The 47916-nt window shown below is 70.0% G+C and carries 39 protein-coding genes and 4 pseudogenes; 22 read left to right on the forward strand and 21 right to left on the reverse strand.

Annotation, left to right across the window (positions count from 1 at the left end; all coding sequences use genetic code 11):
- Nucleotides 1–569 (reverse strand): TPM domain-containing protein (locus D3105_RS07525; RefSeq protein WP_133305674.1); only part of this gene is annotated, 569 nt, incomplete at its 3' end.
- A gap of 324 nt (nt 570–893) precedes the next feature.
- Here D3105_RS07525 and D3105_RS07530 point away from each other — a divergent pair.
- Both D3105_RS07530 and D3105_RS07535 read left to right on the forward strand, forming a co-directional pair.
- Nucleotides 894–2522, forward strand: coding sequence for a glycosyltransferase (locus D3105_RS07530; protein WP_118901244.1), 1629 nt, complete (start codon nt 894–896; stop codon nt 2520–2522).
- A gap of 8 nt (nt 2523–2530) precedes the next feature.
- Nucleotides 2531–4054, forward strand: a complete 1524-nt coding sequence (locus D3105_RS07535) for a DUF6056 family protein (RefSeq protein WP_118901346.1) — start codon at nt 2531–2533, stop codon at nt 4052–4054.
- Nucleotides 4055–4186: 132 nt separating this feature from the next.
- On the opposite strand, the gene D3105_RS07540 is transcribed toward D3105_RS07535, so the two are convergent.
- Complete coding sequence (locus tag D3105_RS07540) at nt 4187–5212, reverse strand: TY-Chap domain-containing protein (protein WP_118901247.1); 1026 nt, start codon at nt 5210–5212, stop codon at nt 4187–4189.
- A gap of 97 nt (nt 5213–5309) precedes the next feature.
- Here D3105_RS07540 and D3105_RS07545 point away from each other — a divergent pair, with 97 nt between their 5' ends.
- Nucleotides 5310–5747, forward strand: a complete 438-nt coding sequence (locus D3105_RS07545; protein WP_118901249.1) for a PaaI family thioesterase — start codon at nt 5310–5312, stop codon at nt 5745–5747.
- A 4-nt stretch (nt 5748–5751) separates the two neighbouring features.
- Here D3105_RS07545 and D3105_RS07550 read toward each other — a convergent pair whose 3' ends face one another.
- The gene (locus tag D3105_RS07550; protein WP_165890978.1) at nt 5752–6849 is read right to left on the reverse strand and encodes a MerR family transcriptional regulator; all 1098 of its coding nucleotides are present in this window, start codon (nt 6847–6849) and stop codon (nt 5752–5754) included.
- 243 nt (nt 6850–7092) lie between these two features.
- Here D3105_RS07550 and D3105_RS07555 point away from each other — a divergent pair, with 243 nt between their 5' ends.
- Nucleotides 7093–8466 carry an NAD-dependent succinate-semialdehyde dehydrogenase gene (locus tag D3105_RS07555; protein WP_118901255.1) on the forward strand — a complete coding sequence of 458 codons (1374 nt, stop codon included), beginning with the start codon at nt 7093–7095 and terminating at the stop codon, nt 8464–8466.
- Between the two features lie 38 nt (nt 8467–8504).
- Here D3105_RS07555 and D3105_RS07560 read toward each other — a convergent pair whose 3' ends face one another.
- The 3 genes and pseudogenes from D3105_RS07560 to D3105_RS07570 all read right to left on the reverse strand — a co-directional run bounded on the left by D3105_RS07560 (nt 8505) and on the right by D3105_RS07570 (nt 10289).
- Nucleotides 8505–8915 (reverse strand): 2'-5' RNA ligase family protein, encoded by a 411-nt coding sequence (locus D3105_RS07560; protein ID WP_338103972.1) that lies wholly within the window; start codon nt 8913–8915, stop codon nt 8505–8507.
- Nucleotides 8916–8963: 48 nt separating this feature from the next.
- Entirely contained in the window at nt 8964–9608 is a 645-nt protein-coding gene (locus D3105_RS07565; RefSeq protein ID WP_118901259.1) for a class F sortase, read from the reverse strand.
- Between the two features lie 52 nt (nt 9609–9660).
- Nucleotides 9661–10289 (reverse strand): annotated as a pseudogene (locus D3105_RS07570) (hypothetical protein).
- Between the two features lie 505 nt (nt 10290–10794).
- Between D3105_RS07570 and D3105_RS07575 the strand changes: the two are divergent.
- Nucleotides 10795–11223 (forward strand): ATP-binding protein, encoded by a 429-nt coding sequence (locus D3105_RS07575; RefSeq protein WP_118901349.1) that lies wholly within the window; start codon nt 10795–10797, stop codon nt 11221–11223.
- A gap of 391 nt (nt 11224–11614) precedes the next feature.
- On the opposite strand, the gene D3105_RS07585 is transcribed toward D3105_RS07575, so the two are convergent.
- The 4 genes from D3105_RS07585 to D3105_RS07600 form a co-directional block, all read right to left on the reverse strand.
- Nucleotides 11615–12700, reverse strand: a complete 1086-nt coding sequence (locus D3105_RS07585; protein WP_240646833.1) for an FUSC family protein — start codon at nt 12698–12700, stop codon at nt 11615–11617.
- Between the two features lie 592 nt (nt 12701–13292).
- The gene (locus D3105_RS07590; protein WP_118901264.1) at nt 13293–14072 is read right to left on the reverse strand and encodes a D-Ala-D-Ala carboxypeptidase family metallohydrolase; all 780 of its coding nucleotides are present in this window, start codon (nt 14070–14072) and stop codon (nt 13293–13295) included.
- Nucleotides 14073–14199: 127 nt separating this feature from the next.
- The gene (locus D3105_RS07595) at nt 14200–14724 is read right to left on the reverse strand and encodes a MarR family winged helix-turn-helix transcriptional regulator (protein WP_118901267.1); all 525 of its coding nucleotides are present in this window, start codon (nt 14722–14724) and stop codon (nt 14200–14202) included.
- An 87-nt stretch (nt 14725–14811) separates the two neighbouring features.
- Entirely contained in the window at nt 14812–15810 is a 999-nt protein-coding gene (locus D3105_RS07600) for a PP2C family protein-serine/threonine phosphatase (RefSeq protein WP_118901352.1), read from the reverse strand.
- A 206-nt stretch (nt 15811–16016) separates the two neighbouring features.
- Here D3105_RS07600 and D3105_RS07605 point away from each other — a divergent pair, with 206 nt between their 5' ends.
- Both D3105_RS07605 and D3105_RS07610 read left to right on the forward strand, forming a co-directional pair.
- Entirely contained in the window at nt 16017–16520 is a 504-nt protein-coding gene (locus tag D3105_RS07605; RefSeq protein ID WP_118901270.1) for a nitroreductase/quinone reductase family protein, read from the forward strand.
- Nucleotides 16521–16779: 259 nt separating this feature from the next.
- A complete protein-coding gene (locus D3105_RS07610; RefSeq protein ID WP_206272680.1) occupies nt 16780–17001 on the forward strand; it encodes a hypothetical protein in 222 nt (73 codons plus the stop codon).
- Here D3105_RS07610 and D3105_RS07615 read toward each other — a convergent pair.
- From D3105_RS07615 to D3105_RS35230, 4 genes and pseudogenes are all read right to left on the reverse strand, one after another.
- Nucleotides 16980–17306: a DUF6980 family protein gene (locus tag D3105_RS07615; RefSeq protein WP_118901275.1), complete on the reverse strand. Its 327-nt coding sequence runs from the start codon at nt 17304–17306 to the stop codon at nt 16980–16982. The genes D3105_RS07610 and D3105_RS07615 overlap by 22 nt on opposite strands.
- A gap of 140 nt (nt 17307–17446) precedes the next feature.
- On the reverse strand, nt 17447–17980 hold the full coding sequence (locus D3105_RS07620; protein ID WP_118901278.1) for a GNAT family N-acetyltransferase: 534 nt from the start codon (nt 17978–17980) through the stop codon (nt 17447–17449).
- A 95-nt stretch (nt 17981–18075) separates the two neighbouring features.
- Nucleotides 18076–18290: pseudogene (locus D3105_RS35225) on the reverse strand (DUF397 domain-containing protein); the annotation flags it as partial.
- 69 nt (nt 18291–18359) lie between these two features.
- Nucleotides 18360–18455, reverse strand: a pseudogene (locus D3105_RS35230) (Scr1 family TA system antitoxin-like transcriptional regulator); the annotation flags it as partial.
- A gap of 164 nt (nt 18456–18619) precedes the next feature.
- Between D3105_RS35230 and D3105_RS07635 the strand changes: the two are divergent.
- Complete coding sequence (locus D3105_RS07635; RefSeq protein WP_118901286.1) at nt 18620–19900, forward strand: low temperature requirement protein A; 1281 nt, start codon at nt 18620–18622, stop codon at nt 19898–19900.
- 7 nt (nt 19901–19907) lie between these two features.
- Here the strand turns inward: D3105_RS07635 and D3105_RS07640 are convergent, their stop codons facing one another.
- From D3105_RS07640 to D3105_RS07660, 5 genes are all read right to left on the reverse strand, one after another.
- Nucleotides 19908–21374, reverse strand: coding sequence for a glucoamylase family protein (locus D3105_RS07640; protein ID WP_118901290.1), 1467 nt, complete (start codon nt 21372–21374; stop codon nt 19908–19910).
- Between the two features lie 265 nt (nt 21375–21639).
- The gene (locus tag D3105_RS07645) at nt 21640–22866 is read right to left on the reverse strand and encodes a glycoside hydrolase family 1 protein (RefSeq protein ID WP_118901294.1); all 1227 of its coding nucleotides are present in this window, start codon (nt 22864–22866) and stop codon (nt 21640–21642) included.
- A 102-nt stretch (nt 22867–22968) separates the two neighbouring features.
- Nucleotides 22969–23847, reverse strand: a complete 879-nt coding sequence (locus D3105_RS07650) for a carbohydrate ABC transporter permease (RefSeq protein WP_118901297.1) — start codon at nt 23845–23847, stop codon at nt 22969–22971.
- Nucleotides 23844–24818: a carbohydrate ABC transporter permease gene (locus tag D3105_RS07655; protein WP_118901300.1), complete on the reverse strand. Its 975-nt coding sequence runs from the start codon at nt 24816–24818 to the stop codon at nt 23844–23846. The genes D3105_RS07650 and D3105_RS07655 overlap by 4 nt, the downstream gene beginning before the upstream one ends.
- 2 nt (nt 24819–24820) lie before the next feature.
- On the reverse strand, nt 24821–26065 hold the full coding sequence (locus D3105_RS07660) for a sugar ABC transporter substrate-binding protein (RefSeq protein WP_118901303.1): 1245 nt from the start codon (nt 26063–26065) through the stop codon (nt 24821–24823).
- Nucleotides 26066–26338: 273 nt separating this feature from the next.
- Between D3105_RS07660 and D3105_RS07665 the strand changes: the two genes are divergently transcribed.
- The gene (locus D3105_RS07665) at nt 26339–27352 is read left to right on the forward strand and encodes an acetylxylan esterase (protein WP_118901306.1); all 1014 of its coding nucleotides are present in this window, start codon (nt 26339–26341) and stop codon (nt 27350–27352) included.
- Nucleotides 27353–27418: 66 nt separating this feature from the next.
- Here the strand turns inward: D3105_RS07665 and D3105_RS07670 are convergent, their stop codons facing one another.
- Together D3105_RS07670 and D3105_RS07675 are read right to left on the reverse strand one after the other, a co-directional pair.
- The gene (locus D3105_RS07670) at nt 27419–28612 is read right to left on the reverse strand and encodes a PP2C family protein-serine/threonine phosphatase (RefSeq protein WP_118901309.1); all 1194 of its coding nucleotides are present in this window, start codon (nt 28610–28612) and stop codon (nt 27419–27421) included.
- A 105-nt stretch (nt 28613–28717) separates the two neighbouring features.
- Nucleotides 28718–29788: a LacI family DNA-binding transcriptional regulator gene (locus tag D3105_RS07675; RefSeq protein WP_118901312.1), complete on the reverse strand. Its 1071-nt coding sequence runs from the start codon at nt 29786–29788 to the stop codon at nt 28718–28720.
- A gap of 431 nt (nt 29789–30219) precedes the next feature.
- On the opposite strand from D3105_RS07675, the gene D3105_RS07680 reads away from it, so the two are divergent.
- From D3105_RS07680 to D3105_RS07740, 13 genes and pseudogenes are all read left to right on the forward strand, one after another.
- Nucleotides 30220–32640 (forward strand): ABC transporter family substrate-binding protein, encoded by a 2421-nt coding sequence (locus D3105_RS07680; protein ID WP_118901315.1) that lies wholly within the window; start codon nt 30220–30222, stop codon nt 32638–32640.
- 388 nt (nt 32641–33028) lie between these two features.
- Entirely contained in the window at nt 33029–34903 is a 1875-nt protein-coding gene (gene typA / locus D3105_RS07685) for a translational GTPase TypA (protein WP_118901319.1), read from the forward strand.
- Nucleotides 34904–35428: 525 nt separating this feature from the next.
- Entirely contained in the window at nt 35429–37048 is a 1620-nt protein-coding gene (locus D3105_RS07690) for a peptide ABC transporter substrate-binding protein (RefSeq protein ID WP_118901321.1), read from the forward strand.
- Between the two features lie 128 nt (nt 37049–37176).
- Complete coding sequence (locus tag D3105_RS07695; RefSeq protein ID WP_097873792.1) at nt 37177–38106, forward strand: ABC transporter permease; 930 nt, start codon at nt 37177–37179, stop codon at nt 38104–38106.
- On the forward strand, nt 38099–39055 hold the full coding sequence (locus tag D3105_RS07700) for an ABC transporter permease (protein ID WP_118901324.1): 957 nt from the start codon (nt 38099–38101) through the stop codon (nt 39053–39055). Before D3105_RS07695 ends, D3105_RS07700 begins: the two co-directional genes overlap by 8 nt.
- A gap of 11 nt (nt 39056–39066) precedes the next feature.
- On the forward strand, nt 39067–40125 hold the full coding sequence (locus D3105_RS07705; protein ID WP_118901326.1) for an ABC transporter ATP-binding protein: 1059 nt from the start codon (nt 39067–39069) through the stop codon (nt 40123–40125).
- A complete protein-coding gene (locus D3105_RS07710) occupies nt 40118–41266 on the forward strand; it encodes an ABC transporter ATP-binding protein (protein WP_118901329.1) in 1149 nt (382 codons plus the stop codon). Before D3105_RS07705 ends, D3105_RS07710 begins: the two co-directional genes overlap by 8 nt.
- Before the next feature lie 165 nt (nt 41267–41431).
- Nucleotides 41432–43066 (forward strand): peptide ABC transporter substrate-binding protein, encoded by a 1635-nt coding sequence (locus D3105_RS07715; protein WP_118901332.1) that lies wholly within the window; start codon nt 41432–41434, stop codon nt 43064–43066.
- Nucleotides 43067–43166: 100 nt separating this feature from the next.
- Nucleotides 43167–44090, forward strand: a complete 924-nt coding sequence (locus D3105_RS07720; protein ID WP_118901334.1) for an ABC transporter permease — start codon at nt 43167–43169, stop codon at nt 44088–44090.
- Nucleotides 44083–45060 (forward strand): ABC transporter permease, encoded by a 978-nt coding sequence (locus tag D3105_RS07725; RefSeq protein ID WP_118901337.1) that lies wholly within the window; start codon nt 44083–44085, stop codon nt 45058–45060. The genes D3105_RS07720 and D3105_RS07725 overlap by 8 nt, the downstream gene beginning before the upstream one ends.
- Before the next feature lie 13 nt (nt 45061–45073).
- Complete coding sequence (locus D3105_RS07730) at nt 45074–46051, forward strand: ABC transporter ATP-binding protein (RefSeq protein WP_118901340.1); 978 nt, start codon at nt 45074–45076, stop codon at nt 46049–46051.
- Nucleotides 46041–47255, forward strand: a complete 1215-nt coding sequence (locus D3105_RS07735; protein ID WP_118901343.1) for an ABC transporter ATP-binding protein — start codon at nt 46041–46043, stop codon at nt 47253–47255. Before D3105_RS07730 ends, D3105_RS07735 begins: the two co-directional genes overlap by 11 nt.
- Nucleotides 47256–47459: 204 nt before the next feature.
- A pseudogene (locus D3105_RS07740) lies at nt 47460–47916 on the forward strand (hypothetical protein); the annotation flags it as partial.

Below are 47916 nucleotides of genomic sequence, written 5' to 3' on the forward strand. Positions count from 1 at the left end.
ATGAAGTCGCGGGCGCCGGTGGAGTCGGAGCCGCCCGTTCCGGGGTCGGCGGGGCCCGGGGTGATCGCGGGGGTGGTCACGGGGCGTCCGGCCAGGACGGAGGCGTAGCCGTCGGCCGCGCCGATCGCCGCCCCCGCCCAGTCGTTCTCCCGCAGCGCGGGCTCGATCGCGGTCCCCGCCACGTCCCGCAGCTGGTCGTCGGTGAGCCGGGAGTCCACGTCGACGGAGTAGGCGTACTGCCGGTCGTGGGTGGCGACGGAGAGCAGCACGTCGTCCTGGCCCAGGCCGTTGCGGTCGGCGGTCTCGTCGCTCCAGGTCTGTCCGGACCGGCCGGAGAAAGCGCGTACGTACACCACGAAGAGCTGGACGCGCTGCTCGTCGTACAACCGGTCGAGGGCGTCCTCCACCTGCCCCGCCCGGTCGCCCAGGGCCCCGACCCGGTCGGTGATCTGCCCGTCCCGGGACAGCTCGACGGGATCGTCGGCGCGCGCGGGCACAGCGGCGGGGAGTACCAGCCAGCACACGGCGAGCAGTGCCGAGGCCAGGGCGGCGAGCGGCGCGGCGGACAGGGCGGCGAGCGGGCCGGCAATCCGTGGCGGTCGAGGAGACGTCACGTTTGCGAGGCTATGTCCGCCTTTTCGCCCCCGCGACCCGGCGATCCGCCGGACCGCATCCGCCGTCCGCCCGAGCGGTTGTGCGGGTCCGCCTCCGCTGTTCGCATGAAAGGGCGGCGGAAAGCGGTCCGCCCGCGCGTGTATGGAGAGACGGAGGCCGCCGCCCGTCGTCAGATGGGGCGGACGTGGCGCGACCCGGGCCCCGGCGCCGGAGTCCGACGGCGCAGGCGCCGGTCGGGGGCCCGGCCCCACGAGAGGCCCGAAGTCCGGAGGTGGCGAGTGACTGGCCTTCAGCTGTCGGTCGTCGTGCCGTGTTTCGACGAGGCCGAGGTCATCGAGTCCTTCCACGCCGCCCTGCTCGGCGTCCTGGACCCCCTCGGGGACAGCTTCGAGATCTGTTACGTCGACGACGGCAGCGGGGACCGCACCCGCTCCCTGCTGAACGCCATCGCCGCCCGGGACCCGCGCGTCCACTACACCGCCTTCAGCCGCAACTTCGGCAAGGAGGCCGCCATGCTCGCGGGCCTGCGCATGTCGCGCGGGGCGGCCGTGGTCATCATGGACGCCGACCTCCAGCACCCGCCCGAGCTGATCCCCCGCATGCTGGAACTGCACCGGCACGGCTACGACCAGGTCATCCCACGCCGCGACCGCACGGGCGAGGGCTTGATCCGCAGCACCCTCAGCCACACCTACTACGCGCTCGTGCGCCGCTGCATGGACGTCGAACTGATCGACGGCTCGGGAGACTTCCGGCTGCTGTCGCGGCGGGCGGTGGAGAGCGTCCTGTCCCTCCCCGAGAGCAACCGCTTCTCCAAGGGGATCTTCTCCTGGATCGGCTTCGAAACGGTCACCTTCCGCTACCGCAACAGCGAGCGGGTGGCGGGCCGGTCGAAGTGGGGCAGCAGGCGGCTGCTGAACTACGGCATCGACGGACTGCTCTCCTTCAACAACCGGCCGCTGCGCCTCGCGATCTACACCGGCTTCTGGGTCTTCGTCTCGGCGCTGGTGTACGCCCTGTGGACCGTCGTCCGCGTCGTCCTCCACGGGGTGGACACCCCCGGATACGCCACCCTGCTCATCGCGGTCGTCGCCCTCAGCGGCATCCAGTTGGTGACACTCGGGGTGATCGGGGAGTACGTGGGCCGGATCTACCACGAGGCGAAGCACCGCCCGCCGTACGTCGTACGGGAGACGGACGCGACCTGCCGGACGGTGCTGCCGGACAGCGCGCCGCGCCCGCAGCTGACCAGGGACGCGCAGCCGCCCGGGGACGCGCAGCTCGGCGGGGACGCGGAAGTCGGCAGGGGTCCGGCGCTCACGAAGGGCCAGGGGCGGGCGCTCACCGAGGGCCAGGGCCGGGCCGAGAGCTCCGCCGCCGACTCGGCCACCGGCCCCGCCGCCCCGAGCCCCGCCACTTCCCCGAGCCGGTCCCGTACCCTCCGCCAGTTCGGCAGTTTCATCCTCATCGGCTGTGTGAACACCGCCGTCTACCTCGGCGTCTACGCCTCCCTGAACCGCTGGATCCCGTACCTGACCGCCCATGTCATCGGCTATGTGGTCAGCATCGTGTGCTCGTTCCTGCTCAACTCCTACGTCACCTGCCGGACGCGGCCGACCTGGCACGCGTTCGTCCGCTATCCCCTCTCCAGCCTGGTCAACCTGGTGGCGTCGGGGGCGCTGCTCTACGGAGCGGTCAGCGGCCTCGGGATGGACAAGAACCTCGCCGCGCTGGCCGCCGGCGTGATCGTCACGCCGATCTCCTTCCTGCTGGCGCGGTGGGCGATCACCTCGGGCCAGACCAAGGCGGCCCGCGCCGTGGCGGAGGCGGGGACAGCCCCCGCCGAACCGCTGGCCCGCCGCCCCGCGTCCGCGACGCTGCCCACCCGATCGCCTCAGGACCGGTGAAGGACGCGATGTCCGACGACGTGCCCGTGACCGCGGCCCCGACCGGCGGCGCGCAGGAGACGACCATGACGGACGGGGCCGGGCGGGACCGTTCCGGGCGCCCGGCGGACCGCCCCTGGACGGCGCTCTGGGTGAGCGCCCTCACGCTCCCGCCGCTCGCCCTGCTCGCCGCCGCGTCCTGGTTCGGGCGGTGGGTGAGGCCCGGCGCGGACGACTGGTGCTTCCTGCCGCGCGTACGGGACGACGGCATCAGCGGCCTCGTCGGGAGGTTCTACCTCGACGACAACGGGCGGGTCGCCAACGCGCTCCTGGTCGGCGCGTACGCGAAGTTCCAGGTCGCGGGACACCAGTGGTACCCCCTGATCAGCGGGGTCCTGGTACTCGCGGTCCTGTGGGCGGTGGCCGTCCTCGCGCTGCGTCGGGCTGCCCTGCGCACCCCGCGCGGGACGGCGCTCCTGGCGGCGGCCATGACCACCGCGCTGTTCCTGTTCGTCACGCCGAACACGTACAAGACGTTCTACTGGCCCGCCGCGTCCGTCTCGCACACGCTGCCGCCCGTCCTGGCCTGCGCCGCGCTGATCCCGCTCATGCTCGCCCGCACCCGGCGGGGGCGGGCCCTCGCGATCGCCGTCGCGGTGCTGATGGCGGCCTTCCTCGCCACGCTGTCGGAGGAGACGGCGATCGTCGTGGTGATGGTGCTGCTGGCCGCGCTCCTCGTCTCCGGCCGGGTCGTCCCCGCCGCCGACCGGGGGTTCGTCCGCCTGTGGTGCTCCGGGGGCATCGCCGGGACGGCGGCCGGGGCCCTGGTCCTCGTCACCTCACCCGGTTCCATGACCCGCAGAGAGCGCTTCGGGGCGGAGACCACGTCCCTGCTCGCCCCCGACTCCCTCGCCGCGTCGCTGCGCGCGTTCGCGGAGATCACCGTCACCGTGGTGACGACCTGGCAGTACGTGGGCGCGGTCGCGGTGGGCGTGCTGCTGGGGCTGCTGTGCCGACGGGCGGACGGGACGTCGCCCCGCCCGCCCGCGCACTGGCCGCTGCTGACCGCCGCCGGGCTGGTCACGCTGCTGGTCTCCGGCTACCTCTGCACGGTCATCGCCTACCCGGTGTTCCAGGACCGGGTGAGCGACCCGAGCGCCAACCGGCTGTGGAACGACTACCTCCTGCTGTACGTGATCCTGCTCGTCGGCGCGGGCGCCCTGCTGGGCCTGGCCGCCCGCCGGTGCCTGCGCCGCACGGCCCCGGCGAAGGCGGTGTGCGCCGCGCTCTGCGTCCTGGTCTGCGTGGGCCCGGCGATCGCCCTGACCAACCTGGACACCGCGATGCGGGCCCGGGCGGAGAAGTGGGACGCCCAGGACCGCCGCCTGCGCGAGGGGGCGGCGGCCGGGGAGCGGGTCCTGCCGTACGAGCGCCTGGTGATCAGCGCGATGCTGGAGCCGTTCAGCGAGGGCGGCGAGCGGTACTGGCCCGGCGGCTGCGTCGCCGACCTCTATCGCCTCGACCGGGTGACGGACGGGGGCAGGGGGCGGTGACGGCGGTCAGAGTACGTGCGTACGGCGGACCGGTGGGGATCCGTTCCGCGACTGCCGCCGCCAGTCGAGACGGTGACATCGGGGCGCGACGCTGTCAATGAACCCGGCAACGACGGCCCCACGCACGGGAGTTCAGACGGCGGGCCGGTCGACGAGCTGGATCCCCAGATCCGGGAGGTCGAGATGGAAGTCGCGCCCGCGACCGCTCATGGTGCCGTCGTACGAGAGGTCGGTCAGGTCGACGCCCAGTTGCCGCAGCTCCTCGACGAGCATGCGGGCGGCCGTCGCGGCGTGCTCGGGCTTGTCCATGGCGTCGGGGAACCGGCGTTGCCAGATGGGGCGGGAGAACTCCCAGCCGTTCTGCGCCAGGCGGGCGGGGTCGGCCGCGTCCGGCCGGTGGAGATGGCCGGTGGCTTCGACGACGAGGCTCAGGTCCTGGCTCCAGCACTGGACGAAGCGCTGGGGATCGCGGGCGTCTCCCAGGTGCAGGATGAACCGGCCGGGGAAGAACGGGGTGTCGTAGTCGAGGGACCGTAGCGTTTCGGACAGGCGCTTCTCGACCTGTTCCCAGGTGGTGCCGGACAGGTTCGAGGCGCCGGGGGCAGGGGCGGGCGGCAGATCGGCAGGATCGGCGGCACGCCAGCGACCACGGGAGTAGCCGCTTCCGGCGGATTCGCTGTCCGTTGCGGCAGGCAGGAGTTCGAGGCTCACCTCGCCCTCGTCGTGCGAGTGCACGAGGATGCTGGTGCCGGGGCGCCGCCACAGCATCCACGGCCCCGAGTCGCCTCCCCACAGCGTGGGCGGGCCCAGTTCGTCCTCCATGACCCACCAGGCGGCACGGATGAAACCGGCGGCCGAGGCGAGGTCATCGGCGGGCAGGTCGACGACGCGGACGTTCAGCTTGCGCACCTGCTCGGGCTCCGAGGCGTCGGCGATCAGGGTCCCGTAACCGGCCGAAGGCCCCTTCCGGGGAGCGAACCTGCGCCAGACCTGGCCCGCGATCTCCTTCGGCTCCCCAAGTTCCCAGCCCAGCGCAGAGGTTGTCCGCTCGAACTCGGACACGCTCCAGGAGCCGAAACGCAGCGGTGCGACCTCTTTCACGAACGTACGGAATATGTCGTCGCCGAGCCAGTTGCCGCGAGGGATCCTGTTGTCCATGCGTCGGACAGTAGCGGTCCGGTACGACAGGGGCGGCTGTTGACGTCACCACTCCGGGGCGGCGAGGCTCGTCCCTCCCGAGGAGATGAGGTGGACCATGGAGGCGGACGCCCAGCAACTCGCGTTCGGGCGGAAAGTGTTGGAGGCCCAGCCCTTCAGTGTCCTGCTGGGCGCGCGGCTGACCTCCTTCGGCGACGGGGCGGCGGTCCTGGAGCTGGACGTACGCGACGAACTGCGCCAGCAGAACGGCTTCGTGCACGGAGGCGTCCTGAGCTACGCGGCCGACAACGCCCTCACCTTCGCGGCGGGCGCGGCCGTCGGCCCGGCCGTTCTGACCGTCGGCTTCACCATCGACTATCTGCGCCCGGCCCGGGGCGAGGTGCTGCGCGCCCGGGCGCAGGTGGTCCGCCCGGGCCGGAGCCGGGTCGTCTGCCGCTGTGACCTGCTGATGGTGGACGCGGAGGGGGAGGAGACGCTGTGCGCGGTGGCCCAGGGGGCGATCGCGGTCGCCGCGGAGAGGCCGCCGGACCGGTAACCCTTCACCCTATGAGCAGGCGGAGGCCGAGGTCTGCCGTGTCGAGGTGGGCGAGGTCGCTGTTGCGCTCAGCCCACCGGCCGGATTCGAGGTCGTTGCTGAGGCTTCGCACCGCCCGCTGCTCGGCATCCGGCCCGACCCTCGTCCACACCGACATCGCACGGCGGACGTGCTCCTCCAGATACGCCCCCGGTCTGCGCCAGTACGCCTCGAACAGACCGTCGGTGCAGTCCCACGGGATGGGCACGGGCTCAGCGCGGGCGCCGATCGCGTCGGCCATCCGTGAGAGTGAGGGAAATTCCGCGAGGACGGTGGCGAACTCGGGCAGGTAGTCGCGGGTGAGCCAGAACCGGTCCTGCCATCCGGGCTCGTCGGTGTCGAACGTCAGCACCACCACGCGGCGGGCCACACGCCGCATCTCGCGCAGCCCCGCCATCGGGTCCCCCCAGTGGTGAACGGTGGAGACGGCCATCGCGACATCGAAGGAGTGGTCCTCGAACGGCAGGCTCTCCGCCGCGGCGGCCACGCACGGCGCCGAGCCGACAGGCCGCTGACTCCGCATGACTTCCGACGGCTCCACCGCGGTCACCTCGCGATCGGTCGGCTCGTAGGAGCCGGTGCCGGCTCCGACGTTCAGCACCGTCCGCGCGTCCCCGAGCGCGTCCAGGATCTGCGCCGCGATCCGAGGGTCCGTACGCCGCGTTGCCGTGTAAGCGCCGCCGATCGCGTCGTACAGCCGTGCGCCGAGGATCTCCAGTTGCTCCTCCGGTGTCACCTTCACTCCCTTCGCTCGTGCGTCGAGCTCCCTGTCGATGGCCGCCACCATGGCGTCAGCGCGATCGCGCCGCTCCAGCAGCAGGGCACGCAGCCGGCGCAGGTGCGCGACGGCGTCGGTGGACGAGTCGCCGACCAGTTCCGCGACCTCCCGTAACCCGAAGCCAAGCCGCCGGTAGGCCAGCACTTCCCTCAGCCGCTCGACGTCACCCGCCGAGTAGGCCCGGTACCCGCCCGCGGTCCGCGCCGACGGCCGCGCGAGCCCGATCTCGTCATAGTGATGCAGCGTGCGGACGCTCACGCCGGCCAGCTCGGCCACGCGCCCCACGGTCCAGTGATCTTCCACGCCACCGACTATGCAGCCTGACGTCACGTGAGGGTCAAGAGACGGCCCCTACCGCGCGGGCCGCTCCACCGGGCTGCTCCGGCCGGCGGAGCGGAGTCGCGAGCGCGGTGGGAGGGTCGAGGTGTGCGCATCTGCCGGATGGGTACCCGAATGTCCGCCCGGTGGTCCTGCGGCCGTTTCCGTCTCGCACGGACCTCGTCCGGGAGCTGTCCACGGAAGGAAGTCATGAGTACGTACCGAGTCGTCAACCCCGCCACCGGTGAGACGGAACAGGAGTACCCCACAGCCACCGACGGCGAGCTGCGCGACGCGCTCGCCCTGGCCGACGACGCGCAGCGCGCCTGGGCCGCCCGGCCGGCGGCGGAGCGGGCCGAGGTGCTGCGGCGGGTCGCGGACCTGTACGAGGAGCGCAAGGACCAGCTCGCCGCCATCATCACCCGCGAGATGGGCAAGCCGGTCAAGCAGGCCCTCGGGGAGCTGCGCACCGTCGTGTCCATCTACCGCTACTACGCCGACCGGGGCGAGGACTTCCTGGAGGCGGAGGAGCTGGACGTCGCCTCCGGCGGCCGGGCCGTCATCCGGAAGGAGGCGGTCGGCACGCTGCTGGGGATCATGCCGTGGAACTTCCCGTACTACCAGGTGGCCCGGTTCGCCGCTCCGAACCTGATGCTGGGCAACGCGGTCCTGCTCAAGCACGCCCCGCAGTGCCCGGAATCGGCGCTGGCGATGGAGCGGCTGCTCCTGGACGCTGGCCTGCTGAAGGGGGCGTACGTCAACATCTTCGCCACCAACGAGCAGATCGAGACGGTCATCGGTGACGACCGGATCCACGGCGTCTCGCTGACGGGTTCGGAGCGGGCGGGCGCGGCCGTCGCGGAGATCGCGGGCCGCAACCTGAAGAAGGTCGTGCTGGAGCTGGGCGGCTCCGACCCGTATCTGATCCTCGGTGCGTCGAACATGGAGCAGGTGGTGAAGAACGCGCTGATCGGCCGGATGGGCAACGCGGGCCAGGCCTGCAACGCCGCCAAGCGCATCATCGCCCTGGACGAGCACTACGACGGCTTCTCGACCGCCTTCACCGATGCGGTCCGGTCCATCACCGTCGGCGACCCCACCGACCCCGGCACCTTCATGGGGCCCCTCTCGTCGGAGAGGGCGCTGGAGACCCTGGACGAGCAGGTCCAGGACGCGATCTCCAAGGGGGCCACGGTGCTGGCCGGCGGCAAGCGCATCGACCGCCCCGGCGCGTGGTACGAGCCCACCGTGCTCGCGGGCATCACCCCCGACATGCGGGCCTACAAGGAGGAGCTGTTCGGACCGGTGGCCCTGCTGTTCAAGGTCGGCTCCGAGGAGGAGGCCGTCGACTTCGCCAACAACTCGCCGTACGGTCTCAGCGCCTCGATCCAGACCGACGACGACGCCCAGGCCGAGCGGGTGGCCCAGCGTCTGCAGACCGGCATGGTGTTCGTCGGCGCCCCGTCCGGCACGGCGGCGGAGCTGCCGTTCGGCGGGGTCAAGCGGTCCGGATTCGGCCGGGAACTGGGCCGGTTCGGCATGGAGGAGTTCGCCAACCACAAGCTGGTCAGGCTGGTGCGCTGACGCCCCGGTACGGCGTTCGGCCGGGCCGGGGCCGCAGCTCAAAGCGTCCCCGGCCCTATGCCGGCCGTCATCCGGCTCGTCGAGTCGTAGGACCGGGCCTCGGCCCACCGCCCCGCCAGAGCGTCAGGCCCGGTGGCTGCCCAGGGGAGCCACCTGCCGTCGGGGCCGGGCCACACCGCGCCCCGGCCCCGGCCGAGCGTGATGTGCGGGACCCATCGGGCGGGGGAGAGCAGCGGGTTGGAGCGGGTGTCGACTCCGGGCGTTTCCCGCAGGATCCGCCACACCGTCTCGTGCAGCTCCAGGAGGGCGGCGTCGGGCCGGACCGCCCAGGCCAGCACGTTGACCCGGCCGGAGAAGCGCAGCAGCCCGGTCAGGCGGAGGGGGAGCGCGGCGAGGGAGGCCGCACGGACCGCACCGCATCGGCTCAGCCATCCGCAGACGGTGAGCAGGGCCGGTGCCTTGTCCCCGAGGCACCGGCCCTGTGCTGGACGCTCCGTTCAGGCCGTCTTCTTCAGGGAGGTGAGGTGGGCGAAGACCACCACGTTCGCCGAGTAGCCCGCCTTCTCGTCGAAGCGACCCCCGCAGGTCAGCAGTCGCAGTTCGGGCCGCCCGGTCTCCCCGTACACCTTGTCATCGGGGAACTTGTCCTTCGTGTACGTCTTCACCGCATCCACCGTGAACACTGCGGTCTTGCGGTCCGCGCGCACCACGTTGACCTTGTCGCCCCGGCGCAGCGCGTTGAGATTGAGGAAGACGGCAGGGCCCGTCCTGGTGTCGCGGTGGCCCACGAGGAGGGCCGTTCCGTCCTCACCGGGTGAGGGCCCCTTCTCGTACCAGCCCGTCAGCTTGGGCTTGCTCAACGGCGGGGCTCCGAGCCGGCCCTTCGCATCGAGACCGAGCCCGGTGACCGCCGACTCGATGTAGATGGCCGGGATGGCGACCTTCAGCGGCCGTGAGGGCACCAGAGGCGCGTGCGAGGCGGGCACGCGCTGATCCGGTTCGTGCGGGGCCCGCCGGAACGGCTCCCGCCCGCCGCCCGCGGAGTCACCGCCGTCGGCGGCGGCCGGCACCGTGTCCTCGGACGAGTCCGAGGACACCCAGACGATGCCGGCCACCAGGGAGAACGTCACGCTCAGCGTCATCGTGAGACGGCACGCGCGCGTCGGCCCTCGTCGTCGCCCTCGGCAGCGAGAGCTACGCCTCACCACGAGCACGGCGACGTGCGGACCGGCGCATCATGATCAGACCCGCGGCGCCCGCCGCACCAGCAGCCAGTACGGCACACCGGCGGTTGTGGCGTTGGAGTCGCTGTCGGAGCTGACGGGCTCCATGTCCGGGACACCACCGCCGCCCGCGGGGACACCGCCGATGGGCTGCTGCGGCTTGTGGGGCTTGCTGCCGTGGTTACCGCGGTCGCACTCGACCTTGAAGCTCCGCTGCTTCGGGCCCGCGGGGACGACCCACACCAGCTGGTAGGTGCCCTCCGGGAGCAGGTACGCCTCGCTGCGCGCACTGCCGTTGATGAGCGGGAGCCTGTCCATCAGGGTGGTGCCCGGCGGCACTGTCGGAGGCTGCTCGGTGATCGTCCAGGGCACGGAGGGGAACGACTCGAAGTTGCTCGCCGACAGCACGAACTTGCAGACCTCGACCCCGTCGCGGTTCGAGTGCCAGCTGACCGAGCGGATGTCGATGTTGCCGCTGTCGCCGGGAGCGGCGTGGGCGGCGGGCGCTCCGGCCAGGGAGGCGCCGGCGATCGCGACGGCGACGGCGACCTTGGCCCCCGTACGGGCACTGCGGGGGCGGACGGAACTGGAGATGCGCATGAAGGCTCCTTCAAGCCGAGATGATTGTCGTACTGATCACCTGATCGCATAAGAAGTGCCATAAAATCCATGAAAAGTCTGATACGACACGGGCATATGACGAACGTGCCCTGATCGGCCGACAGCGCCTGGGTGGAGTCCAACGCACGGACCGGGTGGAGCGGACGGCCCCAGCTTCGGACCAGGCCGGGCTCGTCATCCGGGCGCCGGCAAGAAGATTCCACTCACCGAGACGTGCGCGACTCACCCGGTTCCACCTCGGCCTGGATGAGGCCCGTGGCGTACGTCGTCACACGCGGGCTCCGTCGGCCCCGCCGAGCTGCTCTGCGTTCGGGGCGGCGGCGGGTTCCTCTGCGTACGGACCGGGTGGCTTGGACGCTGCGCGAGAGGGTATGCGGGTTGGCGGCCACGGAGTGTGGCCGACGGGAACGGGGGGCTCATGTCACTGGTGAAGACTTACGCGGGTGCAGACCGGAAATGGCTGGAGGAGGTCACCACGGCCACCATGCGGAGCAGCGCGGCGTACGAGATGACCTCGGGTGACATAGGCCGGGCTCGCGGCTTCGTACGGGAGTTCCTGGCAACGGGCCAGTCACTGCACGCCTGGACGGTCTCCGGGCGGGCGACGGACATCGCGCAGCTGGTGGTCAGTGAGCTCGCCACGAACGTGTGCAAGTACGCTCCGGGTCCGTGCCTGCTCGACGTCGAATCCGACGGCACCATGCTGAGCATCACGATGTGGGACTCCGGCGCAGTCCTTCCCTCCCCTTCGCCCGCCGACCCGACCCGGGTCGGACAGCACGGCCTGGAGCTCGTTCTCGCGGTCTGCCAGAGCTTCGAGCTCCGCCGCGAAGCCGTCGGCAAACGCGTGTCCGTACAGATAGCCCTGCAGGACAGCGCCGACCGGCCCCCTTCGGACCGGACTGCTCGGTAGGCACTCCTCGGACCTCGACCGGCGGCGAACCCCGACGCAGGTCACCCGCCACATCGGCTTTGAATGATCAGCGCTGCAGGGCGGAGACCGCGGTAGCCCTCGTCGGCACGTAGCCGCCCCCTCCGAGACCATCGAACGCCTCCTCGCCGTCGTCGGCGCAGACGCCGTCCTCCGCGTCTGCCCCACCGTCGACCAGGACCGGAACGCGTGATCCACCACCGACAGCTGCTGCGGCGGGGCGCCATGCAACCCGAGAACAGCGAGCGGAGGGGCGCCCATCCAGGGCCACGGTGACCGATCCAGCCAGGCCTGCGGGCGTCCCGGGCCCACAGCCTCGGGACGCACGCAAGGTGAGTTGCCCGCGCCTCGGGAGGAAGGTGCTGTCCGCGCCTCAGGAGGAGGGTGCGAGTTCCGTCAACAGCTGGCGGGCCTCCAGCAGTAGCTCGCCCCCGACGGCCGACGCCGATGGTGCCTGACGGTGGAAGGCGTCGGTGAGTGACTCGATGGCGCTCCAGGCCTCCCGGAACGCCGCGTCGCGGCGTTCGCGCAGCTCGTCGGTTCCGGAGCCGGAGAGCAACGCCCTCTCGACGGCACAGATGTGACGTGCTTGGTCCAGCACACCGGACAGCAGCCGGAAGAAGTCCGGCGACGGCGGGACGAGTTCTCTGTCGTCTCTCAGCCCCTTGAGGGTGCGAGTGAGAGCCAGGACGCGGGTGCAGACGCGTCCCCAGCGGGTGTCCTCGGCGAGCGCCGGAGGTTTCGGGCCCGTGCGGCGCAGCCGGCCTCCCGGGTTCCACCGCGACCCCTCCATGGCCCAGCGCCGGGCCTCGCTCACGTTCTGCAGCGAAACCCAGAGGTTCCCGGCTGCGTGATGCCAGTCCTCCGACTTCTCCCACCCGTCCTCGGTGCCCAGCCCGTCCGCCATGGCGCCGAGCACATCCGACGTCTCCCGCACGAGACGGACGAGGCGGTCACGCACACTGCGCAGGTGAACGGGCGGAAGAACGAACGCGTTGACCACAAGACCGATGACCGCGCCGATCAGCGTCTCCAGTAGCCGGTGTCCCACCGTGGACGTGCTGGACACCCCACCGGTGATGACGAAGAGCGCTGTCGTGGCTCCGTAGATGCCCTGGCTTCCGAAGCGCCGGTAGTTTCCGAGCAGCATCATGAACGGCAGGGTGAGCAGCATGGCGGTCATGGTTCTGTCATGGGTGAAGGCCATCGCGGCGGACGCCCACAGAGTGCCGAGGGCGATGATGGCGAACTGCTGGACTCCGGTGCGTACCGACTGGTAGACCGTGCTGCCGACCATCGCGATCGCCGTCCACGGAGCCAGCAGGGCCATGGGCGCCTGGAACCACCACCCGCTCACCGCCCAGGCGGCGATCGCCGCCGCCGCTGCCTTCAGCGACTGGACGAGCGTGTCCCGCTCCGGCCCCGCCTCCACCAACGCGTCACGAGCGGACCGGCGCACCTCCGCCCACTCCTGAACCACCCACCGCCAAGCGGCCATCCACCACGCCACGCCGTTCCCCTTAGAACGTTGTCGCTGCAACTGCCGCACCTCCAGTGCCCGGTTCGTAGCCGCGCAAAGTGCCATTCTGCTCACCCGGCCGCCATGCGTCGTACTGGGGACGCGGCAGGGTGGGTGTCATCGGCGTGCCGTAGTCGCTGATGGATGGGGAGAGGCGGATGAGGTCGGTTGCGCGACGGTCCGGACAAGCCGCCCAAAGGCGGCACGGCTTCGGCGCGCTCGGGTGGAGCTCAAAGGCGCGGGAGGTTGCTGCGTGTGCAGAGCGGACACGTCAGCGTGCGTGACGCAGGAGGCCTCCATCGCCCCTTGCGCGGAAAGGGCAACGCGCGTGACGGTGTCGTCGTACCACGTCAGGAGGGGGCAGTCGTCCGCGAACGCACGGATCGTCACGGCGCTCTGTCCGTCCTGCTCGCCGCGCCGGCCGTGGTGGTGGGGTTGGGCCGGTAGCCCCGGGCCCACGGGGTACGGACACGAGTACGGGGCCTCCGGTCCGCCGAGCGGAGGCCCCGTACGTCAGGAGAGCGCCGCGGTGTCAGATGCCGCAGCTGGGCGCGGACCAGAAGCGGCCGCTGCCCCCGGCGACGTGGGTGTGGTCGTTGTGGCCCGGGTAGCCCGGGCCGAGGATCTCGGTGAAGCCGTGGTTGCGGGCCGCCCGGGCAAGGGCGCAGAAGCCCTGGGATCCCGCTCCGAGGTCCGCCGCGTGGCCGTACATGTGGCGGCTGTTGGCGGCGCCGCCGACGGCGCTGTTGCAGGACACGCTGCGGAACCCGCCGTTGACGGTGATCGGCCGGTCGCCCATGGCGTGCCGCATGGCCTGGAGCTTCCACATGGTGACCAGGGCGTTGGCGCGGGCGGTGGCAGCGCTGACCTTGCCCCCGGACCAGTCGGAGTTGCAGCGGTTCAGCTCGGCGTACGTGAAGTTGACCGGGGTGCAGTCGTTGTCCTGCAGCTGGTAGATCTTGTTGAAGGTCGCGGGGCCGGCGATGCCGTCGGCGGCGAGGCCGTACGCGGCCTGGAAGCGCGTCACGGCCGCCTTCGTGGCCGGGCCGAACGCCCCGTCGATGGCGATCTGGTTGCCGGTGCCCGGGTAGCCCGCGACCCGGATCTGGAGCTGCCGTACCGCTTCACCGCTGGAGCCCTCCCGGAGGGTTCCGCTCCAGGTGTAACAGGCGTCGGCCGTACCGACGTCCCCGGCCGACGCGGCACCGGGGGCCGGGGCGGCGGACGGGCTCGCGGAGGCGGTGGTGCCGCCGAACGCCAGGGCCGCGCCGGCGAGGGCGGTCAGGAGGAATCCGATGGGGCGTGATCGCATGGGGGTTGCACCTCATTGTCGTCAGCGTTCCACAGGGGATTCCGAGCCTCGGGCGCGGGCGGTTGAGTGTCAAGGTCATGTCAACATGCTGCCAAGCCCGACGTGCTGGCCGGGGCGTGGCGCCGGATCAGCCCGCCGTTTCGCCCCAGCCCAGCGGATGCGGCCCCGGGCTCTCGTCCGGCAGCCGCGCGGGCCGTTCGCCGCCCGCGCTGTTGAAGTCCGTCAGCGCACTGATCAACGCCGTCCGCTGGTGCGGGGAGAGACGCTGGACGATCGAGGCGATCTCCTCGCGCCGGCGCGAGGTGACGTTCTCCACCGTGCGACGCCCCTCCGCGGTCAGCCGGAGCAGGGTTTCGCGGCGGTTGCCCGGGTTGGTCTGCCGGTCGGCGAGTCCCGCGGTGATCAGCCGGTCGATCATGCGCATCGCCGTGGACGGGGCAACGCCCAGCAGCTCCGCCAGCGTGACGAGTTTGGTGTCCCCCCGGGAGGAGAGCACGACCAGCATCCGGAACTGGGGGAGGGTCACGCGCTCCTCCACCTCCGCCAGGGAGCGCGCGGAGACCGCGACCAGCAGCCGGGAAGCCGTCAGCACCGCCTCGGTCACCGCGTCCACATCGTCCATGCGCCCCGCCGGAGCGGCTTTCCTGCCCATGACACCTTTTTATCCTGCGTACGTCGTGGCCGGTGCACCGCGTCCCGTGTCCGCGGGGCCGTGGCCGGTGCCCGCGCGGCGTCACCGTCACCGGTAGCGCAGCAGCAGCATCGCCGCGTCGTCGTGCGAGGGGCCTTCGGCGTGCCGCGTGACGTCCTCGCGGAGTGCTGCGAGAGCCTGCCCGGCGTTGGCGTCGCCGAGCAGCCCGGCCCGTTCCCGCAAGGGGTAGAAGACCCCCTCGGCGTCACGCGCTTCGGTGACTCCGTCGGTGTAGAGCAGCAGTTGGTCGCCCGGTGCGAACCTGGACCGGTGGGGCCGGGGAGGCTCCCCGCCATGGATGCCCAGGCCCAGCGGAAGGGCGTATGCGGGTGGGTGGGGGAGGTCGGTGGAGCCGTCGGCGCGGACGATCATGGGTGGGGGGTGTCCGCAGTTCAGGAGGACGGCGATCCGCTCGTCGGTGTGGATCTCGGCGAGGACGGCCGTCACGAACTTCTCCCCGTCCGCCTCGCGGGCCACGGTGCGCTCCAGCCTGGCGGCGAGTGCGGTCAGATCCGGCTCGTCGTGCGCCGCCTCCCGGAACACCCCCAGAACGGAGGCCGCCGTCGCCACCGCGGCGAGTCCCTTGCCCTGCACGTCCCCGACGATGACGCGAACCCCGTAGGGCGACGCCACCACCTCGTACAGGTCGCCGCCGATCCGCGACTCCGCGACCGCGGACGTGTAGGAGACCGCGGCCGCCAGCTCGCCGACATGCCGGGGCACGGGACGCAGCAGCACGCTCTGGGCCGCCTCGGCGACCGAGCGCACGCCGGCCAGTTCCACCTCGCGCCGCATCCGGGAGCCCGCGGCCAGTGCGCCGGCCAGGGTGACTCCGGCGACCGAGGCCATGGCCGTCCAGCCCCGCCGGGTGTCGAAGAGTCCGTCGTACACGCCCAGGCCGGCGCAGAGCAGCAGGGCCACGCCGCCGATGAGAGCGGTACGCCTCCACGTGCCGATCAGCCCGGCGAAGGCGGGGCCGAGGGAGACCAGCGGGAGGAATCCCCCCTCGGGGCCCGCCGCCAGGTCCGTTCCGGCGACGACCGTCATCACCACGATCGGCAGCCAGGACAGCACTGCTCCGCCGTCCCCTCGCTTCCCAGTGGCCACGGTGCTCCTAGCAGACGGACGTCCTCCGGCAGGCCGCCTTCCCCGGCGATCCAGCTTTAGACTATGCAAAGATTGTCCATGCTAAAGGTTGGCCCAGGTCTCCGTTACGCAATCGGTTGCCCTGCACGGCGCGAGGAGGCGGCTCGATGACGCAGAAGCGGCACGGCGTTCGGCACCACCGTCCACCGCCGGGCGGTGGGCGGCGACGCCTCGCACGCCTCAGCGTCGTCCTCTTCCGGGTGGGTCTTGGACCGGTCCTGGGCCGCCGTCTGCTGCTTCTGCACCACACGGCCAGAACGGACGGCCGCCCCCGCCACACGGCGCTGGAGGTCATCGCGTACGACGCGGAACGCGGCTGCTGGATCCTGGCTTCCCCCGTTGACGCGCCGTGGTTTCTCGATCTCCTGGCCGCGCCCTTGACGACCGTCCAGGTCGGCAACCACCACTACGCCGTCACCGCCCACTTCCCGGACGCCGACGAAGCCGCCGAGATCGTGGCGCGGCACGTCACGGACGGGCCGCGCCGCGCGCGGCGCGGATGCCCCGCCGGGGGAATGGCCGAGAACGCCGACGCCCGGCCGCACAGCCGGACAGGGGATCCCCCCGCCCTCGTGCGCCTCGACGCCGCCCGGGGGCAGCATCTGCCCTGACCAGGGCGAACACTCCATGGCTCCGCTGTTAGAGTCGGCCGTGCGCCGCACCCGATGCTGACCACATCGGCGTCATGCGGCTTATCAGCAGGGGGAAGTGCACGGGGGAGTCGAAGGCGCGCGCTGCGTGCCGTTTCCGGGGTGACGCCCGGTAATGCGCCGATGAACGCGGCGAGTTCTTCCGTGATCTGATCAGTCACAGGAAGGACGTGCTTTCGGCATGACATCACCATCGGGGTCGACCTCCTCCAACGGCGAGGTGAAGACGCTCCCGTTCGCGGCGGGATTCGTGATATCGATCGGCACGGGTTATGTGTGCGGGGAGTTCTTCGGCTTTCCGTGGTGGCTGCGCCTGATCACTGTCGTTCTCATCGTCATGGCCCTGGAAGGCGCGAACCAGGCCGTGGGTCGCGCCCGCGCCAGAAAAAGGGCGCTGAGGGAACCCGGTTCAGAAGCAGATCAACGGTCGTCCCGTTCCTGACGCGGCGGAGCAAGCCAGCCCTCGTCCTGGAACTCGGCCGGGATCGGGTCTTCCCATGGATCGATCCCGCGACGCTCCAGTTCATCGAACCAGCGATCCCGCTGGGACTCGGGGAGGCGCTGTCCGCACCACGGGCAGAAGTCGATCCCGAGGGTCGATGCGCCGCCGTCATGGATGACCAACCCGTACTCCTGGAACCTGGCGCTGAAGCGAATCTGCGCGTCCGGGCAGGTGGAGGGGGTGTCGTGCCGGTCGCAGTGCCAGTTCACCCGGGTCGTCATCACCTCGCAGCAGTGGTCGGTCATCGCCTCGGTTCCTCGTCGGTCAGCAGGACGACGGAAGTAGATCACGATCCGGGGCGACCGTCGGCTCGCCGGGTGGTCGGCTCCGGTCCGAGCGGTAGCTGACGGACGGGCGGACCGGTCCTGATGCCGTGCTCCGCAGGTCAGTGATGCAGGTCTGTGGCATCCGTCGCCGGGTGGCCGAGCGTCCGCTGCATCAGCAGGGTGTCGATCCAGCGGTCGTGCTTGAAGCCGACGGCGGCCAGCCTGCCCGCGTCGGTGAAGCCGTAACGGCGGTGCAGGGCGACGGATGTGTCAGTGCCGGTGTCGGCGATGACGGCGATCATCTGGCGTACGTGAGTCCCGGTGCAGGCGGTCAGCAGGGCTTCCAGCAGCGCTCCGCCCAGACCTCGTCCCGTGCGGCCGGGGGCGAGGTAGATCGAGTTCTCCACGGTGTGCCGGTAGGCGGGCTTGGGGCGCCAAGGGCCTGCGTAGGCATAGCCGACGACCTCGCCGGACAGTTCGGCGACCAGGAACGGCAGGCTACGAGCGGCGAGGTCGTCGAGGCGCTGGTGCCAGGCGGCCACCGGCGGAGGGTTCTCCTCGAAGGTGATCACGGTGTGGCGGACGTAGTACGTGTAGATCTCGGCGACGGCGTCCAGGTCGGCCGGGACCGCCGGGCGGATCACCGGCTTCATGACTGTCACGCCGGGAGTGTAGGCCGCAGGCTCACCCGGACGGCGGGACGCCCCACCATGCGGGCACGGTGGGGCGCAGCCGGAGCGGTGGCGGCGGTGGTGTCGAAGCCGCCTGCCTTGACGCCCGCCACGAAGGAGGTGAACGCGTCGGCGGCGACGGCCAGGGCCGGGCCGCCCGGGTTCTTCGCGTCGCGTACGGGGGCGATGCCGGTGGCGGACGCGGTACGCGGGGCCCCTCGACGCACGAACCGCCGTTGTCGCTGCAGGAGGACTTGACCCACTGCGGGGTCGTGGTTTCGGTCGGGTTCACCAGCCGGTTGAAGGGCCGCTGCTCACCGACGCTGAACGGGGCGATCTGCAGCATGGTGTGGGACTGCGTGGTGGAGTCGACCAGGTGCTGCAACTGGCCTTTTATCACGGCAGGGCTGCCGATCGGCCGGCGGATGCAGCTCTCGTCCGGCACCGCGATCAGCATCGGCGGCACGGTACGTAACGCCACCGATCCGACGCTCGCGGCGGTGGCCGCCGGACTCGCGGGGGAGTACCCGCACGTTGATCCGCGTGACGGCGTGTGATTCACCGCCGTGACGGCCCCGCCTGGGAATGATGGCACGCATGTCAGAACACCCGGAAAGCAACATGAGCGACAAAAGCAGCAGGCCCCATCTATCCGGCCGGTCGCGGCGCCGGCTCATCCCGATGACCGGCCGTGACCCCGACGAGGACGGGCGGGCCTCCTCACCGCTGGAGCTGCTGTTCGACCTGACCTTCGTCGTCGCGGTCGGTACGGCGTCGTCGCAGTTCGCCGAGATGCTGGCCGAGGGGCACCTGGCGCACGCGGTAACCGCGTTCGTCATGGCGATGTTCGCGATCAGCGTCGCCTGGATCAGTTTCAGCTGGTTCGCCTCGGCCTTCGCCACCGACGACTGGCTCTACCGGGTCCTGACGATGGTCCAGATGATCGGAGTCGTCGTCTTCTCGCTGGGCCTCCCGGCCATGTTCCACTCCGTCGACGAGGGCGGCCATCTCGAACTGCGCGCCACGGTCGCGGGGTACGTCGTGATGCGGGTCGCGATGGTGTTCCAGTGGGCGCGTGCCGCCCGGGAGGCCCCCGAGTTCCGGGGCGTCTGCCTGGCCAACATCCGCTGGACGGTGATCGCCCAGGCCGGGTGGGTCGTCCTGGCCTTCGTCGGACTGCCGCTCTACGTCGTGTTCACGGCGTTCGTCGTCCTCGGCGCGCTGGAACTGGCCCTGCCGGTCTTCGCCCAGGGAGCGGCGGGCGGCACGCCGTGGCACCCGCACCACATGGCCGAGCGGTACGGCCTGTTTGCGATCATCGTGCTCGGGGAGAGCGTGGTCGGTACCGTCGCCTCATCGGGCGAACTGCTGGGCGGGGCCGACGGAACGGCCTGGACCGGGAACGCGATCGCGGTCGTGGTCGCGGGGGTCGGTCTGACGTTCGGCATGTGGTGGGTCTACTTCGCGACCCCGTTCGGCGAGATCCTGGAGCGCCGCCGCAACCGGGGCTACCTCTTCGGCTACGGCCACATCCCCCTGTTCATCGGTGTCGCCGGAGCCGGTGCCGGGCTGCACGTCGCGGGCCTCTACCTGGAACACCATACGAAGGTTTCCGAGACGACGGTCGTCCTCGCCCTGGCCCTCCCGGTGGCCCTCTACCTTCTGGTGGTCTACCTGCTGCACACCCTGCTGCTCTCGGCGGCGGACCGCTTCCACCTGCTCCTGATCGGCCTGACCCTGGCGGTCCTGCTGGCAGCGTGCCTGCTGGCCGTGACGGCAGCGCCGCTGGCCGTGTGCCTGGTTGTCGTGATGCTCGCGCCCTTCGTGACCGTGCTCGGCTACGAGACGATCGGGCGCGAGCACCAGCGGCGCATGCTGGAGGGGGCCGGGGTTCGGGGGTGAAGCCCCCTCAGATCGAGAACCGCTCCCGCTCCAGCAGCGGCCGCACCCGGGACCGGAAACCCCCGGTACGGAAAGGGCGTTGCAGCAGGCCCGGGCGCAGCTCCTGGGCCAGTGCGGCGACGATCATCCCCTGGTCCAGCGCGAGCATGAAGTCGCTGACCCGGCCCGTGGACACGTTCACCGAGTCGCGGAAGCCGAGGCCGTCCTCGTACGCACCGAAGTCCCTTTCCAGGGAGCGCAGGTTGGCCACCGCCTCCCGGCCGGCGTACGGCAGGGCCAGGAACGAGGCGTGCGGGGTGACGACACCTTTGGTGAACGCCGAGGGAGGCGGCAGCGGTTCGCCGTCCGTGGTGTGCGTGCGGTCCGTGTTGGAGGCGTAACCGTCCACCTGCATGCCGAGCGCGTCCACCCCGTACTCCTGGTAGCCGTCCTCGGGGACGTTGGAGGGGGAGAAGCCCCAGTAGCCGTACTGCGCCTCCCGCAGGCCGTGGTCGATCTGGCCGCGTACGTAACGCTGGTGGGTCACGCCCCACGCGCGCGGCGACCACTCCGGCTCCGGCACGAACAGCGGCGCCATCAGCGCCTCGAACATCGAGCCGCCCCAGGTGGGGACCACCTTCCGGCCGCGGTGTGTGTAGTGGCCGTTCCACACGCGTACGCCGTCGACCGTGACGTGACCACCGCCGGGCTTCTGCTCCTGCTCGTGCTCCGGGAGCATCGTGCGCAGCAGGTGCCAGTAGTGGTCGCCGGGGAGCGAACCGTCCGCGATGCCCAGGTAACTCGCCATGCGCGGCTCGGTGTTGAGCGCGCCGTAGTGGTGCGGGGTCGGCTCGTCCGTGTCCGTCCAGACGCCGCCCCGGAGCTGGCCGGGGCCCGCCACCGGGTCGGCCGGGTCGTACGGCGTGTAGAAGTACGACCAGTTGGCCGTGGCCAGGATGCGGTCGATGCGCGGGCGCAGCGCCGGGGCCGCGTCGGCGGCGATCCGCAGGCCCGTCACCAGCCACGCGTTGTCCACCGAGGAGAGGAACGGGCGTACCGGGGCGCCCGTGCCGGGCCACTCCGTCAGCACCGAACCGTCGTGCGCGTCATACCAGTTGAGCCAGAAGCCATGGTGGCGTTCCAGCTTCTCCACCGCCGTGACCGTACGGGTCAGGGACCGGAGCATCGCTCCCTCGCCGATCACGCCCAGGCCCGCGGCGGCCACCGTCGACCACAGGCCGCAGCCGATGTTCGTCGGTGATGTCTGGGGGGATTGGGCGGGGGCCCCGGGACCGCTGAGGTCGATCTTGTCGGTGACCAGGCCGAAGCCGGTCGTCATCGCCTCGATCGAGCGGTACGTGTCGCGGAACCAGGTCCGCAGGAGACGCGCGTGGGCGGGGGCTGCGGCGGATGCGGTTGCGGGGGCTGTCACGGCTCCGAGCGAGAGGGCCGCGGCCCCGGTCCCTGCGGCGGTGAGAAACGTGCGACGGTCCATCGGTCCGGCTCCTGGTGGCAGAAGGGGGAGAGGGGAACAGTGCTCGTGCGGGCGGCTCGGGAGCCGGCGGTCGTCAGGGTCCGCCGGCTCCCGGGCCGGAGGGAGCCGTCAGGTGGCTCCCCGTGTGAGGGGCGTCCCCCGGGTGTCGGGCGACGCCGGGATTAGCCGGCGTCCCCCAGGTGTCGGGCGACGCCGGGATTTGCGCGTCCCCGGTGTCGGGAGACGCTGGTATCACGGCGCCCCCGAGGATCGGGAGATGCCGGAATCACGCTGCCGTGCGTGGCAGTTCGCGCGTGCGGCCCAGCGATCCCAGCCACTTCGCCGAGTCGCGCGGGGTGCGCTCGAAGGTCTCCCAGTCGATCGCGATCAGGCCGAACGTGGCCCTGTACGTGCCCCACTCGTAGTTGTCGAGCGCGCTCCACGCCAGGTAGCCCCGGATGTCGAGGCCGTCCTCCAGCGCCGAGGCGACCTCGCTCAGAGCGCCCGTGTAGTAGTCGACGCGGCGGCTGTCGTCGGCGGTCGCGATGCCGTTCTCCGTGACGATCAGCGGCACGTCCCCGACCACCTCGGCCGTGTGGCGCAGCGCCTCGCCGACCGCGCCCGGGTAGTACTCCCACGTCGTCAGCGTCCGCTCGACGTCGTCGGCCGCCGGGATCGGTCCGTCGGGGCCGATCCGCGTACGGGTGTAGGACTGCACGCCGATCCAGTCGTCCCCGCGCGCCGCCTCGATGAAGACGTCCTCGCGCGGGTGGCGGTAGGCGGCGGTGACGTCCTCCGCGCCGGGGAGGGCCTGGTAGACCTGGTTGGCGATGGTCCAGCCGACCTGGATGCCCGCGTCCAGGGCCCGGACCTCCTTCACCGCCGCGTGGTGGGCGGCGATGACGGCCGCGGTCGTCTCGTCGTCGGGGGTGGGCAGGCCGGCGGGCGGGAAGCTGTTGTCGCCGCGCTTGGCCTGGCCCGCCATCACGGCGATCATGTTCGGCTCGTTGATCGTGCAGACGTGGGAGACCCCCTCGGAGATCACCGGGGCGCACGCCGCCACGTACCGGGCGAACAGCTCCACCGCCCCCTCGGCCGTCCAGCCGCCGCGCGCCTCGAACCACTGCGGGACCGTGAAGTGGTGCAGGGTCACCATCGGGCGCAGGCCGCGTTCGATCGCGCCCTCCACCATCCGCCGGTAGTGGGCGAGCTGGGCGCGCGAGAAGCGGCCCTCGACCGGCTCGATGCGGGCCCACTCGATGGAGAACCGGTAGTCGGTGAAACCGAGGGAGGCCAGCAGGTCCATGTCCTCGGGCCAGCGGTGGTAGCTGTCGCAGGCGTCCAGGCTCGGCTCCGCGATGTGGGTGCCGACGGCGTGCTCCTTGACCCACCAGTCGCAGTCGGTGTTGTTGCCCTCGATCTGGTGGGCGGCCGTGGACGCGCCCCAGAGGAAGCCCTCGGGGAACGGTACAAAAGCCGTCGTCGGCCGGTTCGGGGCAGGGGTGTTCGTCATCGCGACATGTCTTTCTGGTGGTGGTGTGGGGTGTGCCCGCGCCGGGGTGCCTCAGGGGGTGTGGCGCGGTCTCTGTTACGTGAAGTGCCTCGGCGCGGGCCGCTACTTCATGCCCGCCGTGGCGATGCCCTGAGTGAAGTGCCGTTGCAGCGCGATGAAGACGACCAGCACCGGCAGCACGATCAGGAAGGCCCCGGCCATCAGCATCCCGTTGGAGCCGCCGGCCTTGTTGGGGTCGGTGGCGAAGGTCGCCAGGGCGACCGGGAGGGTGTACTTGTCGGGGTCGTTGGTCGCGATCAGCGGCCAGACGAAGTTGTTCCAGGAACCCAGGAACGTGAAGATCGACAGCGTCGCGAGCGCGGGCTTCACCAGCGGCATCACGATCCGCCAGAAGATGTACCACTCGCTCGCGCCGTCCATCCGGGCCGCTTCCAGCAGCTCGTCCGGGATCGACTGCATGAACTGGCGCATCAGGAAGACCCCGAAGGCCCCGGCGGCGAACGGCAGCACCAGACCCGCGTAACTGTCGATCAGCTGGAGCTTGCTCATCAGCACGAACAGCGGCAGCAGCATCAGGTTGCCGGGCACCATCAGCGCACCGAGCACCAGGCCGAAGATCTTGTTGCGGCCGGCGAACTTCAGCTTCGCCAGGGCGTAGCCGAGCATCGAGCAGAAGACCAGGTTCGAGACGGTCACCAGGACCGCCACGATCACCGAGTTCATGAAGTACAGCGGCAGGTCCAGCTTGTCGAGCAGCTGCCGGAAGTTGGTCAGCGTCCACTCGGTGGGGATCCACACCGGCGGGCTCGCCGACAGCTCGCTCTGGGTCTTGAAGGCGGAGATCCCCATCCAGAGGAAGGGCGCCGACATGACCAGCAGGCCGAGCGAGAGCAGGACGTAGACCAGGGGGCGGGTGATGCTCCGCTTCGGACGGGACCCCTTGTCCAGGTTCTCGACAGGGGCGCTGCTGGTGGCGCTCATTTCGTGTTGTCCTTCAGCAGTCGGAGCTGGAGCACCGTGATGCCCATGATCACCACGAACAGGACGTACGCCATGGCGCTCGCGTAGCCCATGTGGAAGAAGTTGAACCCTTCGCGGTACATGTTCAGCGAGACCGTGAGGGTCGAGTCGGACGGGCCGCCCTGCGTCATCACGAACGGCTCCTCGAACACGTTGAGGTAGCCGATCGTCGTGATCACCGTGGCGTACAGCACCGTCGGGCGCAGCAGCGGGATCGTGATGGACCGGAACTCGTGCCAGACGCTCGCACCGTCGAGCTTCGCCGCCTCCCGCACCTCGGTGGGGATCGCCTGGAGGCCCGCGATGAACAGCACCATCACCGTGCCGACGTTCCGCCAGACGGCCATGACGATCAGCGACGGCATCGCCAGCGTCTCGGAGCCGAGGAAGTCCGGTGCGGTCCGGCCCACTTCGGAGAAGAGGCCGGCGATCAGCCCGTCGCTCGGATCGAGCACGAACCGCCAGACGACCGCCACCGCGACGATGGTCGTGACCACCGGGGCGTAGAAACCGACCCGGAAGAAGGTCCGTGCCCGGTCGATGCCGTTGTTCAGCAGGACGGCGACGACCAGCCCGATCCCGATCGTCAGCGGCACGCCGACGACCACGAAGTACCCCGTGTTGAAGAGGGACTTGAGGAACTTCTCGTCGCCGAACAGCTCGACGTAGTTCTCGAATCCGATGAACTCCGCCTCCCACGGGCGCGTCACATTGCGCAGCCCGAAGTCGGTGAAGCTCATCGCCAGCGTGGCGAGGATCGGGAACGCCATGAAGACGGCGAACAGCACGAGGAACGGGGTGGAGAACAGCCAGCCCGCCGCGTTCTGCATGCCCAGCGTCCGCTTGCTGCGGTCGCCGCCCGGGGCAGGGGCGGCGGATGCTCCAGCCCCCGCCTTCACGGGCCCTGCAGCCTTCTCGGTCGTGGTGGTCATGGCTACTGCTTCACGAGGTCTTCGATCTCGGACTGCGCAGTCTTCAGCGCGTCCTCGGCGGAAGCCTTGCCCTGCGTCACCTTGGCGATGGCCTGGTCCACCTTGTCGGTGATCTCGGTCCAGTTGGCCAGGGGCGGCGAGGACTTGGCGGTGTCCATCTGCAGCTTGAAGGTCTGGAGGTCGGCGTCGTCGGCGAGGACGCCGGACTCCCAAGCGGAGGTGTTGGCGGGCAGGTCCTTCGTCCGCTCGTACCAGTCGGACTGGCCCTTCGTGTCGGTCAGGTACTGGATGAACTCGGTGGCCGCCGCCTTGTGTTCGCTGTCCTTGGAGACGACGAGCGAGGAACCGCCGGCCATCGAGGTCGAGGAGGCGTCCGCCGGGACGGGGGCGATGGCCCACTTCTCCTTGATCTGCGGCTGGCCCTCGTTCAGCAGCGTCACGTGCCAGGGGCCGCCGAAGAACATCGGGACCCGGCCGTTGCCGAAGTCCTTCACCACGTCGTAGCCGGGCTGGACGGACTTGTTGGCGAGGCCCTTGTCGAAGTAACTGCCGTACTCCTTCAACGCCTTGACCGCCGCCGGGCTGTCGATGACCGCGTCGCCCTTGTCGTTGACGATCTCGCCGCCCGCCGAGTACAGGAAGGAGTAGAAGTTCTGCACGGTGTCCAGGCCGCTGGGCTGGATGGACAGCCCCCACTTCGTACCGGCCTTCTTCTGGTACGCGCCCGCCAGGTCCTGGAGCTCCTTCCAGTTCGCCGGGGCCTTGCTCACGCCCGCCTTCTCGGCGAGGTCCGTGCGGTAGTAGAGGACACGGGTGTCGACGTACCACGGCACGCCGTACGCCGTGCCGTCCACCTCGCCCTGCTCCCAGCCCGCCGGGAAGAAGTCCTTCTTCTCGAAGACCTTGGTGTCCACCGGCTCCAGCACGCCGAGTTCGGCGAACTCGCCCATGTAGCTGCCACCCATCTGCGCCACGTCGGGCAGGGTGCCCGCCGCCGCTGCCGAGACGAGCTTCTGGTGGGCGACGTCCCAGCCGATCGGGGTCACCTTCACCGTGATGTTCGGGTTGGCCTTCTCGTAGACCTCGGCCACGTCCGCGAGCTTCTCGCCCTCGGCCCCCATGGCCCACACGGTGAGCGTCTGCTTCTCGTCGGCCGCGACGTCGCCGCCGGAGGAGCCGCAGGCGGAGAGGGTCACGGCGAGGGCGAGCGCCATGCCGACAGGAGCTGTTCTGGCGATGCGGGACATGGGAGGGCTCCTCCTTGAGCATTCCGGATGCTGCGCGATGCGCTATGTATGCGCTGCCTGTAAGCGCATACATCACTCTGCTCCAGACGTTCGGGAATCCGCAAGAGGGTGGTGGGTCACACTCGTGCAACGCGCTCGGCGTCTTGTCGCCCGACTTCCGACGTCCTGTCGTTGAACCGTAAACGCGGCGTTTGGGGAACAACAGGCGATGTGACCGATTCGTCGCCCCGGGGGCGGACGTCCCGCCGGTGAGTCGGCGTCTACCCTCGCCGCATGGCCTCATCCGTCGCGCTCTCCCACGACTTCCCGTTCGACCCGGCCTACGGGTACGACGCGCCGGACGCGCTGCTGGAGATCTCCGCCCCGCCCGCCCCCGGCGACTTCGACGCGTTCTGGCGCGGCCGGTACGCGCGAGCCCGTGCGGTGGACCCGGCGCCGGTCCTCGGCCCGGTGGAGGAGGAGCGCGACGGCGTCCGCGTGCACGGGGTCGCCTTCACCTCCGTGGGCGGCGTCCGGCTCGGGGGCTGGCTCGCGCTGCCCGCCGAAGGTCCGGTGCGGTACGGATTCGTCGTCGGGCACGGGTACGGCGGCCGCCACGAGCCCGGCCGGGACCTGCCGGCGCCGCTGCCCGGGGCCGCCGTGATCCTGCCGTGCGTCCGGGGCATGGGGGAGCGGAGCCGGGTGGCCGGCATTCCGGACGTGGCCGACGCGCACGTCCTGCACGGCATCGGCTCCCGCACGTCGTACGTCATCGGGGACTGCGTGGCCGACCTGTGGTGCGCCGCCTCCGCCCTCACCGCGCTGGTGCCGGAGCTGGCGGCGGCCGGGCAGCCGGGCGGGCCCCGCCTCGGCTACCTCGGCGAGAGCTTCGGCGGCGGGCTCGGGGCCCTCGCGCTGCCCTGGGACGACCGCTTCGGCGCGGCCCAGCTCACCGTCCCCACCTTCGGCAACCACCCGCTGCGGCTGACCCTGCCCTGTGCGGGCAGCGGCGAGGCGGTCCGGGCGCACCACCGCGAACACCCCGAGGTCGCGGAGGTCCTGCGCTCCTTCGACGCGGCGACGGCGGCGACCCGGCTGACGCTGCCCACGCTGGTCGCGGCCGCGCTGTTCGACCCGTCGGTGCCGCCGCCGGGGCAGTTCGCCGTACACAACGCGCTGGCCGGGGAGCGTGAGCTCCAGGTGCTGACGGCGGGGCACTTCGCGTACCGGGGGATGGTGGCCGAGGCGGCGGAGCTGGACGCGCGGCGGACGCGGTTCTTCGGGGAGCGGCTGGCCCCGGCCGCCTGAGGGCCGGGGCCTGAGAGGTCGGCCGCCGGCCCGGCCCGGGCCCGGTCGGCCGGGCCGGCCGCGGGCTCAGGCCTCCGGGGTGTGGGGCCCGCTCCGGGGGCCGCGCCAGTCCAGGCACAGGACGGTGGCGTCGTCCTTCGGCGGGTGGCCGCCGTAGGCGTCGGCGACAGCGGTGACGATCGTGCGCACGACCTCACGCGGGTGCTCGGCGGCGGTGCGGAGCAGCGTCCCGGGCAGGTCGACCGAGGCCGCTTCGCGTTCCTGCACACCGTCGGTGAACAGCACGAGTCGGTCGCCGGGGCGCAGGTCGAGATCCTGCACCTGGTACGGCCCCTGGGAGGGGAAACCGAAGGGCATGTCGACCTGCGGGGTGATCACCTCGACCGAGCCGTCGCGCAGCCGGAGCGGCCCCGGGTGGCCGGCGTTGACGAGCTGGGCACGGCTCCCGTCCAGGGCGACGCGGAGCAACTGCCCGGTGGCGAAGGTGGCGTTCCCGTGGTCGAGCAGGGCCTGATGCATCTGGCGGGCCTGGTCGGCGAGATCCGCTCCGGCGCGGCGGGCACCGCGCGAGGCGTTCACCACGAGGGTGGCGATCAGCGAGGCGTTGACGTCGTGGCCCATGGCGTCGGTGACCGACAGATGGAGGTCGCTGTTGTCGAGGCTGTAGTCGTAGGTGTCCCCGGCGATGTCGGCGGCCGGGACCAGAGCCCCGGCGAGGGCGAACTCGGCCGCGTCGCAGGAAGGGGCGGAGGGCAGGAGCTGGCGCTGGATCTCCGCCGCCAGGCTGACCGGCGTGGTGCGGTTGCCCCAGTGGTAGAGGTCGGTGAAGCGGCGGTCGGTGACGATGATGTACGCCAGCGCGTGCGCGGCGTCCTCGACCTGTGCCAACACCTCCTCGGTGACGGCGTCCAGGAACAGTTCCAGTACGCCGATGGCGTCACCGCGGTTGGTCACCGGGGCGAGGACGCGCTGGCCCTGCCCGTTCTGGTTCACCTGCACCAGCTTCTGGGAACGCAGCACCTTGTCGTAGATGCCGCTGCCCGCCAGCGGAACCCTCTCGGTCCGGCCCTCGTGAGAGGCGCCGTCCGTGTCGTTGACCCGCAGCAGACGGCTGCCGACCAGGTCCACGAAGAGGAACGACACGTACCGCGCGCCGAACCTGGTGCGCAGATCGCGCGCCACGACATCAAGCGAATGCACCGGCGCGGCAGCCCTCGCGGCCGTCAGTACTGCGGCCAGTCCCGTTCTCTCGCTCACCACAGCCTCCTCGGGTAGGAGGTGCTTGTGCCCTCCCAGCCCCGAATCAGCGCCCTGTGTGAAAAACGCTGCTTATATGTGCGGACAAAAGCACCCGCAATGCCCGCGTCAGCCGCAGCCGCAGCTCGCGCGGCGGGTCACCGAGACCGGCAGCTCCAGCGAGACCGGGGCGCGGCCCGGGTCGGCCAGGCGCTGGACCAGCAGCTCCACCGCCTGCTCGCCCAGGTGCCGGATCGGCTGCCGGACGGTCGTCAGGGGCGGGCGGACGATCCGGCTGAGCGGAATCCCGTCGAACCCGGTCACGGCGATGTCGTCGGGCACCCGCACTCCGCGCCGCTCCAGCGCCTGGAGGGCCCCGACCGCCATCTGGTCGTTGGCGAACAGCATCGCCTCCGGCCGCTCCACCCCCGTACCCTCCGACCGGTCGAGCAGGGCGTTTGCCGCCAGCGCACCATCGGCCTGCATCATCATCCCGGCGCGCACCTCCGGCCGGGAGGGCACCGGAAGGCCCGCGTCCCGGCAGGCCTCCTGGAATCCCCGGAACCGGGCCTCGACGTCCGGCGAGTACTCCTCGCCGCCGATGAACGCCAGCCGGCGCAGCCCGTGGTCCTCGATCAGATGGCGGGTCAGCTCGCGCTCGCCCTCGGCGTTGGCCACCACGATGTGGTCCAGATGGTCGATCTCGCGCGGTCCGGAGAGCATCACCACGGGCAGCCGGCGCGATATCACTTCCAGGTCCTCGATCGGCACCGTCTGCGCGAGCACGGCGAAGCCGTCCACCCGGCCCGCCACCTTCGCCACCAGGCTCTCCGGCCCGCCGTCCAGCGAGGCGGCGATCAACAGGGCGTAGCCGTGCCGCCGGGCCGCCCGCTCCATACCCCGGATGACCTGGTCGGAGTAGAGCATGACGGCCTGGTCGTCGTCCGCGTCGCTCGCGGCGGCGGCGGTCTCGGCGTCCTGGTCCGCGAAATCGGGGAAGCACAGCCCGAGCACGCCCGTGGTCCGGCTGGCCAGGCCCCGGGCGCTGCCGCTCGGTACGTACCCCAGCTCGCGGGCCGCCTCCATGACCTTCTCGCGGGTCCGGGCGCGTACGGAATCGGGGTTCCGATAGACCCGGGAGACCGTGGCAATGGAGACGCCCGACCGCTCGGCGACGTCGTACACCGTGGGGGCGCTCACTGGACCCACCGTCCGTCCGCTTCTTCTTCCGCAGCCCCGCGTCCGGCGGTGCGGGTGCTGGTACCGGCCCGGCTGTCCGCGCGCCGGGCGAGGCGATCACGAGACTCGTGAAAGCGCATTCACCCTAGATCCTGGGGCGCGCGAGGGGCAAGGTCATCCGGGTCGCGCGGGCTGCCCCTCCGGTGACGTACGAGCTGCCCCCGGGTGACGGGCGGCCGTGCGCGGGGAGCCCGTCGGCCGGGTCGGGCGGAACGTTCCTCCGGGTGGGTGAGCTTGCGGCTCCCGGTCGTCGTGTCGGCGCCCCCTCGCGCGAAGGGGCGCTTTCAGTAAGTGGAAGGAATCAGTGTGATCAACTGCAAATGCCACCACATACGCACTATCCGGTCCATTCCGGTACGGGGTGGTCCGGGCCGGCCCCGGAGGTATCAGCCATGTCCCACGTCGGCGTCCCGCGCGGGACGGTTCGAAAGCGCCGATCGCTCGCGCTCCTCACGACGGGGGTGCTCACGATCCCCGTGCTGGCGGGGTGCAGCTCCGGCGGCGAGGAGACCGCCCGGGGCGTGCCCCAGGACATCGCGCCCGCCGCCCGCGAGACGGTCGCCGACGGGTCGACGGCGAACTGGGCGGTCGACGCGCTGCCCGCCACCTTCAACGCCTTCCAGGCGGACGCGGACAGCGCCACCACCCGGATCACCGGAGCCCTGCTCCCGACCCTCTTCCCGATGGACAGGACCGGGCAGCCGAAGCTCAACCCGGACTACCTGGAGTCCGCGAAGGTCATCGAGCGCGAGCCCCGGCAGGTCGTGCTCTACAAGCTCAACCAGCAGGCGGTGTGGAGCGACGGGCGGGAGATCGGGGCCCCCGACTTCGTCGCCCAGTGGCGGGCGCTCCGCGGCAAGGACTCCGCGTTCTGGACCGCCCGCAACTCCGGCTACGAGCGCATCGAGAAGATCGAGCGGGGCGCGGACGACCTCCAGGTGCGGGTCACGTTCTCCAAGCCGTACGCCGACTGGCGCTCGCTGTTCTCGCCGCTCTACCCGAAGGAGATCACCGGGTCGCCGGACGCCTTCAACGACGGCGCGCGCACCACCCTGAAGACCACCGCCGGGCCCTTCGTTCTGAAGAGCATGAGCAAGTCCAAGGGCACCGTCACACTGGCCCGCAACCCGCGCTGGTGGGGCGACAAGGCCAAGCTGGACACCCTCGTCTTCCGGGCGGTCGCCGCGAAGGACCGTACCCAGGCGCTCGCCGACGGCACGGTGGACATCGCCGACATCGACGCGGCCACCGCCGACCGCATCACGCTCGCCCGCCGCGACCGGGGCAGCAACGGCCAGCCCCTCAACCACGGCCCGGGCTCCGAGATCACGCCCGCCCAGGCCCTGCGCTCCTGGGCCCAGGCGCACGGCTCCGACGAGGACGCGGCGGAGATCGCGCAGGCCGCCCGGGAGAAGAACCGCAAGGCCGTCGTCGCGTACGCCACGGAACAGAAGGCCCTGCGCGACTTCGCCGTCCGCAAGTCCCTGGAGCCCGCCTACACCCAGCTCGCGCTGAACGGCGAGTCCGGCCCGCTCGCCGACGACCGGGTCCGCCGGGCCGTCGCCCGCGCCCTGGACCGCCAGGAGCTGGCCCAGACCGTGCTGGGGCCGCTGGGCCTGCCGGCGAAGCCGCTCGGCAGCCACCTCGCCCTCGCGGGGCAGCCCGGCTACAAGGACGGCAGCGGGGCGCTCGGCGAGCAGAACACCAAGGAGGCCCAGGCCCTGCTGGCGGACGCCGGCTGGACCCGGGGCGGCGCGGCCGAACCGCCCAAGGACACCAAGGCGGGCAGCGAGGCGGAGAAGAAGGGCGGCAAGGACGACGAGGCCGAGGCGGAGAAGAAGACCGCCGGGGACGCCGAGGCGGACAAGGACGCCAAGACCGAGAAGACCGAGAAGGACGGGAAGAAGACCGAGAAGGACAGCACCGAGGACTCCGCCGCCGAGCGCAAGAAGGCCGACCAGGCCTCCGAGGACAGCGCCGCCTCCCGGGAGGAGGGCCTCTACATCGTCGGCGACGACAACAAGCCGGGCGCCCCCGCTCCCGCCACCGTCGCCAGCGCCTCCGCCGTCCATGTCCTGGCCCCCGCCCGTACCGCCGCCGCCCAGGGCACCGCTCTGCTCCGCCAGGCGGGTGTCCTCGGTGAGGACGGCGCCGTCGCCGCCACGGACAAGCAGCCCGGGGGAGCGGCCGGGGCGTACGCCCCCGTCGGCACCGCCGCCCCGGCGCCCGCTGCGGCCAAGGGGCAGCTCGGCAAGGACGGCAAGACGCTGACCCTGCGGTTCGTGCTCCCCTCCGGACCCGGCTCCCAGTCGCTGCGCAGCGTCGGCGACAAGATCGCCGTGATGCTGGAGAAGATCGGCGTCGGTACGGAGATCACCAAGGTCCCCGACGAGAGCTACTTCAAGGACCACATCGCCTCCGGCGCGTACGACCTGGCGCTCTACTCCTGGCCCGCCACCGCCTACCCCGCCACCGACGGACGCCCGATCTACGCCAAGCCGGAGCCCGCCACCGACGGATCGCTCCTCGTGGAGCAGAACTACACCCGGGTCGGCACCGACCACATCGACCAGCTCTTCGACAAGGCCGCCGCCGAGCTGGACGAGAAGGCCGCCCGGGAGCTGATGAAGCAGGCGGACGCCCGGATCTGGGCCGCCGCCGGATCGATTCCGCTCTTCCAGCGGCCGCAGCTCGTCGCGGTCGACAAGAAGCTCGCGAACGTCGGGGCGTTCGGCTTCGCCGCCCCCCGGTACCAGGACATCGGGTTCAAGAACCGGCAAGCAGCAGGTTCCCCCGCAGACCGCAAGAAGTAGCGGGTAAGTACCACACCCTTCCGCCGCCAAGCTCAGATGCACCTCAAAACCCTTGCCCGCCGGTTCGCCCGGCGGGCAGTGTGGTTTCTGCCCTGACCCGGGCCGTTCGTCGCTTCACCTCTCCTCACCCCCCACATAGCTCCACCGCGGTTCCACCGCAGCTCCGCCCCATTCCGGCCATGTCCATGGCCCGGCAGTACCTTGACACCGGCTGAATATCGCCTGAATCACACGGGAAGACCGCCTTCGCGGATCGGCCCGGGAAGCCCGGCGCGCCCGAGGCCCGTACGATGGGACGAGCCGTGGCGTGCCGCCCGGCGGGCGTACGAGGACTCGAAGACCGACTGAGACGCCTGATCCCACGATCCGAGAGAAGCGCAAGCCACCCATGCCCACGCGCCACGACATCCGTAACGTAGCCATCGTCGCCCACGTCGACCACGGCAAGACCACGCTGGTCGACGCCATGCTCAAGCAGGCCGGCTCCTTCGCCGCGCACGCTGCCGAGTCGCTCGACGACCGGATGATGGACTCGAACGACCTGGAGCGTGAGAAGGGCATCACGATCCTCGCCAAGAACACGGCGGTGAAGTATCACCCCAAGGACGGCGGGGACCCGATCACGATCAACATCATCGACACCCCCGGTCACGCCGACTTCGGTGGCGAGGTCGAGCGTGGTCTGTCGATGGTGGACGCCGTCGTGCTGCTCGTCGACGCCTCCGAGGGCCCGCTGCCCCAGACCCGCTTCGTGCTGCGCAAGGCGCTGGCCGCGCGGATGCCGGTCATCCTCTGCATCAACAAGACGGACCGTCCCGACTCCCGGATCGCCGAGGTCGTCGACGAGACGTACGACCTGTTCCTGGACCTGGACGCGGACGAGGACCAGATCGAGTTCCCGATCGTCTACGCCTGCGCCCGTGACGGCGTCGCCTCGCTGACCAAGCCCGAGGACGGCACCGTCCCGCAGGACAGCGACAGCCTGGAGCCGTTCTTCAACACGATCCTGGCGCACGTTCCGGCCCCCGAGTTCGACGAGGCCGCGCCGCTCCAGGCCCACGTCACCAACCTGGACGCCGACAACTTCCTCGGCCGTATCGCGCTCTGCCGCGTCGAGCAGGGCGAGCTGCGCAAGGGTCAGACCGTCACGTGGATCAAGCGCGACGGCACCATGTCCAACGTCCGCATCACCGAGCTGCTGATGACCGAGGCGCTCACCCGCAAGCCCGCCGAGGTGGCGGGCCCCGGTGACATCTGCGCCATCGCCGGTATCCCGGACATCATGATCGGCGAGACCCTGGCCGACCCGGAGAACCCGATCGCGCTGCCGCTGATCACGGTCGACGAGCCCGCCATCTCGATGACCATCGGCACCAACACCTCGCCGCTCGTCGGCAAGGGCGGCAAGGGCCACAAGGTCACCGCCCGCCAGGTGAAGGACCGCCTCGACCGCGAGCTGATCGGTAACGTCTCCCTCCGTGTCCTGGACACCGAGCGCCCCGATGCCTGGGAGGTCCAGGGCCGTGGTGAGCTGGCGCTCGCCATCCTGGTCGAGCAGATGCGCCGCGAGGGCTTCGAGCTGACCGTCGGCAAGCCCGAGGTCGTCACCAAGCAGGTCGACGGCAAGACGTACGAGCCGATCGAGCGCATGACGATCGACTCTCCCGAGGAGCACCTCGGCGCCATCACCCAGCTCATGGCGACCCGCAAGGGCCGTATGGAGACCATGACGAACCACGGCTCCGGCTGGGTCCGCATGGAGTGGATCGTCCCGTCCCGCGGCCTCATCGGCTTCCGTACGGAGTTCCTCACCCAGACCCGCGGCACCGGCATCGCGCACTCCATCTTCGAGGGCCACGAGCCGTGGTTCGGCGAGCTGCGCACCCGTCACAACGGTTCGCTGGTCGCCGACCGCGCGGGCTCGGTCACGCCGTTCGCGATGGTCAACCTCCAGGAGCGCGGTGTCATCTTCACCGAGGCCGGCACCGAGGTGTACGAGGGCATGATCATCGGCGAGAACTCCCGCGCCGACGACATGGACGTGAACATCACCAAGGAGAAGAAGCTCACCAACATGCGTGCGGCCTCCGCGGACACCACGGAGAACGTGGTCCCGGCCCGCAAGCTGTCGCTGGAGCAGTCCCTGGAGTTCTGCCGCGAGGACGAGTGCATCGAGGTGACCCCGGAGACCGTGCGGATCCGCAAGGTCGTCCTGGACCAGCGTGAGCGCAGCCGCGCCGCCTCGCGCGCCAAGAACGGCTGACACGGAGCCAGGAGACGCCCCTGAGCCTCCCCTGAGCCCTTCCGGGGGCCCGGGGGCGGTCGGAGGCATACGCTCCGTATGCGAAGGTCCGTCCGGGGGTGGATCGCCCCGTCGGACGGACCGTCAGCACAGGCATTGACAGAAGGCCCGGCCCACCACGGACACTGTGGTGGGCCGGGCCTTCGTCAATTGCTTTTCCTGACCGCGGTGTCCGGATATCGGGGGTCGCTCTCCGGAACATGTGTTAACAGTCCGTTTCGGGCGTGTCTGTCTGGGATCGCTTTGTCCGGATTTCGGGCACACGGGGGGGTCTGATGTTGTCAAACCGAGACCCTTTAAGTGTGGTTTACAGCCCGGCCGTACTCAATAGTTGGCTCCATTGAGCTCGGGTCAATGGGTCACGCACTGTGGGGAGTGCCGACTCACGAGCACACTCGGGGCACTGAACGATCACCGTCAGGGGTGTCGGTGAATCTCTCCAGTGCCCTTCTTGTAGTCAAAAGTGGACTCATGAGGAGGAAACCCATGCGCGGTGCCAAGAGCGCCAAGTGGGTCGCGGGAGCGGCCGTCATCGCCCTGGCCGCGACTGCCTGTGGCGGCGGCGACAGCAGCGACGAAGGCAAGAAGAACACGTCGGGGCAGCCCGCCGGATACGTCTCGATCGACGTCGGTGAGCCCCAGAAGCCTCTGATGCCGGCCGACACGAACGAGAGCAACGGCTCTTACGTCATCCAGTCGCTGTTCACCCAGCTGCTGGACTTCGACGACAAGGGCGAGATCGTCTACACGAACGCCGAGTCCGTCGAGACCGAGGACTCCAAGACGTGGACCGTCAAGCTCAAGGCCGGCTGGAAGTTCCACAACGGTGAGGCCGTGACCGCGCAGTCGTACATCGACGCGTGGAACTGGTACGCCAACGTCGAGAACAAGCAGCAGAACGCGTTCTGGTTCTCCGACATCAAGGGCTACGAGGACGTCCACCCCGAGAAGGGTGCGCCCAAGGCCAAGGAGATGTCCGGCCTGAAGGCCGTGGACGACACCACCTTCACCATCGAGCTGGCGGAGAAGGTCCCGTACTTCAACTACAAGCTCGGTTACGCGACGTTCGCGCCGCTGCCCAAGGTCTTCTACGACGACCCGAAGGCGTTCGGCCAGAAGCCGATCGGCAACGGCCCGTACACGTTCGAGAAGTGGACCCACAAGAAGCTCATCCAGGTCAAGGCCTGGCCCGAGTACCAGGGTCCGAACAAGGCTGCCAACAAGGGCATCCAGTTCAAGAACTACTCGACCGTCGAGGCCGCGTACACCGACCTCGTCTCCGGCAACCTGGACATGATCCGCCAGGTCGGCCCGCGTGACCTGCCGAAGTACAAGACGGACCTCGGTGACGGCGCCATCGACCAGCCGTACGCGGCGATCCAGACCCTGGTCCCGGCGTTCTACTCCAAGACGTTCAAGGACATCGACCCCAAGGTCCTCCAGGGTCTGTCCATGGCGATCGACCGTGACACCATCACGAAGACCGTCCTGAACGGCACGCGCATCCCGGCGACGAGCTTCACGCCGCCGCAGGTCAAGGGCAACCAGACCCTCGACTCGGACATCCTGAAGTACAACCCGGCCAAGGCCAAGGAGCTCATCAAGGCCGGCGGTGGTGTCCCGGAGAACAAGTTCACCATCCAGTACAACGCCGACGGTGGGCACAAGGAGTGGGTGACCGCTGTCTGCGAGTCCATCCGCAACGCCACCGGGGTCGACTGCGTGGGCGACGCCAAGCCGGACTTCCCGACCGACCTCGAAGCGCGTGACAACAACGAGGTCAAGGGTGTCTACCGCGGTGGCTGGGTGGCCGACTACCCCGTCAACGTGAACTTCCTCAAGGAGCTCTACCACTCCAAGGCGGAGTCGAACAACGGTCGTTTCAACGACAAGGAGATCGACGCGCTGATGGCGAAGGGCGACAAGGCCGACTCCCTGGAGGAGTCCGTCGCCGCCTACCAGGAGGTCGAGAAGGCCCTGGTGGACAAGATGCCCGCCATCCCGCTCTGGTACTACGCCATCAACGGCGGCCACGGCAAGAACGTCGACAACGTCAAGGTCGACTTCCACGGTGACCTCGAACTGACCGGCGTCACCACCAAGTAACGCCTGCGGGTCATTCCCCAACTGGCCGTCATCCGCCCGTGCCGCCCGTCGGCGCGGCCGGAGGCGTGGGGGTCGTCTCTGCGAAGAGGCGGCCCCCACGCCGCAGTTATCCCCACACGGAGGCACCCATGGGGCGTTATGTCGCACGACGACTGCTCCAGATGATCCCGGTCTTCATCGGGTCGACCCTGCTGGTCTTCCTGATGATGTACGCACTGCCCGGCGACCCCGTCAGAGCACTTGCCGGTGAACAGCACGTAGATGCTTCGCAGATCGCCGCTCTGAAGGCCGAGTACGGTCTCGACCAGCCGATCTGGCAGCAGTATCTGAACTACCTGGGCAATCTGTTCCAGGGCGACTTCGGCCAGCAGATCGGAACGCAGCGTCCGGTCGCCGAAGTCATCGCCGACGCCTACCCGATCACCGTCAGACTGGCGATCTTCGCCTTCGTCTTCACGGTCGTCGCCGGTATCTCGCTCGGCATCATCGCCGGTCTGAAGGCGGAATCGCTCCGGGACCGCGGTCTGCTCGGTCTGACGCTGGTGCTGATCTCCATGCCGTCCTTCGTGCTGGGCTTCCTCGTTCAGTACTTCTTCGCGTTCCAGCTCGGCATCGCCAAGCCCAACGTGAGTCTCGAACCCACCAACGGCGAGCTGATCATGCCGGCCATCGTGCTGGCGTCGCTGTCACTCGCCTACGTGGCCCGGCTCACCCGTACGTCGGTCGCCGAGAACATCCGCGCCGACTACATCCGTACGGCTGTCGCCAAGGGTCTGCCGCGCCGCCGCATCGTCGGCATCCACCTGATGCGCAACTCGCTCATCCCGGTCGTCACCTTCCTCGGCACCGACATCGGCGCTCTGATGGGCGGCGCGATCGTGACCGAGGGCATCTTCAACATCAAGGGCGTCGGGTCACTCGTCTTCGAGGCCCTGTCCAAGCGTGAGGGCGCCACGGTCGTCGGGATCGTGACGTTGCTCGTCATCGTCTACCTCGTCTGCAGCCTGCTCGTCGACCTGCTCTACGCGGTCCTGGACCCGAGGATCCGGTATGCCTGACACCACCGCACTCTCCAAGAGCACCGACGCTCCGGCCGCCGCAGCTCAGACGCCGACCACCACGGACTCCGGCCCCCTGCCCGGCAAGCCGCGCAGCCTTTGGTCCGACGCCTGGCACGACCTGCGCCGCAACCCGCTCTTCCTCGTCTCGATGGTGCTGATCCTGCTGCTCACCGTCATGGCGATCTTCCCGGGCCTGTTCACCAGCGCCTCGCCGCGCGACGCGAACCTGGCCGAGCACTACCTCCAGAAGCCGAACTGGGGACACTTCTTCGCCCCCGACTGGCTCGGCTACGACGTCCAGGGCCGTTCCATCTACGCGCGTCTGATCTACGGAGCCCGCGCGTCCATCATGGTCGGCGTGATCGTGACCATCGCGGTCACCATCACCGGCCTGGTGATCGGGATGCTCGCCGGATACTTCGGCGGCTGGATCGACACGGTCCTCTCCCGGATCACCGACGTCTTCTTCGGTGTTCCCTTCATCGTCGGCGCCATGGTCATCCTGACCACCTTCGAGGAGCGCTCCGTCTGGGTCGTCATCCTCTCCCTGTCCTTCCTCGGCTGGACGTCCATCGCCCGTGTCGCCCGTGGCTCGGTCATCACGATCAAGCAGGCCGACTACGTGGTCGCCGCCAAGGCCCTCGGCGCCTCCACCACCCGGATCATGACGCGGCACATCCTGCCGAACGCCATCGCTCCGGTGATCGTGGTCGCCACCATCGCGCTCGGCGGTTACATCGCCGCCGAGGCCACCCTGTCGTTCCTCGGCATCGGCCTCGCCGAGCCGACGGTCTCGTGGGGTATCGATGTCTCCGCTGCGAAGGACCAGCTCCGCAACGTTCCGACGGTCCTGATCATCCCCTCGGTGATGGTCTCGATCACGGTGCTGTCCTTCCTGATGTTCGGCGATGCGGTCCGCAACGCCCTCGACCCCAAGATGCGCTGAGGGAGGCGTTCGTGACCACCATCGACAAGACGGCTCACGTCCCCGCACCGCGGGAGTCCGTGAGTGGCGACGGTCCACTGCTCGACGTCCGTGACCTGCACGTGGAGTTCCACACCCGCGACGGTGTGGCCAAGGCGGTCAACGGTGTGAACTACACCGTCAGCGCCGGCGAGACGCTCGCCGTGCTCGGCGAGTCCGGCTCCGGCAAGTCCGTGACCGCGCAGACCATCATGGGCATCCTCGACATGCCGCCCGGGAAGATCACGCAGGGCGAGATCCTCTTCCGCGGCCAGGACATGCTGAAGATGTCCAACGAGGAGCGCCGGAAGATCCGCGGCAGCAAGATCGCGATGATCTTCCAGGACGCGCTGTCCTCGCTGAACCCGGTCCTCACCGTCGGCTACCAGCTCGGCGAGATGTTCCGTGTGCACCAGGGCCTGTCCAAGAAAGCGGCCAAGGCCAAGTCCATCGAGCTGATGGACCAGGTCAAGATCCCGGCGGCGGCGGCCCGCATCTCGGACTACCCGCACCAGTTCTCCGGCGGTATGCGCCAGCGCATCATGATCGCCATGGCGCTGGCCCTGGAGCCGGACCTGATCATCGCCGACGAGCCGACCACCGCGCTCGACGTGACGGTGCAGGCCCAGGTCATGGACCTGCTGGCCGAGCTCCAGCGCGAGTACAACATGGGTCTGATCCTGATCACCCACGACCTCGGCGTCGTCGCCGACGTCGCGGACAAGATCGCCGTGATGTACGCGGGCCGGATCGTGGAGACGGCCCCGGTCGGCGAGCTGTACAGCCGCCCGGCACACCCGTACACCAGGGGTCTGCTCGACTCGATCCCGCGCCTGGACCAGAAGGGCCAGGAGCTCTACGCGATCAAGGGCCTGCCGCCCAACCTGACCCGTATCCCCACGGGCTGTGCCTTCAGCCCGCGGTGCCCCAAGGCACAGGACATCTGCCGTACCGAGATTCCGCCGCTCGCCCCGGTGACCGAGCAGGACGGCCTCGAGCTGGTCGGCCGCGGCAGCGCGTGCCACTTCTGGAAGGAGACGATCCATGGCTGAGCTCAAGAAGGAGCAGGAGCCCGTGGACGCCACCCCGAACGTCTCCGAGGTGGAGACGGTGGGCGCCGCGACCGAGGCGGAGGCCGTAGCCGCCATCGACGCGCCCGTCAGCCAGGGCGAGCCGATCCTCCAGGTGCGCAACCTGGTCAAGCACTTCCCGCTGACCCAGGGCATCCTCTTCAAGAAGCAGATCGGCGCGGTCAAGGCCGTCGACGGGATCTCCTTCGACCTGTACGCCGGTGAGACCCTCGGCATCGTCGGCGAGTCGGGCTGTGGCAAGTCCACGGTCGCCAAGCTCCTGATGACCCTGGAGCGGGCGACGGCCGGCGAGGTCTTCTACAAGGGCCAGGACATCACCAAGCTGTCCGGGCGCGCGCTGAAGGCGGTCCGCCGCAACATCCAGATGGTGTTCCAGGACCCGTACACCTCGCTGAACCCGCGTATGACGGTCGGCGACATCATCGGGGAGCCCTTCGACATCCACCCCGAGGTGGCCCCGAAGGGCGACCGGCGCCGCCGCGTCCAGGAGCTCCTGGACGTCGTGGGTCTGAACCCGGAGTACATCAACCGGTACCCGCACCAGTTCTCCGGCGGTCAGCGCCAGCGCATCGGTATCGCCCGCGGCCTCGCCCTCAACCCGGAGATCATCATCTGCGACGAGCCGGTCTCCGCGCTCGACGTGTCGGTGCAGGCCCAGGTCATCAACCTGATGGAGAAGCTCCAGGACGAGTTCAACCTGTCCTACGTCTTCATCGCGCACGACCTGTCCATCGTCCGGCACATCTCCGACCGGGTCGGCGTGATGTACCTCGGCAAGATGGCCGAGATCGGCACGGACACGCAGATCTACGACCACCCGACGCACCCCTACACCCAGGCGCTGCTCTCGGCGGTCCCGGTCCCCGACCCGGCGGCCCGTGAGGGACGCGACCGGATCATCCTGACCGGTGATGTTCCGTCACCGGCGAACCCGCCCTCGGGCTGCCGCTTCCGCACCCGCTGCTGGAAGGCGGAGGAGCGCTGCGCGACGGAGGAGCCCCTGCTGGCGATCCCCGAGCGCTTCGTCGCGGCGGCCACCCCCGCCGCGCACGAGTCGGCGTGCCACTTCGCCGAGGAGAAGGACGTCGTGCACGCGGCGTAACCGCTCCCGGAGGTCGAACGACCGAGGCCCGGCCCCTTCCGAGGGGGCCGGGCCTTCGTCGTGTCCGCCGCCCTCCTGCCCGTACGGGGCAATCCCGCATGCGATACATGGCGTTATGCGGTGATATGAGGCATTGGGCTACTCGATGACTCTAGGAGGCACTTCATGCGCGGAGCCACACAGGTCAGGTGGGCCGCATGTGCGGTGGCCGTCGCCCTGGCAGCGACGGCCTGCGGCGGCGGGGACGGCGACGGTGGCGGCAGCGGCGGCGCCGACGGCATCGTCAGCTCCTCCTGGGGAGACCCGCAGAACCCGCTGGAGCCGGCCAACACCAACGAGGTCCAGGGCGGCAAGGTCCTCGACATGGTCTTCCGCGGACTCATCCGCTACGACCCGAAGACCGGCGAGGCCAAGAACATGATCGCCGAGTCCATCGACTCGACGGACTCCCAGAACTTCACGATCAAGCTCAAGGACGGCTGGACGTTCTCCAACGGTGAGAAGGTCACCGCCAACTCCTTCGTCGACGCGTGGAACTACGGCGCTGCCCTGAAGAACAACCAGAAGAACGCCTACTTCTTCCAGTACATCGAGGGCTACGACAAGGTCCACCCGGAGTCCGGGTCCGCCTCCGCCGAGACCATGTCCGGCCTGAAGGTCGTCGACGACCTGACCTTCACCGCCAAGCTCACCCAGAAGTTCTCCCTGTGGCCCGACACCCTCGGCTACTCCGCCTTCGTCCCGCTGCCCAAGGCGTTCTACGACGACCACGACGCCTGGCTCTCCAAGCCCGTCGGGAACGGCCCCTACACCATCGAGTCGTACGCCAAGGGCTCCTCGATGAACCTGCGCCGGTGGGACGACTACCCGGGCGACGACAAGGCGAAGAACGGCGGCGTCGACCTCAAGGTCTTCACCGACAACAACACCGCCTACACCGACCTGACCGCGGGCAACCTCGACCTCGTCGACGACGTGCCCGCCTCCCAGCTGCGCAACGTCGAGGCCGACCTCGGCGACCGGTACATCAACACCCCCGCCGGCATCATCCAGACCCTGGCCTTCCCCTTCTACGAGGAGGAGTGGGACACCGACGACGCGCGCAAGGTCCGCCAGGGCCTGTCGATGGCGATCAACCGCCCGCAGATCACCGACCAGATCTTCCAGAAGACCCGCACCCCCGCCTCCGACTGGACCTCCCCGGTCCTCGGCGAGGAGGGCGGCTTCAAGGAAGGGCTCTGCGGCAAGGAGTGCACGTACAACAAGACCGAGGCCAAGAAGCTGATCGACGAGGGCGGCGGCATCCCCGGCGGCCAGCTGAAGATCTCGTACAACGCGGACACCGGCTCCCACAAGGAATGGGTCGACGCCGTCTGCAACAGCATCAACAACGTCATGGGCAACAACAAGGCCTGCGTCGGCGGCCCCGTCGGCACCTTCGCCGACTTCCGCGCCCAGGTCTCCACCCAGAAGCTCACCAGCGCCTGGCGCGCGGGCTGGCAGATGGACTACCCGCTGATCCAGAACTTCCTCCAGCCGCTCTACTACACCAACGCCCCGTCCAACGACGGCAAGTGGAGCAACGAGCAGTTCGACGACCTGGTCGACAAGGCCAACGCCGAGAGCGACAAGGCGAAGGCCGTCACCACCTTCCAGGACGCGGAGAAGATCCTCGTCACGGAGATGCCGGTCATCCCGCTCTGGTACCAGAACGGCAGCGCCGGCTACTCGGACCGGGTGGACAACGTCGCGCTGAACCCGTTCAGCGTCCCGGTCTACGAAGAGATCACCGTCAAGTGACGCGCTGAGCCGCGCACGGCCGGGACGCCCGACACGCGCCCCGGCCGTCCGCGCACCACCACCCGCCCGGAACTGCTGGACCCGACCCCCGGAGCCCCTCATGGGACGTTATGTGATCCGGCGGCTGCTGCAGATGATCCCCGTCTTCTTCGGCACCACGCTGTTGATCTTCCTCATGGTGAACGTGATGGGCGACCCCATCGCGGGTCTCTGCGGCGACCGCCAGTGCGACCCGGCCACCGCCGCCCAGCTGCGCTCCGAGTTCGGCCTCGACAAGCCGGTCTGGCAGCAATACCTCACCTACATGGGCAACGTCTTCACCGGCGACTTCGGCACCGCGTTCAACGGGCAGAAGGTCACCGAGCTGATGGCCACCGCCTTCCCCATCACGATCCGGCTCACCATCGTCGCGATCGTCTTCGAGGTCGTCATCGGCATCAGCCTCGGCGTCGTCACCGGCCTGCGGCGCGGCCGCCCCGTCGACACCACCGTCCTCATCCTGACGCTGGTCGTCATCGCCGTCCCGACCTTCGTCACCGGCCTGCTGCTCCAGCTCCTCCTGGGCGTCGAGTGGGGCATCATCAAGCCCTCGGTCTCCGCCGACCCCACCTTCGACGAACTCCTCGTCCCCGGGCTGGTCCTCGCCTCGGTCTCGCTCGCCTACGTCACCCGGCTCACCCGGACCTCGATCGCCGAGAACGCCCGCGCCGACTACGTACGCACCGCCGTCGCCAAGGGCCTGCCCCGCCGCCGGGTCGTCGTACGGCACCTGCTGCGCAACTCGCTCATCCCCGTCGTCACCTTCATCGGCACCGACGTGGGCGCCTTGATGGGCGGGGCCATCGTCACCGAGCGGATCTTCAACATCCACGGCGTCGGCTACCAGCTCTACCAGGGCATCCTGCGGCAGAACTCCCAGACCGTCGTCGGCTTCGTCACGATCCTCGTCCTCGTCTTCCTCGCCGCCAACCTGATCGTCGACCTCCTGTACGCCGTACTCGACCCGAGGATCCGCTATGCCTGAGCCGCAGACCCCGGACGAAGCGATCTCCCAGGCGGGCGCCGGCGGCGCGACGGACCTCGCCATGGAGGAGGGCACCAGCCTGGAGAAGAACCCGGGCGGCCCCGACGGCACCGGGCCCGCCGGAAAGCCGCGCAGCCTCTGGTCGGACGCCTGGCGCGACCTGCGCCGCAACCCGGTCTTCATCATCTCCTCGCTGGTCATCCTCTTCCTGGTGATCATCTCGATCTGGCCCTCGCTCATCGCGAGCGGCGACCCCCTCCAGGCCAACCTGGACGACGCCCAGAAGGGCTCCGAGCCCGGCCACCCCTTCGGCTTCGACCCGCAGGGCCGCGACGTCTACACCCGCGTCGTCTACGGCACCCGCACCTCGGTGACCGTCGGCGTCTGCGCCACCCTCGGCGTCGCGATCCTCGGCAGCGTCCTCGGCGGACTCGCGGGCTTCTTCGGCGGCTGGTGGGACTCGATCCTCTCCCGCCTCACCGACGTCTTCTTCGGCATCCCCGTCGTCCTCGGCGGTCTGGTCTTCCTCTCCGTCGTCACCAGCTCGACCGTCTGGCCCGTCGTCGGATTCATCGTCCTGCTCGGCTGGCCCCAGATCGCCCGCATCGCCCGCGGCTCGGTCATCACCGCCAAACAGAACGACTACGTCCAGGCGGCCCGCGCGCTGGGCGCCTCCAACTCCCGCATGATGCTGCGCCACATCACCCCGAACGCCATCGCGCCCGTCATCGTCGTGGCGACCATCGCGCTCGGCACGTACATCTCGCTGGAGGCCACTCTGTCCTTCCTCGGCGTCGGCCTGAAGGACCCGGCCGTCTCCTGGGGCATCGACATCTCCGCGGCCGCCAACTACATCCGCAACGCCCCGCACATGCTGCTCTGGCCCGCCGGAGCGCTGGCGGTCACCGTGCTCGCGTTCATCATGCTCGGCGACGCGGTGCGCGACGCCCTCGACCCCAAGCTGCGCTGAGGAGCCGGTTGCCATGTTGCTCGAAGTGCGCGATCTGTACGTGGAGTTCCACACCCGCGAAGGCGTCGCCAAGGCCGTCAACGGAGTCAACTACTCGGTGGCCGAGGGCGAGACGCTCGCCGTCCTCGGCGAGTCCGGCTCCGGCAAGTCCGTCACCGCCCAGGCCGTCATGGGCATCCTCGACATGCCGCCCGGGAAGATCACCGGCGGGGAGATCCTCTTCAAGGACCAGGACCTGCTGAAGCTCAAGGCGGACGAGCGGCGGAGGATCCGCGGCCAGGAGATGGCCATGATCTTCCAGGACGCCCTGTCCTCGCTGAATCCGGTCCTCACCGTCGGCCAGCAGCTCGCCGAGATGTTCGTCGTGCACCGCGGCATGTCCCGCAAGGACGCCAGGGCCAAGGCGGTCGAGCTGATGGACCGGGTCCGCATCCCCGCCGCCAAAGAACGCGTCAACCAGTATCCGCACCAGTTCTCCGGCGGGATGCGCCAGCGCATCATGATCGCCATGGCGATGGCCCTCGAACCGTCCCTGATCATCGCCGACGAGCCCACCACCGCCCTCGACGTCACCGTCCAGGCCCAGGTCATGGACCTCCTCGCGGAACTCCAGCGCGAGCTGAACATGGGCCTCATCCTGATCACCCACGACCTCGGCGTCGTCGCCGACGTCGCGGACAAGATCGCCGTGATGTACGCGGGCCGCATCGTCGAGACCGCCCCCGTCCACGAGATCTACAAGGCACCCGCCCACCCGTACACCAAGGGTCTCCTCCAGTCGATCCCGCGCCTGGACCAGAAGGGCCGGGAGCTGTACGCGATCAAGGGCCTGCCGCCCAACCTCACCCGCATCCCGCCCGGCTGCGCCTTCAACCCCCGCTGCCCGATGGCCCAGGACGTGTGCCGCAGCGACGTGCCGCCGCTCTACGAGGTCGACGAACAGCGCCGGAGCGCCTGCCACTTCTGGAAGGAGACGCTCGATGCACGCTGACCGCGACAGGAGTGCGGGGACCGGCGAGGGCGCGGCCGGCTCCACCCTCCTCTCCAAGGCGAACGAGGACGCCACCGCCCCCTACGTCGAGGGCGACCCGATCCTCCAGGTGCGCGGCCTCGCCAAGCACTACCCGCTGACCCAGGGCATCCTCTTCAAGCGGCAGATCGGCGCGGTCAGGGCCGTCGACGGCGTCGACTTCGACCTCTACGCGGGCGAGACGCTCGGCATCGTGGGGGAGTCGGGCTGCGGCAAGTCCACCGTCGCCAAGATGCTCGTCCACCTGGAACGCCCCACCGCCGGGGCGATCCGCTACAAGGGCGAGGACATCTCCAAGCTGTCCGGCCGGGCGCTGAAGGCGGTGCGCCGCAACATCCAGATGGTGTTCCAGGACCCGTACACCTCGCTGAACCCGCGGATGACGGTCGGCGACATCATCGGGGAGCCGTACGAGATCCACCCCGAGGTCGCCCCGAAGGGCAGCCGCCGCCAGAAGGTCCAGGACCTGCTCGACGTCGTCGGGCTCAACCCGGAGTACATCAACCGCTATCCGCACCAGTTCTCCGGCGGCCAGCGCCAGCGCATCGGCATCGCGCGCGGCCTCGCCCTCAACCCGGAGATCATCGTCGCCGACGAACCGGTCTCCGCGCTCGACGTCTCCGTCCAGGCCCAGGTGGTCAACCTGCTGGACCGGCTCCAGGCGGAGTTCAACCTCAGCTTCGTCTTCATCGCGCACGACCTGTCCATCGTCCGGCACATCTCCGACCGGGTCGGCGTGATGTACCTGGGCCGGATCGTGGAGATCGGCTCCGACGCGGAGATCTACGACCACCCCACCCACCCGTACACCCAGGCGCTGCTGTCCGCCGTCCCCGTCCCCGACCCGACCGCCCGCGAACACCGGGAACGGATCATCCTGCACGGCGACGTCCCCTCGCCCGCCAACATCCCCTCCGGCTGCCGCTTCCGCACCCGCTGCTGGAAGGCCCAGGAGCGGTGCGAACTGGAGGTCCCGCTGCTGGCGGTCCCCGCGGAGTTCCGGCTCGTGGACACCCCGGCCCGGCACGACTCGGCCTGCCACTTCGCAGAGGAGAAGCATGTGGTGCCGACGGAGGCGGAGTTGGAGATCCCGGGACCCGCAGAGGCCCCGGGGCCGGACGAGCCGGAGGAACAGCCGGGGGCCGGGGAGGACGAAACGCCATGAACCGGCGTCAGCATCGTTAACAAGGAGGCAACTCCGCCGTCGCCGCTCCGATATACGAACGCCCCATGCTGGACAACGTACGGCCGTGCGGGTGCCGTGGTCCGGCCGGAGCGTCGTCCTGGCGCTCCGGCCGGTCGCCCGCCGCCACCGCCCCGCCCCCCGAACGCACTTGTTCATCCGTTCAGGGCAATGGAGTATCAGCGGGTGACACTTACACGGGGAGCAAGAATCACCGGCGCCGTTCTGTGCGCGGTGCTGGCACTGATGGTCGTGGCCTGGATCGGGCGGGACATACAGGCCGCCGACGGACCGGGGCCGGTCTGGGAGTACTGGTCGGGCACCGCGAACCTCCAGGACGTCGTGCGGCCCACCACCACCTCCACCAGCCTCGTCCTGCTGCTGGCCGCCGCCGCCGCCGCTGTGGCGGCACTCCGCTCGGCCTCCGCGGCCTCGGTCCTGATCGTCACCGGCGTCGTCACCTTCGTCCTGCGGCTGCCCGGAGTCTGGACCGTCGCCGACGCCGCGGCCCCGGAGGAGCTCCGCGACCGGGCGCTGCTCACCACGTACGCCGCGCTGGTGGCCGGGCTCGCCCTGATCGTCGTGGGGGCGGTGGGCCGCCGCCCCGTGCCGCAGGGCGGGGAGCCCGGCCACCAGCGCGGCG

It is taken from the genome of Streptomyces globisporus (assembly GCF_003501885.1).
Taxonomy (GTDB): domain Bacteria; phylum Actinomycetota; class Actinomycetes; order Streptomycetales; family Streptomycetaceae; genus Streptomyces; species Streptomyces globisporus_D.

What these genes read in the sequence shown, in the direction of transcription:
- D3105_RS07535 (WP_118901346.1), top strand. Translation starts at nt 2,531, where the DNA reads ATGTCCGACGACGTGCCCGTGACCGCGGCCCCGACCGGCGGCGCGCAG.
- D3105_RS07540 (WP_118901247.1), bottom strand. Translation starts at nt 5,212, where the DNA reads ATGGACAACAGGATCCCTCGCGGCAACTGGCTCGGCGACGACATATTC.
- D3105_RS07545 (WP_118901249.1), top strand. Translation starts at nt 5,310, where the DNA reads ATGGAGGCGGACGCCCAGCAACTCGCGTTCGGGCGGAAAGTGTTGGAG.
- D3105_RS07555 (WP_118901255.1), top strand. Translation starts at nt 7,093, where the DNA reads ATGAGTACGTACCGAGTCGTCAACCCCGCCACCGGTGAGACGGAACAG.
- D3105_RS07565 (WP_118901259.1), bottom strand. Translation starts at nt 9,608, where the DNA reads ATGACGCTGAGCGTGACGTTCTCCCTGGTGGCCGGCATCGTCTGGGTG.
- D3105_RS07575 (WP_118901349.1), top strand. Translation starts at nt 10,795, where the DNA reads ATGCGGAGCAGCGCGGCGTACGAGATGACCTCGGGTGACATAGGCCGG.
- D3105_RS07590 (WP_118901264.1), bottom strand. Translation starts at nt 14,072, where the DNA reads ATGCGATCACGCCCCATCGGATTCCTCCTGACCGCCCTCGCCGGCGCG.
- D3105_RS07595 (WP_118901267.1), bottom strand. Translation starts at nt 14,724, where the DNA reads ATGGGCAGGAAAGCCGCTCCGGCGGGGCGCATGGACGATGTGGACGCG.
- D3105_RS07600 (WP_118901352.1), bottom strand. Translation starts at nt 15,810, where the DNA reads ATGACGGTCGTCGCCGGAACGGACCTGGCGGCGGGCCCCGAGGGGGGA.
- D3105_RS07605 (WP_118901270.1), top strand. Translation starts at nt 16,017, where the DNA reads ATGACGCAGAAGCGGCACGGCGTTCGGCACCACCGTCCACCGCCGGGC.
- D3105_RS07615 (WP_118901275.1), bottom strand. Translation starts at nt 17,306, where the DNA reads ATGACCGACCACTGCTGCGAGGTGATGACGACCCGGGTGAACTGGCAC.
- D3105_RS07620 (WP_118901278.1), bottom strand. Translation starts at nt 17,980, where the DNA reads ATGAAGCCGGTGATCCGCCCGGCGGTCCCGGCCGACCTGGACGCCGTC.
- D3105_RS07635 (WP_118901286.1), top strand. Translation starts at nt 18,620, where the DNA reads ATGAGCGACAAAAGCAGCAGGCCCCATCTATCCGGCCGGTCGCGGCGC.
- D3105_RS07640 (WP_118901290.1), bottom strand. Translation starts at nt 21,374, where the DNA reads ATGGACCGTCGCACGTTTCTCACCGCCGCAGGGACCGGGGCCGCGGCC.
- D3105_RS07645 (WP_118901294.1), bottom strand. Translation starts at nt 22,866, where the DNA reads ATGACGAACACCCCTGCCCCGAACCGGCCGACGACGGCTTTTGTACCG.
- D3105_RS07650 (WP_118901297.1), bottom strand. Translation starts at nt 23,847, where the DNA reads ATGAGCGCCACCAGCAGCGCCCCTGTCGAGAACCTGGACAAGGGGTCC.
- D3105_RS07655 (WP_118901300.1), bottom strand. Translation starts at nt 24,818, where the DNA reads ATGACCACCACGACCGAGAAGGCTGCAGGGCCCGTGAAGGCGGGGGCT.
- D3105_RS07660 (WP_118901303.1), bottom strand. Translation starts at nt 26,065, where the DNA reads ATGTCCCGCATCGCCAGAACAGCTCCTGTCGGCATGGCGCTCGCCCTC.
- D3105_RS07665 (WP_118901306.1), top strand. Translation starts at nt 26,339, where the DNA reads ATGGCCTCATCCGTCGCGCTCTCCCACGACTTCCCGTTCGACCCGGCC.
- D3105_RS07680 (WP_118901315.1), top strand. Translation starts at nt 30,220, where the DNA reads ATGTCCCACGTCGGCGTCCCGCGCGGGACGGTTCGAAAGCGCCGATCG.
- typA (WP_118901319.1), top strand. Translation starts at nt 33,029, where the DNA reads ATGCCCACGCGCCACGACATCCGTAACGTAGCCATCGTCGCCCACGTC.
- D3105_RS07690 (WP_118901321.1), top strand. Translation starts at nt 35,429, where the DNA reads ATGCGCGGTGCCAAGAGCGCCAAGTGGGTCGCGGGAGCGGCCGTCATC.
- D3105_RS07695 (WP_097873792.1), top strand. Translation starts at nt 37,177, where the DNA reads ATGGGGCGTTATGTCGCACGACGACTGCTCCAGATGATCCCGGTCTTC.
- D3105_RS07700 (WP_118901324.1), top strand. Translation starts at nt 38,099, where the DNA reads ATGCCTGACACCACCGCACTCTCCAAGAGCACCGACGCTCCGGCCGCC.
- D3105_RS07710 (WP_118901329.1), top strand. Translation starts at nt 40,118, where the DNA reads ATGGCTGAGCTCAAGAAGGAGCAGGAGCCCGTGGACGCCACCCCGAAC.
- D3105_RS07715 (WP_118901332.1), top strand. Translation starts at nt 41,432, where the DNA reads ATGCGCGGAGCCACACAGGTCAGGTGGGCCGCATGTGCGGTGGCCGTC.
- D3105_RS07720 (WP_118901334.1), top strand. Translation starts at nt 43,167, where the DNA reads ATGGGACGTTATGTGATCCGGCGGCTGCTGCAGATGATCCCCGTCTTC.
- D3105_RS07725 (WP_118901337.1), top strand. Translation starts at nt 44,083, where the DNA reads ATGCCTGAGCCGCAGACCCCGGACGAAGCGATCTCCCAGGCGGGCGCC.
- D3105_RS07730 (WP_118901340.1), top strand. Translation starts at nt 45,074, where the DNA reads ATGTTGCTCGAAGTGCGCGATCTGTACGTGGAGTTCCACACCCGCGAA.
- D3105_RS07735 (WP_118901343.1), top strand. Translation starts at nt 46,041, where the DNA reads ATGCACGCTGACCGCGACAGGAGTGCGGGGACCGGCGAGGGCGCGGCC.